Annotated in this window: 54 protein-coding genes and 4 tRNA genes (2 of these 58 running past the window's edge); 30 read left to right on the top strand and 28 right to left on the bottom strand. The window is 59.4% G+C overall.

All coding sequences use genetic code 11. The annotated features are described in order from the left end of the window. Positions 1-840: the 3' portion of an aldehyde dehydrogenase family protein gene (locus VUG52_RS23185; RefSeq protein WP_050703702.1), read on the top strand. 591 nt of this gene lie to the left of the window's left edge; only the last 840 of its 1431 coding nucleotides appear in the window; its start codon lies off the left edge, out of view; its stop codon occupies positions 838-840. 736 nt (positions 841-1576) lie between these two features. After that, entirely contained in the window at positions 1577-1834 is a 258-nt protein-coding gene (locus VUG52_RS23190) for a hypothetical protein (RefSeq protein WP_050703701.1), read from the top strand. Between the two features lie 174 nt (positions 1835-2008). Here VUG52_RS23190 and VUG52_RS23195 read toward each other — a convergent pair whose 3' ends face one another. From VUG52_RS23195 to VUG52_RS23205, 3 genes are all read right to left on the bottom strand, one after another. Next, positions 2009-4411, bottom strand: coding sequence for a DUF3772 domain-containing protein (locus tag VUG52_RS23195; protein WP_331832123.1), 2403 nt, complete (start codon positions 4409-4411; stop codon positions 2009-2011). A gap of 54 nt (positions 4412-4465) precedes the next feature. After that, on the bottom strand, positions 4466-5524 hold the full coding sequence (gene ada / locus VUG52_RS23200; protein ID WP_050703699.1) for a bifunctional DNA-binding transcriptional regulator/O6-methylguanine-DNA methyltransferase Ada: 1059 nt from the start codon (positions 5522-5524) through the stop codon (positions 4466-4468). A gap of 177 nt (positions 5525-5701) precedes the next feature. Further along, positions 5702-6328 carry a DNA-3-methyladenine glycosylase family protein gene (locus VUG52_RS23205; RefSeq protein ID WP_331832124.1) on the bottom strand — a complete coding sequence of 209 codons (627 nt, stop codon included), beginning with the start codon at positions 6326-6328 and terminating at the stop codon, positions 5702-5704. 168 nt (positions 6329-6496) lie between these two features. Between VUG52_RS23205 and VUG52_RS23210 the strand changes: the two genes are divergently transcribed. The 3 genes from VUG52_RS23210 (at position 6497) to VUG52_RS23220 (ending at position 10526) form a co-directional block, all read left to right on the top strand. Continuing rightward, positions 6497-7012, top strand: a complete 516-nt coding sequence (locus tag VUG52_RS23210) for a sigma-70 family RNA polymerase sigma factor (protein ID WP_050703696.1) — start codon at positions 6497-6499, stop codon at positions 7010-7012. Beyond that, positions 7005-7955 carry a FecR domain-containing protein gene (locus tag VUG52_RS23215; protein ID WP_050703695.1) on the top strand — a complete coding sequence of 317 codons (951 nt, stop codon included), beginning with the start codon at positions 7005-7007 and terminating at the stop codon, positions 7953-7955. Before VUG52_RS23210 ends, VUG52_RS23215 begins: the two co-directional genes overlap by 8 nt. Positions 7956-8051: 96 nt before the next feature. Then, entirely contained in the window at positions 8052-10526 is a 2475-nt protein-coding gene (locus tag VUG52_RS23220; RefSeq protein ID WP_050703694.1) for a TonB-dependent siderophore receptor, read from the top strand. Positions 10527-10563: 37 nt separating this feature from the next. Here VUG52_RS23220 and metE read toward each other — a convergent pair whose 3' ends face one another. Next, positions 10564-12852, bottom strand: a complete 2289-nt coding sequence (gene metE / locus VUG52_RS23225; protein ID WP_331832125.1) for a 5-methyltetrahydropteroyltriglutamate--homocysteine S-methyltransferase — start codon at positions 12850-12852, stop codon at positions 10564-10566. A gap of 360 nt (positions 12853-13212) precedes the next feature. Between metE and VUG52_RS23230 the strand changes: the two genes are divergently transcribed. The 3 genes from VUG52_RS23230 (at position 13213) to VUG52_RS23240 (ending at position 15555) form a co-directional block, all read left to right on the top strand. Continuing rightward, positions 13213-14700 (top strand): methylenetetrahydrofolate reductase C-terminal domain-containing protein, encoded by a 1488-nt coding sequence (locus VUG52_RS23230; protein WP_331832126.1) that lies wholly within the window; start codon positions 13213-13215, stop codon positions 14698-14700. Between the two features lie 82 nt (positions 14701-14782). Further along, the gene (locus VUG52_RS23235; RefSeq protein WP_052896192.1) at positions 14783-15214 is read left to right on the top strand and encodes a DUF2846 domain-containing protein; all 432 of its coding nucleotides are present in this window, start codon (positions 14783-14785) and stop codon (positions 15212-15214) included. A gap of 101 nt (positions 15215-15315) precedes the next feature. Further along, entirely contained in the window at positions 15316-15555 is a 240-nt protein-coding gene (locus VUG52_RS23240; RefSeq protein ID WP_050703691.1) for a type II toxin-antitoxin system RelB/DinJ family antitoxin, read from the top strand. Here VUG52_RS23240 and VUG52_RS23245 read toward each other — a convergent pair. Next, on the bottom strand, positions 15550-16326 hold the full coding sequence (locus VUG52_RS23245) for a carbon-nitrogen hydrolase family protein (RefSeq protein ID WP_050703690.1): 777 nt from the start codon (positions 16324-16326) through the stop codon (positions 15550-15552). The two genes, VUG52_RS23240 and VUG52_RS23245, sit on opposite strands and share 6 nt — an antisense overlap. A 211-nt stretch (positions 16327-16537) precedes the next feature. Between VUG52_RS23245 and VUG52_RS23250 the strand changes: the two genes are divergently transcribed. The 4 genes from VUG52_RS23250 to VUG52_RS23265 all read left to right on the top strand — a co-directional run bounded on the left by VUG52_RS23250 (position 16538) and on the right by VUG52_RS23265 (position 19148). Next, positions 16538-17566, top strand: coding sequence for a hypothetical protein (locus VUG52_RS23250; RefSeq protein ID WP_331832127.1), 1029 nt, complete (start codon positions 16538-16540; stop codon positions 17564-17566). A 215-nt stretch (positions 17567-17781) separates the two neighbouring features. After that, on the top strand, positions 17782-18015 hold the full coding sequence (locus VUG52_RS23255; protein WP_331833188.1) for a type II toxin-antitoxin system Phd/YefM family antitoxin: 234 nt from the start codon (positions 17782-17784) through the stop codon (positions 18013-18015). 6 nt (positions 18016-18021) lie between these two features. Further along, positions 18022-18306, top strand: coding sequence for a type II toxin-antitoxin system RelE family toxin (locus VUG52_RS23260; protein ID WP_262951692.1), 285 nt, complete (start codon positions 18022-18024; stop codon positions 18304-18306). Positions 18307-18551: 245 nt separating this feature from the next. Then, a complete protein-coding gene (locus VUG52_RS23265) occupies positions 18552-19148 on the top strand; it encodes a transglycosylase SLT domain-containing protein (RefSeq protein WP_186735384.1) in 597 nt (198 codons plus the stop codon). A 438-nt stretch (positions 19149-19586) separates the two neighbouring features. On the opposite strand, the gene VUG52_RS23270 is transcribed toward VUG52_RS23265, so the two are convergent. The 3 genes from VUG52_RS23270 to VUG52_RS23280 form a co-directional block, all read right to left on the bottom strand. Next, positions 19587-20600 carry an alpha/beta hydrolase gene (locus tag VUG52_RS23270; protein WP_331832128.1) on the bottom strand — a complete coding sequence of 338 codons (1014 nt, stop codon included), beginning with the start codon at positions 20598-20600 and terminating at the stop codon, positions 19587-19589. A 39-nt stretch (positions 20601-20639) separates the two neighbouring features. Further along, positions 20640-21026, bottom strand: a complete 387-nt coding sequence (locus VUG52_RS23275) for a helix-turn-helix domain-containing protein (RefSeq protein ID WP_050703685.1) — start codon at positions 21024-21026, stop codon at positions 20640-20642. A 163-nt stretch (positions 21027-21189) separates the two neighbouring features. Continuing rightward, positions 21190-21873, bottom strand: coding sequence for a hydrolase (locus VUG52_RS23280; protein WP_186714192.1), 684 nt, complete (start codon positions 21871-21873; stop codon positions 21190-21192). Positions 21874-22135: 262 nt separating this feature from the next. Here VUG52_RS23280 and VUG52_RS23285 point away from each other — a divergent pair, with 262 nt between their 5' ends. Then, positions 22136-22597: a RidA family protein gene (locus VUG52_RS23285; protein ID WP_331832129.1), complete on the top strand. Its 462-nt coding sequence runs from the start codon at positions 22136-22138 to the stop codon at positions 22595-22597. A gap of 19 nt (positions 22598-22616) precedes the next feature. Here the strand turns inward: VUG52_RS23285 and VUG52_RS23290 are convergent, their stop codons facing one another. The 3 genes from VUG52_RS23290 to VUG52_RS23300 form a co-directional block, all read right to left on the bottom strand. After that, the gene (locus VUG52_RS23290) at positions 22617-23585 is read right to left on the bottom strand and encodes a LysR family transcriptional regulator (protein ID WP_331832130.1); all 969 of its coding nucleotides are present in this window, start codon (positions 23583-23585) and stop codon (positions 22617-22619) included. 159 nt (positions 23586-23744) lie between these two features. Then, positions 23745-23975 carry a hypothetical protein gene (locus VUG52_RS23295; RefSeq protein ID WP_331832131.1) on the bottom strand — a complete coding sequence of 77 codons (231 nt, stop codon included), beginning with the start codon at positions 23973-23975 and terminating at the stop codon, positions 23745-23747. Positions 23976-24585: 610 nt separating this feature from the next. Continuing rightward, on the bottom strand, positions 24586-25290 hold the full coding sequence (locus VUG52_RS23300) for a hypothetical protein (RefSeq protein WP_331832132.1): 705 nt from the start codon (positions 25288-25290) through the stop codon (positions 24586-24588). An 86-nt stretch (positions 25291-25376) separates the two neighbouring features. On the opposite strand from VUG52_RS23300, the gene VUG52_RS23305 reads away from it, so the two are divergent. From VUG52_RS23305 to VUG52_RS23315, 3 genes are read left to right on the top strand one after another with little or no spacing between them, the layout of a single operon-like run. Continuing rightward, positions 25377-26576: a CBASS cGAMP synthase gene (locus VUG52_RS23305; protein ID WP_331832133.1), complete on the top strand. Its 1200-nt coding sequence runs from the start codon at positions 25377-25379 to the stop codon at positions 26574-26576. Further along, positions 26576-28294: a ThiF family adenylyltransferase gene (locus VUG52_RS23310; protein ID WP_331832135.1), complete on the top strand. Its 1719-nt coding sequence runs from the start codon at positions 26576-26578 to the stop codon at positions 28292-28294. The genes VUG52_RS23305 and VUG52_RS23310 overlap by 1 nt, the downstream gene beginning before the upstream one ends. Then, positions 28276-28746, top strand: coding sequence for a Mov34/MPN/PAD-1 family protein (locus tag VUG52_RS23315; RefSeq protein WP_331832136.1), 471 nt, complete (start codon positions 28276-28278; stop codon positions 28744-28746). The genes VUG52_RS23310 and VUG52_RS23315 overlap by 19 nt, the downstream gene beginning before the upstream one ends. Before the next feature lie 359 nt (positions 28747-29105). Here VUG52_RS23315 and VUG52_RS23320 read toward each other — a convergent pair whose 3' ends face one another. The 4 genes from VUG52_RS23320 to VUG52_RS23335 all read right to left on the bottom strand — a co-directional run bounded on the left by VUG52_RS23320 (position 29106) and on the right by VUG52_RS23335 (position 31850). Further along, positions 29106-29720 (bottom strand): hypothetical protein, encoded by a 615-nt coding sequence (locus VUG52_RS23320; RefSeq protein WP_331832137.1) that lies wholly within the window; start codon positions 29718-29720, stop codon positions 29106-29108. Then, positions 29713-30102, bottom strand: a complete 390-nt coding sequence (locus VUG52_RS23325) for a mCpol domain-containing protein (protein ID WP_331833189.1) — start codon at positions 30100-30102, stop codon at positions 29713-29715. Before VUG52_RS23325 ends, VUG52_RS23320 begins: the two co-directional genes overlap by 8 nt. Positions 30103-30340: 238 nt before the next feature. Beyond that, complete coding sequence (locus VUG52_RS23330; RefSeq protein WP_331832138.1) at positions 30341-30940, bottom strand: hypothetical protein; 600 nt, start codon at positions 30938-30940, stop codon at positions 30341-30343. A 94-nt stretch (positions 30941-31034) separates the two neighbouring features. Then, complete coding sequence (locus tag VUG52_RS23335) at positions 31035-31850, bottom strand: DUF7946 domain-containing protein (protein ID WP_331832139.1); 816 nt, start codon at positions 31848-31850, stop codon at positions 31035-31037. A 337-nt stretch (positions 31851-32187) separates the two neighbouring features. Between VUG52_RS23335 and VUG52_RS23340 the strand changes: the two genes are divergently transcribed. From VUG52_RS23340 to VUG52_RS23360, 5 genes are all read left to right on the top strand, one after another. Then, on the top strand, positions 32188-32643 hold the full coding sequence (locus VUG52_RS23340) for a hypothetical protein (RefSeq protein WP_331832140.1): 456 nt from the start codon (positions 32188-32190) through the stop codon (positions 32641-32643). Positions 32644-33602: 959 nt separating this feature from the next. Continuing rightward, positions 33603-34652 (top strand): adenosine deaminase, encoded by a 1050-nt coding sequence (locus tag VUG52_RS23345; RefSeq protein WP_331832141.1) that lies wholly within the window; start codon positions 33603-33605, stop codon positions 34650-34652. Then, entirely contained in the window at positions 34649-35209 is a 561-nt protein-coding gene (locus VUG52_RS23350; RefSeq protein ID WP_331832142.1) for a non-canonical purine NTP pyrophosphatase, read from the top strand. The genes VUG52_RS23345 and VUG52_RS23350 overlap by 4 nt, the downstream gene beginning before the upstream one ends. Continuing rightward, positions 35206-36000 (top strand): SIR2 family protein, encoded by a 795-nt coding sequence (locus VUG52_RS23355; RefSeq protein ID WP_331832143.1) that lies wholly within the window; start codon positions 35206-35208, stop codon positions 35998-36000. Before VUG52_RS23350 ends, VUG52_RS23355 begins: the two co-directional genes overlap by 4 nt. Before the next feature lie 358 nt (positions 36001-36358). Further along, a complete protein-coding gene (locus VUG52_RS23360) occupies positions 36359-37684 on the top strand; it encodes a hypothetical protein (protein ID WP_331832144.1) in 1326 nt (441 codons plus the stop codon). Between the two features lie 461 nt (positions 37685-38145). Here the strand turns inward: VUG52_RS23360 and VUG52_RS23365 are convergent, their stop codons facing one another. From VUG52_RS23365 to VUG52_RS23395, 7 genes are all read right to left on the bottom strand, one after another. Then, positions 38146-38739 carry a hypothetical protein gene (locus VUG52_RS23365; RefSeq protein WP_331832145.1) on the bottom strand — a complete coding sequence of 198 codons (594 nt, stop codon included), beginning with the start codon at positions 38737-38739 and terminating at the stop codon, positions 38146-38148. Beyond that, on the bottom strand, positions 38729-39877 hold the full coding sequence (locus VUG52_RS23370; RefSeq protein WP_331832147.1) for a helix-turn-helix domain-containing protein: 1149 nt from the start codon (positions 39875-39877) through the stop codon (positions 38729-38731). Before VUG52_RS23370 ends, VUG52_RS23365 begins: the two co-directional genes overlap by 11 nt. Before the next feature lie 191 nt (positions 39878-40068). Beyond that, positions 40069-40374: a hypothetical protein gene (locus VUG52_RS23375; protein ID WP_331832148.1), complete on the bottom strand. Its 306-nt coding sequence runs from the start codon at positions 40372-40374 to the stop codon at positions 40069-40071. Next, positions 40371-41351, bottom strand: a complete 981-nt coding sequence (locus tag VUG52_RS23380) for an integrase domain-containing protein (protein WP_331832149.1) — start codon at positions 41349-41351, stop codon at positions 40371-40373. Before VUG52_RS23380 ends, VUG52_RS23375 begins: the two co-directional genes overlap by 4 nt. A gap of 892 nt (positions 41352-42243) precedes the next feature. Then, positions 42244-43572, bottom strand: a complete 1329-nt coding sequence (locus VUG52_RS23385; protein WP_331832150.1) for a tyrosine-type recombinase/integrase — start codon at positions 43570-43572, stop codon at positions 42244-42246. A 164-nt stretch (positions 43573-43736) separates the two neighbouring features. After that, positions 43737-43812 (bottom strand) — tRNA-Thr (locus tag VUG52_RS23390). 58 nt (positions 43813-43870) lie between these two features. Further along, positions 43871-44281, bottom strand: a complete 411-nt coding sequence (locus tag VUG52_RS23395; protein ID WP_062575174.1) for a pilin — start codon at positions 44279-44281, stop codon at positions 43871-43873. Between the two features lie 227 nt (positions 44282-44508). Here VUG52_RS23395 and VUG52_RS23400 point away from each other — a divergent pair, with 227 nt between their 5' ends. From VUG52_RS23400 to VUG52_RS23420, 5 genes are all read left to right on the top strand, one after another. Beyond that, positions 44509-45717, top strand: coding sequence for a type II secretion system F family protein (locus tag VUG52_RS23400; protein ID WP_262974611.1), 1209 nt, complete (start codon positions 44509-44511; stop codon positions 45715-45717). 2 nt (positions 45718-45719) lie between these two features. Next, positions 45720-46586, top strand: a complete 867-nt coding sequence (locus tag VUG52_RS23405) for a prepilin peptidase (protein ID WP_262974610.1) — start codon at positions 45720-45722, stop codon at positions 46584-46586. Then, positions 46586-47209 carry a dephospho-CoA kinase gene (coaE, locus tag VUG52_RS23410; RefSeq protein WP_011535704.1) on the top strand — a complete coding sequence of 208 codons (624 nt, stop codon included), beginning with the start codon at positions 46586-46588 and terminating at the stop codon, positions 47207-47209. Before VUG52_RS23405 ends, coaE begins: the two co-directional genes overlap by 1 nt. Beyond that, entirely contained in the window at positions 47206-47406 is a 201-nt protein-coding gene (gene yacG / locus VUG52_RS23415) for a DNA gyrase inhibitor YacG (protein WP_011535705.1), read from the top strand. The genes coaE and yacG overlap by 4 nt, the downstream gene beginning before the upstream one ends. Positions 47407-47616: 210 nt before the next feature. Beyond that, complete coding sequence (locus VUG52_RS23420; protein ID WP_050703676.1) at positions 47617-47865, top strand: hypothetical protein; 249 nt, start codon at positions 47617-47619, stop codon at positions 47863-47865. Between the two features lie 255 nt (positions 47866-48120). On the opposite strand, the gene VUG52_RS23425 is transcribed toward VUG52_RS23420, so the two are convergent. Then, a complete protein-coding gene (locus VUG52_RS23425) occupies positions 48121-48828 on the bottom strand; it encodes an energy-coupling factor ABC transporter permease (protein ID WP_331832151.1) in 708 nt (235 codons plus the stop codon). A gap of 86 nt (positions 48829-48914) precedes the next feature. Here VUG52_RS23425 and VUG52_RS23430 point away from each other — a divergent pair, with 86 nt between their 5' ends. The 4 genes from VUG52_RS23430 (at position 48915) to VUG52_RS23445 (ending at position 51717) form a co-directional block, all read left to right on the top strand. Further along, a complete protein-coding gene (locus tag VUG52_RS23430) occupies positions 48915-49346 on the top strand; it encodes a hypothetical protein (RefSeq protein WP_220689944.1) in 432 nt (143 codons plus the stop codon). A 55-nt stretch (positions 49347-49401) separates the two neighbouring features. Then, complete coding sequence (locus VUG52_RS23435; protein ID WP_050703673.1) at positions 49402-50031, top strand: DUF1780 domain-containing protein; 630 nt, start codon at positions 49402-49404, stop codon at positions 50029-50031. A 132-nt stretch (positions 50032-50163) separates the two neighbouring features. Then, on the top strand, positions 50164-50337 hold the full coding sequence (locus tag VUG52_RS23440; RefSeq protein WP_050703672.1) for a DUF3094 family protein: 174 nt from the start codon (positions 50164-50166) through the stop codon (positions 50335-50337). A gap of 84 nt (positions 50338-50421) precedes the next feature. Then, complete coding sequence (locus tag VUG52_RS23445; RefSeq protein ID WP_050703671.1) at positions 50422-51717, top strand: NAD(P)/FAD-dependent oxidoreductase; 1296 nt, start codon at positions 50422-50424, stop codon at positions 51715-51717. A gap of 118 nt (positions 51718-51835) precedes the next feature. Here VUG52_RS23445 and VUG52_RS23450 read toward each other — a convergent pair whose 3' ends face one another. The 5 genes from VUG52_RS23450 to clpB form a co-directional block, all read right to left on the bottom strand. Beyond that, positions 51836-52372: a dihydrofolate reductase family protein gene (locus VUG52_RS23450; protein WP_050703670.1), complete on the bottom strand. Its 537-nt coding sequence runs from the start codon at positions 52370-52372 to the stop codon at positions 51836-51838. A gap of 112 nt (positions 52373-52484) precedes the next feature. Then, positions 52485-52560 (bottom strand) — tRNA-Lys (locus tag VUG52_RS23455). 6 nt (positions 52561-52566) lie between these two features. Continuing rightward, a tRNA-Pro gene (locus VUG52_RS23460) sits at positions 52567-52643 on the bottom strand. Between the two features lie 4 nt (positions 52644-52647). Beyond that, positions 52648-52723: transfer RNA gene (locus tag VUG52_RS23465), tRNA-Asn, on the bottom strand. 474 nt (positions 52724-53197) lie between these two features. Next, positions 53198-55396 carry the 3' portion of an ATP-dependent chaperone ClpB gene (gene clpB, locus VUG52_RS23470; RefSeq protein ID WP_050703669.1) on the bottom strand. It continues 366 nt past the right edge of the window, so 2199 of the gene's 2565 nt are visible here — the last part of the coding sequence; the start codon falls outside the window, past its right edge; the stop codon is at positions 53198-53200.

A 55396-nucleotide genomic window follows, 5' to 3' on the forward strand; every position in this document is an offset into this window, starting at 1 on the left:
GGCGTACTCAATATCGTCAACGGCAAGGCCGAGACCGGCGCCGCCCTGAGTGGCCACAATGGCCTGGACAAACTGTCGTTCACCGGCAGCAACGGCGTCGGCAGCCAGGTGATGCGCGCCGCCGCGGCCCAATGCCGACCGGTGACGCTGGAGCTGGGCGGCAAGTCGGCCATCGTGGTGTTCGACGATTGCGATGTCGACCAGGCGGTGGAGTGGATCGTCGCCGGCATCACCTGGAACGCCGGACAGATGTGCTCGGCCACCTCGCGCCTGCTGGTGCAGGACGGCATCGCCGATGCCCTGCTGCCGCGCTTGCAGGCGGCGCTGGAAGCCTTGCGGGTGGGCAACCCGCTGGCGGAAGAAGTGGACATGGGGCCGCTGACCAGCCAGGCGCAGTGGCTCAAGGTCGCCGGCTATTTCGCCACCGCCCGCGAAGAAGGCCTGAAGTGCCTGGCCGGCGGCAAGGCGCTGGACCGCGACGGCTGGTTCGTCAGCCCGACGCTGTACGTGGATGTGCCGGTGAGCAGCCGCCTGTGGAGCGAGGAGATCTTCGGCCCGGTGCTGTGCGCGCGGCGCTTCGGCAGTGAATCCGAAGCCATCGCCCAGGCCAACGACAGCCGCTTCGGCCTGGTGGCCACCGTATGCTCCGCCGACCTGGAACGCGCCGAGCGCGTGGCCGATGCGCTGGAGGTCGGGCATGTGTGGATCAACTCGGTGCAGGCGGTGTTCGTCGAGACCTCGTGGGGCGGGACCAAGGGCAGCGGCATTGGCCGAGAGCTTGGGCCTTGGGGGCTTTCGGGGTATCAGTCGGTGAAGCATGTAACGCGGTGTTTGGGGTGAGTAGCTGAGCCCTTTCACAGGACGCGTGAGGTTGGCAGGTGTTCGACGGCAGCCTTGCAGCGCCTGCGAGATCGAGCGCCGCCCGCGCGGCGCATCGCGACGCAAGGCCGCTCCTACATTTGTTGCAACGTGCCGAACCTGTCAGGCCATGGTTGCCCGCCTTGGTGCATGTCTTGAGACAGGTGAGGCGCCAGTGGTGCCCACGCTGCGACCGCGTCGTACCAACAAGGCGGACCCGGTAATGGCACAGGATTGACTGGCCCGAAACAGATGTAGGAGCGGCCTTGCGTCGCGATGCGCCGCGCGGGCGGCGCTCGATCTCATAAGCGCTGCAAGGCTATCGGCGAAGACAAGGTCGCCTTCTCGCGATATCACTTGGAACCCATCGCGGGTCAAGCCCGCTCCCACGACAATCAACACCTCTTCAGCCGTAAGACATTTCCGAACCTGAAACAAGGTGCTTCAAAGCAGAACAGCTTGGGAATTACCCTACGCACGCTGCCGACGCGTCTGAATTGTCGAGGGCCATCAGCAGGACTAACTTCCCCAGGTCGTCGTTCTGACGATCAGGTGTGAGAGCCTGAGATCTGGTTTGCAGCCTTTGCGGCAGCTGTGCGCGGGCAGGATTCGTCCTGGCCGGGTTCCCAGGTTTCCGGTCTCTCACCCTGCGTACAGCTGCCACCCAATCCTGTGAGAGGGATCAGCGTGCAGCTCCTGACTAACCTGGAGATTCGCAATGAAAAAGATCGTTCCTGATCCCCCCCCTGCCAAATCGCTCAACCGCCCCTTCTTCACCATCAACGACGATATGCCCACCACCGAAGCGCTGCTTCACGCCATCCAGCTGATGCGCGGTATCGAAGACACCATCGACGAGTACTGCTGCGCCCTGTCCGGCGAACTCGGGCTGGGGATGCTGGTGAACGCCGCACACAACGTGCAGATGGGGCGGGCGCTGGCGGAGCATGCATTGAACCGCTGCTCTTGCGGCTGACGCCTGGAGACCTGCCCTGCACGATCCCTGTAGGAGCGGCCTTGTGCCGCGAAAGGGCCGCGTAGCGGCCCCAGATTTCAGTGTTGAGCAAAGATCGTCGGGGCCGCTACGCAGCCCTTTCGCGGCACAAGGCCGCTCCTACAGGGGCGTGGGCGGGCAGGCCCCGCGATGGCCTCACGCCGGCTCGTCGGCCGGTCGCCCGTTCTCCTGCACCAGCACCATGCTCTGCGGCGACGACAGGGCGATGCCCTCGTCACGCAAGCGCCCGAGGATGGTGAACAGCAGGTCGCTGCGCGTGCTCGACACCTGCCGCGGCGAGGCCACGTAACCGCTCACACCGATCACCATGCCACTGCTGGTCAAATCCTTGAAGGTCACCGACGTGGCCGGCGCATCGAGGATCGACTCATGCTCCTTGTACGCCGCCAGCAACACCTCGCGCACCTTCGCCGGGTCAGTCTCCAGCGGCAGCGTCAGGGTGATGCCAACTACCCCCAGGGCATTGGCCATGGTCACGTTGCGCACGTTCTGCGAGATGAACTGCGAGTTGGGCACGATCACCGTCGAGCGGTCGGACATCTGGATCTCGGTGGCGCGCACGTTGATCCGGCGAATGTCGCCCTCGACACCGGCCAGGCTCACCCAATCGCCCACCTTCACCGGGCGCTCGGTGAGCAGGATCAGGCCGGAGATGAAGTTCTGCACGATCTGCTGCAGGCCGAAACCGATACCCACCGACAGCGCACTGACCACCCAGGTCAGGCTGGTCAGGTTGATGTGCAGGGTGGACATCACCAGCATGGCCAGGAACAGGAAGCCCAGGTAGCCGACCAGGGTCACCAGCGAGGCGCGCATGCCGGCGTCCATGTCGGTCTCCGGTAGCAGTCGCTCGCTCAGCCAGCGCTTGACCACGCGGATGGCGAACCAGCCACCGAGGAAGATCGCCACGGCCAGGAAGATGTCCTGGGGCACGATGTTCAGGTTGCCCAACACCTTGCCGCCGGTGCCGTCCCAGTCCGCCAGGCTCAGCAGCAACTCGCCCGGGCTGGTGCCCGAAGGCATGAACACCAGCAACGCGGCGGCGAACAGCAGCAGCGTGCGACCGATACCCGCCAGCACCGTGCTGGCCTGGGCCTGGTGGCGTTGCTGCAGGCCAAGCGCCGAGGCCAGTGCCAGGCCACCGGGCTGGCGGGGCGACAGCAGGGTTTCGCACAAATCGCCGAACACCGTGACCAGCAAGTAGGCACAGACCACCACCACGCTGATCCACAGCAGCTTGGCGGTGAGGAAGTAGGCCAGTGTCAGGTAGCCGGCAAGCAGGGTCAGCAGGATCGCCAGCACCCACACCACGATCACGAACGGGATCAGCCCGGCCAGGCCCTTGGGCCGCTCCAGGTCATGCTGGCGACGGGCACGGCGGTAGCGCAGCAGGGCCACGACGAACAGCAGCGACACCACCAGGGCGGTCAGGCCGTTGGTGGCCAGGGTCAGCGCCAGGCTGGTGCCGATCACGCTGTTGATGCGCTCTTGGGTCAGCAGCACCATCAGCGCCAGGGCCAGGACCTTGGGGAACCAGCCCAGGGCGCTGGCCACTTCGTCGGGGATCGGCGGCAGGCGCCAGGACGGGCGCTGCAGCATCAGCATGGCGCGGCCCAGGCCCGAAATGAAGGCACTGAAGATCACCAGGGCGAGGATATGGTTGGTCAGGCTGGCGAGGTCCGTGCCAAGGTCGGCGCTGCTCTCCAGGCCCCAGCGCAGCAGCGACACGGAGCCGGAGATGGTGCCCAGGGTCGCCAGGCTGACGCTCAGCGCCAGGGCGCTGCGGCGCAGGCGGCCTTCGGGCAGCCAGCGGATCATGGCGTCGGCCAGCAGGCGCTCCAGCACCCGGCGCACCAAGGTCCAGACCAGCACCGCCGCCACCAGCGCGGTGATGAACAACCAGCGGTGCTCGGCGCTGAAGGCGCTGGCCATGGCGTCCGACACCTCGCCACGCAGGTCGCGCAGGCGCGCCACGTCGTCGTCGGTGGGGCGGATCAGGCTCGACCAGAACGCCGGGCTCAACGGGCTGGCGGCGCGGCTGGTGATCTGCGAGTTGAACAGGCTGCGGCGCAGGTTGACGATCTGTGTCGACAAGTCACGGGCCGACTGGGTCAGCGTGGTGGCGTCCTTCTGCTCGGCGACCAGCTTGTTCTTTTCATCAGTAAGCTGCTTGCGCTGGCGGGTCAGGCTCTCGGCCTCCTCCTCCAGCGGCGGGCCGAGCACGTTGAGCTGGTCGTCCAGGCGCTGCACGTCGGCGGTGCGCTGGGTGACCAGCACATCGGCCTGGCGCTGCACCTGCAGGGCCGACTGGCGCAACTGCGCAAGCAGGTCGTCGTTGGCGTTGCTGGTGACGCCCTGGCGGATCTGGTCGAGCCGTTCGCTCAACTCCTCCAGGCTGGCGTTCTCGTCCAGCACCTGCTGCTCGGCCACGGCCAGGCGCGATACCGGCGTGGCTGGCGCGGCCCAGGCAGGCACGGCCAGGCACAACAGCAGGGCGAAAATCCCCGCATAGAATCGGTCAAGGCTGACACGCCTCATCGAATGCTCCTCTACACAACTCGACAGGGCGTGAATTCTACGCGGTCTGGAGGCTCAGGAGAGTGCCGTCTCTCGGTCCAGCAGCTGGCGCTTGCGTTCGATGCCCCAACGGTAGCCGCTGAGGTCGCCGTCGCGGCGCACCACCCGGTGGCAGGGAATGGCCACGGCGATCGCGTTGGCCGCGCAGGCCTGGGCGACGGCCCGCACAGCCTTGGGCGCGCCGATGCGCTCGGCGATGTCGGTGTAGCTGACCGTGGTCCCGGCCGGCACCTCGCGCAGCGCCTGCCAGACCCGCTCCTGGAACGCCGTGCCCTGCACATCCAGGGGCAGCGCCAGGCCCAGGGCCGGGGCCTCTACAAAGCCGATCACCTCCGCCACCAGCCGCTCGAAGGCGTCATCGCCGCCGATCAGCTGGGCCTTGGGGAATTTGTCCTGCAGGTCCTTGAGCAAGGGCTCGGGCTCGTCACCGAGCAGGATCGCGCAGATGCCGCGTTCGCTCTGGGCCACCAGGATCGCCCCAAGTGAGCACTGGGCCAGGGCAAAGCGAATGGTCGCGCCCTGGCCGCCGGCACGGTATTCCCTGGGGCGCATACCGAGGCGCTCGCCGGCGCTTTCGTAAAAGCGGCTGTTGGAGTTGTAGCCGGCGTCGAAGATGGCTTCGGTGACGCTGCCGGCGGCGTCCAGGCGCTCGCGCAGACGCTGGGCGCGGAAGGCCGAGGCATAGGCCTTGGGGGTCAGGCCGGTCTCGGCCTTGAACAGGCGGTGCAGGTGAAACGGGCTGACGTTCAGCTCGCTGCCGAGCTGGTCGAGGTTGGGCGCGGTCTCGCTGGCCTCGATCAGGCGACAGGCGCGGGCCACCAGCTCGGTGCGGCGGCTGCCCTGCCCGCCCTTGCAGCGCTTGCACGGGCGGTAGCCGGCGGCCTCGGCCTGGGTGGCGGCGCTGAAGAACTCGACGTTCTCGCGCTTGGCCAGGCGCGACTTGCAGGCGGGCTGGCAATACACGCCGGTGGTGCGCACGGCGTAGACGAAATGGCCGGTGGCGGCGGTGTCGCGGGCCTGCACGGCGTGCCAGCGTTCGGCGTCGGTGGTGTAGGTGGTCGGGGCGGGCTTCATCAGGGGCCTCTCCTGGGATTCGATACCGTCAGCCTGGCAGGGTGGATGATGCGTGGAACTCCGATTCTTGCGGTGTTTTCACGGGCCCTATCGCGGGGCAAGCCCGCTCCCACGCTGAACACTGATGGCGTGGGAGCGGGCTTGCCCCGCGATAGGGCCATGCAGGCGTACGACACTTCAAGCCCGCCACAGGTACCAGGCCGCCACGGTGCGATACGGGCTCCACGCCCCGCCCAATACCCGCATCTGCGCAGGCGTCGGCGCCTTGTCCAACCCCTTCATGCGCCGATACCCCTCGCGCACGCCAAAATCATCCACCGGCAGGATATCCGATCGCTCCAGGCTGTAGATCAGCAGCATTTCCACGGTCCAGCGCCCCACCCCGCGCAATGCCACCAGGCGCTCGATCAGTGCGGCATCCGACATGCGCAGCGCCTCGTCCCGGCTGGGCACCACGCCCTCCAATCGCGCCTGGGCGATCCCGTGAACCGTGGCGATCTTGCTCGCGGAAAACCCACAGGCGCGCATCGCCTCCGGCGTCACCGCCAGCAACTGTTCGGGCGAGGGAAACGCCACATCCGCGAACAGCGCCAGCAACCGCCCGAGGATCGCCTCGGCCGCCCGCGCATGCAACTGCTGATAGGCGATCGCCCGCACCAGCGCCTCATACGGCTCGCGCCCGGGCGTGGCACGGTGCAGGCAAGGCCCCACGGCGGCAATATGCCGCGCCCAGTCCGGGTCCTGCCCGGCCAGCCAGGCGGCGGCATCGTCAAAGGCTTGCGGGGAAAGGTCTGCAAGGATCATCAAGGGCATTCGCACAAGTCACGATCCCCTAGCCTAGCCCAACCGTTCATCGGTGAAACGCTCAATCTTGCGCATCGAATTACTGGCCTACCATTGCTCCGCCCGCCACGCCACGCATAGAATTGAGAACTATTAACAATCACATTATCCGGGCAGGCTCTCCAGACGATGCAGATCGAAGACACGCTGAAACCGGCCGAGGTCGATCTGCTCTATCAGGCGCACCACCGCTGGCTACGCGGCTGGCTCGGTGCCCGGGTCGGCTGCCGGGAGCACGCCGCGGACCTGGCCCAGGACACTTTCGTACGCCTGCTCAAGGCACGCCAGGTTTCACCGCTCAAGGAGCCGCGGGCCTACCTGTGCAGCATCGCCCGCGGCCTTATGATCGACCAGTTCCGCCGCCGCGCCCTGGAAAAAGCCTACCTCGAGAGCCTGGCCAGCTTGCCCGAGCTAGAAGCCCCCAGCGAGGAACAGCGCCTGCTGATCCTCGACACCCTCGAACGCCTCGACCGCGCCCTGCAACGCCTCAAGCCACGGGTGCGCCAGGCGTTCCTGCTGGCCCAGCTCGACGGCCTCACCCTCACCCAGGTCGCGCAACGCCTGGGCGTCTCCCGGGCCACGGTCGAGCGCGACCTGGCCAAGGCCCTGGGTGTCTGCTACCGGATCCGCTACGCCGATGCCTGACCAGAACCCGACCCAGGCCCAGGTCGACCAGGCCATCGAATGGCTGGTGAAACTGCGCTACGACAGCCCCGGCCCACGCAGCGAACAGCAGTTCCAGCGCTGGCTGGCCAGCCACCCGCAGCATGCCCAGGCCTGGCAGCGGGTCAGCAGCCTCGGCGACGAACTGGCCAGCCTGCCCGCCGAGCTGAGCCGCCAGACCCTGGCCGGCAGCGAGCGCCGCCGCATGAGCCGGCGCGACCACCTCAAGCTGCTGTCGCTGCTCGCGCTCGGCGCCAGCGTCGGCTGGGCCGCGCGCGAGCCCCTGGGCCTGCCGGCGCTGATGGCCGACAGCCGCACCGCCACCGGTGAGCGCCGTGAGCTGCTGGGCAGCGACGGCAGCCTTATCCGCCTGAACACCGCCAGCGCCATCGACCTGCGCTACAGCGCCGAGCAGCGCCGGCTGACCTTGCTGCGCGGCGAGGTCAGCCTGGACGGCAACGCCAACGACAACCGCCCGTTCAGCATCGACACCCGCATCGGCGCCTTGAGCACCCAGGGCGGCCAGCTGCTGCTGCGGGAAAACGCCCAGGGCCTGCTGCTGGCCGTGCGCCGGGGCGAGGTGACGCTGTTCCCCGCCTCTGCCGCCGCGCATCAGGTCAAGCCCGGCGAGGTGCTGCAGGTATTCGCCCAAGGTGACTACCAGCCCGCCACCCTGCACAACGACCCCTGGGGCTGGACCGATGGCGTGCTCAGCGTGCAGCAGATGCCCCTGGCCGAGTTCATCGACGAACTGTCGCGCTACCGCCCCGGCCTGCTGCGCTGCGCGCCGGAAGTGGCCGGGCTCAAGGTCTCCGGCACCTTCCAGCTGGCCGACACCGACCAGATCCTGCTGCTGGTAGCCCGCAGCTTGCCGGTGCGCGTCGACTACCGCACGCGCTTCTGGGTGAGCATCGACGCCGCCTGAAAACATCGCAAAAAATAAATGAGGTGGAATCTCATTCTCGTCCGGCCTGAAGGAAACAAGCCCGAACAGTGGTCTGCCAACCTTCAGGAGCGCTTCATGATCCGCCCGTGTTCCCCCCGCAACGCCCCCTTGCGCCATGCCATCCGCGCCGCCGTCCTGGGCCTGGGCGTGGCCTGCGCCGGCCTGCCGCCGACCCTCGCCCTTGCCGTGCCCGCCAGCCAGAGCCAGCAGCGCGACTGGAACATCCCGGCCGGCCCGCTGGCCGCCGCGCTGGACCAGCTGGCGCGCCAGGGCGGGCTGAACCTGTCGTTCGACGCCACCAGCCTGCGGGGCAAGACCACCCAGGGCGTGCAAGGCCGGCATGACAGTGCCCAGGCCCTGCAGATCCTGCTGCGGGGCAGCGACGTGCAAGTCCAGCAGGAAAGCGACAAGAGCTTCCTGCTGCTCCCGGCCCTGGACGTCGGCGACGCCCTGCAGCTGGGCGCCACCAGCATCTCCAGCAACCGCCTGGGCGAGACCACTGAACACAGCGGCTCCTACACCACCGGGGCGGTGACCATCGGCAAGACCCCGCAAAGCATCCGCCACACCCCGCAGTCGGTGACCGTGGTCACCCGCCAGCGGATCGACGACCAGAACATCACCAACCTCACCAACCTGCTCGAACAGACCCCCGGCGTGGTGGTCAACCTCACCGACAGCGAGCGGGTGCAGTACTACTCGCGCGGCTACCAGATCGACGCCATCCAGTACGACGGCGCCACCGTGGTGCAGAGCAGCGGCGGCGGCTCGTTCATCCAGAGCGACTCGGCGATCCTCGACCGCGCCGAGGTCCTGCGCGGCGCCACCGGCATGCTGCGCGGCGCCGGCAACCCCTCGGGCACCGTCAACCTGGTGCGCAAGCGCCCCACCTACGAATTCCAGGGCGAAGGCAGCGTCACCCTCGGCACCTGGGACGCCCAGCGCTACGTCGCCGACCTCTCCGGGCCGTTGACCGAAACCGGCAACGTGCGTGGCCGGGTGATCGCGGTGCACGACGAAAAGGACCACTTCCAGCAGTCGCGCCAGGAGCGCAAGGACGTGCTGTACGGGGTTATGGCCTTCGACCTCGACGACAGCACCACCCTGACCACCGGCCTGGAATGGACCCAGCTCGACGCCACCGGCGCCTGGGGCAACCTGCCGGCCGACTACGACGGCTCGCCGCTGCCATTCGGCCGCAGCACCTACCTGGGCGCCGACTGGAACCGCTGGAACCGCAGCAACCTGCAGACCTTCGCCGAGCTCGAACACCGTTTCGACAACGACTGGACGCTCAAGCTGATGGCCCAGCGCACCCACTTCGAGCTGGACGACAACGGCTTCAAGCAGACCTACTTCAGCCGCGCCACCGGCACCGCCAACCCGACCCGCAACCCTTACCTGATGAGCTACCAGGTGACCGAAGGCGATGGCGGCGAGAGCCTGCAGAACAACCTCAGCGCCACCCTCAACGGCCCGTTCGATTTGCTTGGCCGCACCCACGAGCTGATGCTGGGCGTCGAGCGCATCCGCAACGACTCCTACGCCTCGGCCACCAACAATGTGCAGTCGGGCGTGTTCGACATCCGCACCTGGGACCCGAAGACCAGCCTGGCCAACCCGAACATCAATATCACCGCCCACCCGGTGCGCACCCGCACCACCCAGGAAGGCGCCTACGCCACCTGGCGCATCTCCCTGGCCGACCCGCTCACCGCGATCATCGGCGCCCGCGCCAACTGGTACGACTACGAGCAGGAGAACAACACCAAGGCCAGCGGCAAGTTCAGCGTCGACAACGAGCTCGTGCCGTACGCCGCGCTGATCTACGACCTCAACGAGAACTTCAGCACCTACGCCAGCTACACCGAGATCTTCAACCCGCAGACCAACACCGATGCCGCCGGCTCCGTGCTCGAACCGGTCACCGGCGAAGCGTACGAGACGGGGATCAAGGGCGAGTTCTACGAGGGCCGGCTGAACACCTCGCTGGCGTTCTTCCGCATCTACCAGGTCGGCAATGCGCTGGACGACCTCAGCGGACCAAACCCCTGCCTGCCCAACTACACCAGCGGCTACTGCAAGGTCGCCGCGGGCAAGAACCGCAGCCAGGGCTTCGAACTGGAGATTTCCGGCGAAGTGCTGCCGGGCTGGAACGTGACCGGTGGCTACACCTACAACACCACCGAATACCTCAAGGACACCACCGGCAACAACGGCAACCCGATCCGCACCACCGACCCCAAGCGCATGCTGCGCCTGTTCACCAGCTATCGCCTGCCGGGCGAGCTGCAGGCCTGGACCGTGGGTGGCGGCGTGCAGGCGCAGAGCGACATCTACAACCGCAGCGGCAGCGCCGAAGCCTCGCAGTCGGGGTATGCGGTGTACAACGCGATGGTCAACTACCGCTTCAACGACAACTATTCGCTGCAGTTGAACGCCAACAACCTGTTCGACAAGAAGTACTACCGCCAGGTGGCGCCGACGCCGACCGGCTACTACTGGGGCGATCCGCGCAATGTCTCGGTGACCCTGCGCGGCACCTTCTGAAGCGCATTGGCTGCCGCATCGGGAGCCAGCGCGGTTTTCAGACTGCGGCGCGCAACGCCCGCGCCGCCGCCACCATGTTCACCAGCGCCGCCTCGGTCTCCGGCCAGGCGCGGGTCTTCAGGCCGCAGTCCGGGTTGACCCACAGGCGCTCGGCCGGAATCCGCCGGGCCGCCTTGCGCAGCAGGTTGACCATCTCCTCCTTGCTCGGCACCCGCGGCGAGTGGATGTCGTACACCCCCGGGCCGATCTCGTTCGGGTAGTCGAAGCGCTCGAAGGCCTCCAGCAGCTCCATGTCCGAACGTGAGGTCTCGATGGTGATCACATCGGCATCCATCGCCGCGATCGACTCGATCACGTCGTTGAACTCGCTGTAGCACATGTGGGTGTGGATCTGCGTTTCGTCACGCACGCCCGAGGCGCACAGGCGGAAGGCCTCGGTGGCCCACTCCAGGTAGCGCGGCCAGGCACTGCGGCGCAGCGGCAGGCCTTCGCGGAAGGCGGCCTCGTCGATCTGCACGATCCTGATGCCGGCGGCTTCCAGGTCGACCACCTCGTCGCGGAGCGCCAGCGCCAGCTGACGGGCCTGCACTTCGCGGCTCACGTCCTCGCGGGGGAAGGACCACATCAGCATGGTCACAGGGCCCGTCAGCATGCCCTTCATCACCTTGCGGGTCAGGCCCTGGGCATACTTGATCCAGTCCACGGTCATGGCCTTCGGGCGGCTCAGGTCGCCGAAGATCACCGCCGGCTTCACGCAGCGCGAACCATAGCTCTGCACCCAGCCGAAGCGGGTGAACACATAACCGTCCAGTTGCTCGGCGAAGTACTCGACCATGTCGTTGCGCTCGGCCTCGCCGTGCACCAGCACATCCAGGCCGAGGTTTTCCTGGATCTGCACCGCATGACGGATCTCGCTATGCATGGCCTCGACGTAGTCCGCTTCCGTCAGCTTGCCCTGCTTGAACGACTGGCGCGCCAGGCGGATCGCCGAGGTCTGCGGGAACGAACCGATGGTGGTGGTCGGGTAGGCTGGCAGGTTCAGCCCGGCGCGCTGCTTGGCAATGCGCTGCTCGAAGGCGGTTGCACGCTGGCTGTCGGCGGGCTTGATCGCGGCGACGCGGGCCTGCACCGCCGGCTTGTGAATGCGCGGCGAGGTGGCGCGGGCGTGCTGCACGGCGCGGCTCTGCGCCAGCGCCTCGACGACATCGGCCGCCTCGGGCTGGTTGAGCGCCTTGGCCAGCAGCGCCACTTCCTGGCACTTCTGCACGGCGAAGGCCAGCCAGCTCTTCAGCTCGTCATCGAGCTGGTCTTCACGCGCCAGGTCCACCGGGCTGTGCAGCAGCGAGCACGACGGCGCCACCCACAGGCGATCCCCCAGGCGCTCGTGGGCGTGGCGCAGCACGTCCAGTGCCTTGGCCAGGTCGCAGCGCCAGACGTTGCGGCCGTTGACCACGCCCAGCGACAGCACCTTGTAGGCCGGCAGGCGGTCGAGGATGGTCGGGTACTGGTCCGGGGCGCGCACCAGGTCGATATGCAGACCATCGACCGGCAGGTTGGCGGCAAGGCCCAGGTTGTCTTCCAGGCCGCCGAAGTAGGTGGCGATCAGTTTTTTCAAAGGGGCGCGCTGGAGGATGTTGTAGACGCGCTCGTAAGCGTTCTTCCAGTCCTGCGGGAGGTCGAGGGCGAGGATCGGCTCGTCGATCTGCACCCACTCCACGCCCTGCACGGCCAGGCGGTTGAGGATATGGTCGTACAGTGGCAGCAGGCGGTCGAGCAGCTCGAGCTTGTCGAAGTCGGCGCCCTTGGTCTTGCCCAGCCACAGGTAGGTCAGCGGGCCGATCAGCACCGGCTTGACCGCGTGACCCAGGGCCTTGGCTTCCTCGACTTCTTCGAACAGCTGTTCCCAGCTCAAGGCGAACTGCTGGTCGGCGGTGAATTCGGGGACCAGGTAGTGGTAGTTGGTGTCGAACCACTTGGTCATTTCCTGGGCGTGTGCGCCGCCGCAGCAGTTGTCGCTCACCCCTCGGGCCATGGCGAACAGGGTCTGCAGGGTCGGCTTGGCACCGTCCTTGGCACGGAAGCGCTCGGGGATCACGCCGAAGGTCAGCGAGTGGGTGAGTACCTGGTCGTACCAGGCGAAGTCGCCCACCGGCAGCAGCTCGATGCCGGCGGCCTTCTGCACCTGCCAATGCGCGGCGCGCAGGCCACGCCCCACGGCACGCAGGCCAGCTTCGTCCAGCTCGCCCTTCCAGAAGGCCTCCTGGGCTTTCTTCAGCTCACGGTCGCGGCCGATGCGCGGAAACCCCAGGTTGTGTGCCAGTGCCATGTTGTCGTCCCTCGAGCCTTGAAATGAATGGAGGGCATTTTGGGTGCGAGGCTAAGGTGAGACAAACTCATTAAATTTGAGATGAACTAAAAATTTCCTCATGATGGCTGGCAGGAATATCGAACCCTGTAGGAGCGGCCTTGTGCCGCGAAAGGGCCGCAAAGCGGCCCCTGCGATCTTTGCATCAACACTGAAATCCTGGGGCTGCTGCGCAGCCCTTTCGCGGCACAAGGCCGCTCCTACAGGGATCTGAGTCGCCGTGAATGTCTCAACCAGCACAGTACTCCGCGCAATCAGACATGCCCCACCCGCCAGTCTGCCGCACACTGCCACCCTGCCCAACCCGGTAGCCCGCACCCCATGAGCCTGCTGAAAACGACCCTGGACGCCAACGCCTTCGCCTGCATCCTGGAATTCGTTCCCAAGCCCGGCGCCGAGCGTTTCGCCACCCTCGAAACCCTCATGGCGCGCACCCGGCTGTGCGGCTGGCCGCTGACCGTGGCCATCGGCGACCGCGTCGGCAGCGCCCTGGACATGTCGCCGCTGGAAGCCTTCAGCAGCCTCGCGAAGCCCGTCCCCGCCCTGCTGCACTTCTCCGGTAAGGACCGCGAACGCCGCGACCTGCTGGCCCAGTTGCAACGCATGGACGCCGCCGGCCTCGACCAACTGCTGCTGCTCACCGGCGACCGCCTGCCCGGCCACAACCCGGGCGAACGGCCGGTGCGCTACCTGGAATCCGTCGCCGCCCTGCAGATCGTCCGCCAAGCCCGCCCCCACTGGCTGCTGGCCGCCGCGCTCAACCCGTTCAAGTACCAGGAAGCCGAGGGCGGCGCGCAGTACTGCAAGGCCGAAAAGAAACTCGCCGCCGGCGCCGACCTGCTCATCCTGCAGCTCGGTTTCGATATCGACAAACACCAGGAAGCCTTCGACTGGATGCAGCGCCAGCCCCGGCCCAAGCCGCTGATGGCCTGCATCATGGCGCTGACCGAAGGCCGCGCCGGGATGCTCGATCATGTCGCCGGGGTAACCGTCACACCGTCGATGCGCGCGCTGCTGGCCGCCGAAACGGCGGTGTCCAAGGCCTACGCCAGGGAACGCGCCAACCATCGCCTGGCCTTGCAGGTGATCGGCCTGAAATTGATGGGCTATGCCGGCGTGCACCTGTCCGGTATCCACGAGGTGGCTCAGTTCGAGGCCCTGGAGCAGGCCATCGACGCGCTGCAAGCGCAGTTCACCTCACTGCAGGACTGGGCCCCGGCCTGGGAAGCGGCCTGGCAGGCACCTGGGCTGACGCCGGTCACCTTCCACCCACCCGGACATGCCTGGCGCTTCGGGCAACGGCAGATCACCGCCTCCAACAAGGAAAAGGTTCGCTACCACCTGCTGTCGGCGATGCACCATCAGCTGTTCAGCCGCACCACGGCCTTGAGCAAGGCCTTCGGCTGGACCGTGACCCGGCCGCTTTGGGCCAACCCCACCGCAGCACAGTGGCTGCATCACCTGGAGCGGCGTATCAAACGCCCGATGGTAGGGTGCGATACCTGCGGCAGCTGTCGGTTGGAGGACACGCTCTACATCTGCCCCGAGACCTGCCCCAAAGGCCTGGCGAACGGCCCCTGCGGAGGCACGAACCTGGACCGTTGCGAGTTTGGTGACCGGGAGTGCGTGCACAGTGCCAAGTATCGGCTGGCGGTGAGCGTGGGCCAGACCGAGGTGTTGCGCGAGCGGTTGATTCCTTGCGTGCAGGTGGAGAACCGGCATCGCAGTTCGTGGCCGGTGTGGTTCGACACCACCACGACCAGCCCTCCAACCACACAGGTCGGCGCGACGGCAGAACTCAACGACTGATACTTTCCCTCTTGTTGGAATGCAGCCGCGCACAGCGTATAACCTTTGGCAACCTGGCACTTTGGGAAGATAAGGAAGTCCGATGAGGAAGATGCTCGCTGCTTCGGCACTGTTGCTGCTCTCTGCTTGTGTCACCGTCCCGCAAGGCGATCCGGCAGTGGATGCACGAATGAAGCGCTTTGAAAGCGCTCCAGGCATGACACGCATCTACATCTATCGAAATGAAACGATGGGCGCGGCCATAAAGTACAACGTGCTGGTCGACGGCCGCATGATCGGTGCAACGGCGGCCCACACCTACCTAGTGGCGGAAGTACCGCCTGGGCCGCACACCATTGCTTCCGATGGCGGCACCTTGAGGATGATCAAAGTCGAAGCCCAGCCAGGCAAGAACCTGTTCATCTGGCAGGAGATGAAAATGGGCTTTGGCGCCGCCGATGCCAAGTTGCACGTGGTTTCCGAAGCCGTGGGCCGCAAAGGCGTGCTGGAGACGAAGTTGGTGGGCGGGCTGTGAGCATTGGTTGACACGCTCGTCGGCAATCGCGTCGCCCTCTTGCTCAACTGCCGGCCCTGCCTCGCCGTACAGACAATTGTCATTACAAAGAGGCTGCAAGCATGGCATCCATCAAGGTGCGTATCGACGACGAACTCAAGGTGCGCGCCTACCGTGAGCTGGAAAAACTGGGTGTAACCCCTTCCGAACTGATGCGCCAGGCACTGCAATACGTCGCTGAGCACGGGCAACTGCCGCTCAAACCCGTGCTGCTGACCGAAGAGGACGAAGCATTGCTCGCCACGGTACGCGAACGCCTGGCCGCGCCGCAGAGGGTCAGGGTAACGCTGGATGACCTATAGACTCGAATTCCATGCATCCAGAGACACGAACACTTCACGCCCCTGCCATTCACCCGTTTGCCCGGAAACGACCAACAGCCGATTGCCGGCCCCTGAAGCAGCCACGACACACCGCCCCTGCTCGTCCCAGAACGCGCTGCGCCCAGCCGCCGCCCAGCCGCCCGTGGTCCCGCCATGATTGGCCATGAGCACCGCCATGGCATGCCGCTGCGCATACCCCTGCAGCAACGCGCTGTCAGCCGGATAACCCGTCTCCCCGATCAGCACGCCGGTCGCATACACCTGCGCACCACGCTGCGCCGCCTGGGCGGCATGCTCCGGATGGTTGAAATCGGCACACACCGACAAGGCCACGGACAGCCCGCCGACGGACAACAACTCACCGCCGCTCCCCGCACTGAAGAACACGTCCTCGCCGGTATGCAGGTGCTGCTTGGTATAGACCGCAATCGAGCCATCCGGGTGGAGGATGCAGGCCGCGATCCGCGGCTTGTCCTGGCCCGGTACCTTGAGCGGCATCCCGACCACCGTGGTCATGCCTGCTGCCTGGGCCAACTGGCGCAGTGGCGCCAGCAGCGGCGTGTCCAGGTCCTGCGCCAAGGCACTGGCCATGGCGGGGGCGTAGCCGGTGAGGGACAGTTCGGGGAAGAGCAGCAGGTCCACACCCTGCTCATGGGCTTGACGCATGAACGCCAAGTGCAAGGCCAGATTGGCGGGGATGTCGCCATCACGGATGGCGCATTGGGCGGCGGCGAAAACGGCTGGTGGCATGGGCGTCTCCTGACAAGGTAGGCAGACTCTGCTCGACCGCTATCAAGAAGACAATATCTACATCAACGACGCGAGAACCACAGGGCGTTGGCGTGGGAGCGGGCTTGCCCCGCGATAGGCGACAAATAGTACCGCGCGTAAACCATTTTTTTGCCTTGTTAACTACTTAAGCTTACAGTTAAAAAATCACTTAACACGACACACTCTCGACATGGCCAACCCACACAAGGAAACCCAGCGCTACCTTGAGTCCGTCCTCGGTGTAACCACTCACCTGAAACCGACATCCCCCAGGCTCCCCTACCATCTTCTGGACGCCTACACCTGCTTCGAACTCACCCTCCAGTTCAAGCCGGCGCCGCTGGTGGTGTTGCTGCTCTTCCCCTGCAATCCAACCTACCCAGGCGCAGTTACCCTTACCAAACACATCGCCCAGATAAGCCAAGCTACCCACGCCACACCCGTTTACGTATGCCCTGCTTTGTCCGCTGCCGACCGGCGCAGCCTGATCAGCCACCAGCTCAATTTCATCCAGCCTGGCTATCAACTATTCATCCCTGAACTGGCCATGGACCTGCGCGAACGTGTTCGCCAACGCCGCGAGCAGGCCGCCATCACCACGCTGCTCCCCGCCGCCCAGGCCATGTTGCTGGCCCGCCTCTATCGAGGAGGGATCAACGACACGCCATTCCCGGCCAGTGCACTCCTGGGTGACCTGAGCTACAGCCGAGTGACCCTCTCGAAGGTCGTGGAACAACTGCTTCAAACGGGCCTGCTGATCGCCAGCCAACCCAAAGGCGGGGTGCAGGCGTATGCCTTCAGCGCCAGCGCGCCCGAGCTGTTCAAACAGGCTCGGCCTTACCTGCGCTCCCCGGTGAAACGCAAAGTCGCAATTTCCGCCGAACCAGCTCTCGGCCAGGGTGTTTTCCTGGCCGGTGAAACAGCCCTGGCCAGCCAAACGCTCCTGGCCGCACCCGCGCAGCCCGTCTACGGCATGACCAAGAGGCGTTTTGATGCGCTGCTTGCCGATGGCTCGTTGCGCCTCAGCCAATCGGTGGACGACACACGGGCGTGGGTGGAAATCTGGGCCTACGACACCCTCGATACATCCGGCAACCGTGCCGATGCAGCTTCCCTGTTCCTGAGCCTGGACAATGGCCAGGACGAGCGCGTGCAGATGGCGCTCGATGAACTGAGGGAGCGGGTGGAATGGTTGGGAGCCAAGCAGGTACAGCAGTGACATTTACCTGTGGGAGCGGGCTTGCCCGCGAAGGTTCGCAATTCAGCCCAACCGCACCAGAGAGAATGGTCAGCCGTTTGTCTTACGCCAAATTATGCGCATTGATATGCGCATGATTGAGCGTACTATTCACTCACCACACCCCATGTGGAATAGAGGAACTCCAAATGACTGGCCTATTAACCAGAGCTGAACAGGCAGTGTCCGCTACCACCATGGCCCGGACGTTCGGCGCACGATTGAAAGAAGTGACCAGCGGTGATGCAACGCATTTGGTCATTTTCAAGGACAACGAACCCGCTGCCGTCTTGATGGGCGTACAAACCTATCAAGCCATGCTGGACGAACTCGCTGACCTGCGTGCCGAACGCCTCGCCGTCGAGCGCCTGCGCAGCCTCAATGAAGAAACCACCGTGAGCCTCGAGGACATGGAGGCTCGCTTCAGGTAGAAGCGCATGGTCTGGACTGTCAGGTTTCACCCGGATGTAGAAGATGACCTCCTGATGCTCGGCCGTGCCGAAGCTCAAAGGGTTCTGAAGGTCGTACGCGAGCGCATCGTCCACGGTGAACCCGACAAGCTCGGCAAGCCGCTCAGGGGCACGCTCGCAGGCTATCGGCGCATGCGTACTGGCGATGTACGTATTGTCTATCGCATCAACGGCACAGAAATCGTTCTGGTGGTCTGCATTGGTGCCAGACGCGATGACGAAGTCTACGAAACAGCCAATCGCCGCGTATGAGTATGTGGGGTTTCTGCATCGAGTAACCCAAGTTTGCGCGCCTGGTGGAACTGATCAATCGTCATGCCCAGCAGTGTGTCACCTTCGCCTTACCGACAAGCACCTCCCGCAGCGCAGTAGACCAGCGGCTGGAACAGCCACGAGGTTTCCAGCGCGCAACCGGCTGCTGATTCATATGCATCTCCAAAGAATGTATAAAGCGCCAGCAACCCGCGCCCCCGACGTCTGCCAAAGGAAACCCCGTCATGCTTCGGCTCTTGATGCCAGCCCTGCTCCTGCTGCTTGCCGGCTGCGCCACCAAGCCCCCGGCCAACCCCGACAACCTCTGCGAGATCTTCCGCGAGAAGCCGAAATGGCACGAGGCGGCGCTGAAGATGCAGGCGCGCTGGGGTGCGCCGGTGCAGGTGCCGATGGCGATGATGTACCAGGAGTCCTCGTTCAAGCACGACGCCCTGCCGCCGCGTTACTACTTCCTCGGTTTCATCCCCTGGGGCCGAGTCAGCAGCGCCTACGGCTACGCCCAGGCCAAGGACGAGACCTGGGCCGACTACAAGCGCGATGCCGGCGGCTGGGGTGCCGCCCGCGACGACTTCGCCGACGCGATCGACTTCATGGGCTGGTATATGCAGAAGAGCCAGCAGGTCAACGGCGTGTCCAAGTGGGACGCCTATGGCCAGTACCTGAATTACCACGAAGGCTGGGGCGGCTACCGCAACCGCAGCTACGACGCCAAGCCGTGGTTAAAGAATGTCTCGCAGAAGGTCCAGGCGCGGGCTTCGGTGTTCGGGGCGCAGTATCGGAGTTGCGAGCAGGAGCTCGCGCGGGGTGGGTGGTTCTGGTAGGGACGCCTGACGATACGTTGCCGCCCCAAAAACCCACTGCCAGTCAGTTAAGCCCATTGGGGTCGCTCCGCGTACCTTCGCGGGTAAACCCGCTCTCATGGAACAAAACACAACTCTTTGATTTGACTGGGGCAGCGTGGGAGCGGGCTTGCCCCGCGATGCGGCGTTTGGCACCGGCTACGCCGGTGATCGCGGGGCAAGCCCGCTCCCACGCTGGAACTCTGTTCCCTGCGCGACAGCGTAGCCCGAAAGGCTGGGCGATCTCCTACAGGATTGCGCAAACGCTGAATCGAGCGCTGTACGTGTAGGAGCGGGTTTACCCGCGAAGGGCTGCAAAGCAGCCCCAATAAGTGCGACGAAGCGCTAACTGACTGGCGGCTTTTTCGTTTCCCGCATTGATCGCCCACTCATGGCATCCACCTGCGGGCTTGGGTGGGATCACTTCAAATGCACTTTCAGCGCCTCGCCAGCCTGCAGCATTGCCGAGCGCACCGCCGGCACCTGGCTGACCACGTTCAGCAAGCCATAGTCATGGATCATGCCGTTGTAGCGCACCGCCGTGACCGGCACGCCGGCTTGGTCCAGCTTGCGAGCATAGGCTTCCCCTTCATCACGCAGCACATCGGCACTCGCGGTCTGCACCAGCGCTGGCGGCAGGCCTTTCAACTGCTCGGTGGTCGCGCGCAGCGGCGAGGCGTAGATCTCGGCACGTTGCTTGGGGTCGGTGGTGTAGTTGTCCCAGAACCACTTCATCATGCTGCGGGTGAGGAAGTGCCCCTCGGCGTACTGGTTGTACGACGCGGTCTCGAAGTTGGCGTCGGTCACCGGCCACAACAGCACCTGGTACTTGATGGCCGGGGTGCCTTTGTCCTTGGCCATCAGGCTGACCACCGCCGCCATGTTGCCGCCGACGCTGTTGCCCGCGACCGCCAGGCGCTTGCCGTCGACATTGATGTCCTTGCCGTGCTCGGCCACCCATCGGGTTGCCGTGTAGGCCTGGTTGATCGCCGTCGGGTAGTGCGCCTCAGGGGACGGGGTGTAATTGACGAACACCGCCACCGCCCCGGAGCCGACGACCAGGTCGCGCACCAGGCGCTCATGGGTCGGGAAGTCGCCGAGCACCCAACCGCCGCCGTGGAAGTACATGAACACCGGCAAGGTCCCCTTCACACCCGCCGGGCGCACGATGGTCAAGCGGATGGCCTGGCCATCGACGGTGATGGTCTTCTCGCTGACATCCGCCTTGGGCAGTGTCAGTTTCATCCCAGCCTGGGCGCCGCTCAGCACCGCGCGGGCATCCTTCGGCGAAAGCTGCTCGATGGGTTTGCCACCGCCCGCGTTCAAGGCATCGAGGAATGCCTGGGTATTGTGCTCGACGCCAGCGTCGGCGAATGCGTTACCGATCGACAAGGCAAGGAGCGAGCCCGCGAGTGTTTTGGTCAAAACGTTCAATTCATTTCCCCTGTTTCTGTTGAGGCAGTAGTCAGATGGTCACGTGCAGACGGCTTGTTGCTGCCAAGCCTTTGGTGTCATGCCTTCAGCCTTCACGAAGGTGCGGCAGAAGTGAGATTGATCGCAGAAGCCGCATTCCAGCGCGATCTCTGCGAGCAACATCGTGGAAGTCTTCAATAGCTCCCTGCTCTTCATCACCCGCTGCTCACGCAACCACTGTTGCGGGGACATCCGGGTACTTTCCTTGAACATGCGTGAGAAGTGACTGCGCGACAAAGCGCACGCTTGGGCGATTTCAGTCACTGATAGGCAGGTATCCAGCCTGTCCAGCATCAGCTGTTTGGCCGTTCTCAACTGCCAGGATTTGAGCTGCCCTGTCGAAGCCAGAGTGAGCGTCGCCAGCACGGTAGAGTTGTCCTTGTTCATACACACCCATCAATCCAGGTAGCAGGATGCGAGCGCCTGACGCGAACAGCACGGGGCGCTGGAAACCCCAGAGGTTCCAGGCCAGGCTCGTTGATTCGGATCAGCCCACCGCGCACCCTTCGCACGTCAGTGAACAGCCCCCAGGGCAGGGGCTGGCGATGGCTCAGACAGCAGCGACAGGCGCCAAGGTGGGGCCATGCTGAACGCGCTCAGGCGCCTTGTGCACCATGGTGTAGGCGTAGTCGACGCCCATGCCATAGGCACCGGAATGTTCCTTGACCAGCGCCATCACGGCGTCGTAGGTGTCGCGGTTCTTCCAGTCCCGCTGCCATTCCAGCAGCACCTGCTGCCAGGTCACCGGCACCACGCCGGCCTGGATCATGCGCTGCATGGCGTAATCGTGGGCTTCCTTGGTGGTGCCGCCGGAGGCGTCGGCGACCATGTAGATCTCATAGCCGGCATCGTTCATTGCCGACAGGGCGAAGGTGGCGTTGCAGACCTCGGTCCACAAGCCGGAGACGATGATCTTGTTGCGGCCATTGCGCTTGAGGGCGTCGCGCACCTTCTGGTCATCCCAGGAGTTCATCGAGGTGCGCTCCAGCAGCGGGGCGTCCGGGAACACCGCGAGCAGCTCGGGGTAGGTGTGGCCCGAGAAGCTTTGCGTCTCGACCGTGGTGAAGGTAGTGGGGATATTGAAAATCTTCGCGGCCTTGGCCAGGCCAACAGTGTTGTTCTTCAGCGTTTGCCGGTCAATGCTCTGGACGCCGAAGGCCATCTGCGGCTGCTGATCGATGAAGATCAGTTGGCTGTTGAACGGGGTCAGGACTTCAGTCTTAGGATTGCTCATTGTTGTTTCCTTTCAATTTGATGAAGTTCGATCGCACCCGTTTCGGGGCCCGCACGTTGCGGGCATTACCGTAGTAGCCACGAGTACGCTCCTCAGCGTCGTTGCTTGAGGACGAGCAAAAGATAACTAAACAATGCGTCTCTCGGTGGCGCACTTTTGCGCCTCTGCCGGCTCATTTTTGCGCCATTGAATACGCAGCCGCGCTGCTAGCATTCGCCGTTCCATTCGGATCAAGCCGGTCCGTCATGTGCAGGAGAATGCAATGGCAGCTTCACAACCGTTCAACAAGCAGACCGCCTACTGGGGCGTTTCCTGGGAGGAGGCGTATGGCTATCCGCAGGCACGGCGGGTAGGCAACGAGATCTACGTCTCAGGCCAATTCAACCATGACGAGGCCGGCAATCTACTGGCCCCGGCACCACTGAACGCCGACGGCAAGCCCAGTGATTTCTCGTCGATGGGCGAGCAGATGCAGGTCGCCTACGACAACATCTCAAAGCTGCTCGCCTTGTATGGCGCGACGCTGCAAGACGTTGTCGAAGAAACGCTTTATGTACTGGACATGGACGCCGCGTTCGCGGTGGTCGGCAAAGTGCGCAAGGCGGCCTATGGCACTGAGCGGCCTCAGTGCGCGAGCAATATCATCGGGGTGTCGAGGCTTGCCCAGCGGCCGCAATTGATCGAGATCGTCTGCAAGGCCGTGATTGGCGCCCGGGAAATCTAAGCTGCACTCCCGGTTGCGATCAGGCGACCGGGAGTACCGACTGCCCCTCGACCAAGGGCTTTTGACTGGCCACGGCAGCGGCGCAGAAAGTCATGAATGCTTTGACGCGCCACGACTTGCGAATGTCCTGGTGCGTCAGCAGCCACAACTCGTCCTGAAGCTCTGGCACCACCGGGCCTGCGCGTACCAACCCCGGGGTGATGTCGCCCAGCATGCAGGGCAGGAACCCATACCCCAGGCCCGCCGCGATGGCGACGCTTGCGGCTGCAACAGAGTCGGTGCGGTAGGCAATGCGCTCCGCGGCGACCCTGCTTTCGACATAGCTGGTCGCCCGCAAACCGCAGAGCGCCGCCGAGTAGGACACCCATGCCTGCCCCTCCTCGAAAAGGGCCTCGGCAGTCACCTGCTTGGCACTGCAGTAAGGTGCCCAGGCAATATTCGCCAGTTTACGGCCCACCAGGCTTTCCGCAGGTTTCCTCGTCGCCCGAATGGCGATATCCGATTCGTCCCGGGCGAGGCTGAGGGTTTCATTGCCCACCAGCACCTCGAGGCTGATCCCCTCGTTCAGGGCCTTGAAGTCCGCGATGATGGGGGTGAAGAAGTACAGCAGCAGCGAGTCGCTGGTGGTAATGCGAAGTTTCCCCAGCGGGCCTTGGCCAGAACGTGAAACACGCCGCGTGACGCTGACGATATCCAGCTCCACGCGCTCGGCGAGTGCGCGCAATTCAGCGCCCTCGGCGGTGAGCAGATAGCCTGATTTGCGGTGGTCGAACAGCGCGATGCCAAGTGTTCGCTCGACCTGGGCAACCCGGCGCGAAACGGTGGAGACATTGATGCCAAGCTTCTTGGCCGTCGCCGCACGATTGCCGCAATCACTGAGCGTCTTGATGATGCGCAAGTCGTCCCACGAGAGCTGATTGACAGCCTCGGCGACGTCCCACTTCGGCCCATCAGCGGCAGTTGGCGCTTTTCCAGTTGGCGATTTCACACAGTTCGTTCCGGATGCGAAGGCGCTGATGATACGAGATGGGGGTGGGTGAAGCAGCCATATTGTTCTGGTGATGGTTGAAACCGGACGGTGCAAGTGGCGGCCGATCAGGGCACGCCACGCAGTAGGGCCGCAACGCGGCCCCGATGATGCGCAGCATCAATCTCCAGAAACACTCTCGTCTTTCATCGCCTCCAGCTTGCCGAACTGCTCGCTCGCCAACCGGCTGATGATCCGGATCGCCTGGTGGATTCCTGCTGTGTTGCGGAAGCTCAGTTGCGGGTTGTGCTCGCATTCCAGCACCTCGTCATGCTGGACCAGCGCCTCGCCGAGCAGTTCGAGGGTCCAGACGTAGCTCTGGAGGGTGGACAGGCGTTCATGGTCAGGCATGGGGCACCTCCCGGTTGGCGCGGGTGGCTAGGGAGTGGCTGTCGATCGGGTAGAAGGTTGGGGATGGGGTGGCCGCGGGGGTTGGGCGGCGGAGAGCGGATGCGAGGATCCTGTACAGACGTGTGATGGTCATGCATGAGACTCCAAGTTAGGTTGGAACCACCACGCACTGTCGCCAAACAATGGGTGGCAGCTGTACGCAGGTTGGCGAACCGGGAACTTGGAACCCGGCAGACCCGAAGGTCTCCCGCGCACAGCCGCCATGGCACGAGGCTGCGGACGCAAAAAAAGCGCCTGCAATCGTGTGGGGCGCTGCTGCGCCAAGTTTATCCGGGTCGCCAAACCCGGTCGCGGAATTTGCCGCGACTGGAGGGGAATTTATTCCTTGGGGGCTTCTAGTGCAAGGGTCTTGGGGCTAGGAAATGGCGATGGAAAACGTAGGAAATGGCTTGCATGAAGGGGCTGGGTGGCAACAGTACGTGGGTTGGCCGATCGGGACGAAAGGGACCGGCACACCTGAGGTGCCCCACGTACTGCTGCCATGGTGAAAACGCACTCGAATAGGTGCCCCGCCCCGAACACTATATTAACGAAAGTTTCTCTCTCCGACTCAGTCCACCCGAACAAAGTTCAAAATCCCAGCAGTGTTACCTGCCCGGCGCCAATTTCTTGCTGTCCAGTAGTAACCAATCATCTGTATAGATCCATCGGCGTGGCGCCTCAGTTGAACTTCTGCGGCCCCTGTATGATTCGACTCGTCGTCAGCAGCCTTCTTGAAATGCTTGGATTTGTAAATATAAACAAGCCGGTGCGGCTCATCATTTTTCGCCACCACTGGGGTGGCGGCAACGCTGTAAGAGTCAGACCTATCGGTTAAACCTTGGACCTCCATTAAAATGTTGATTTTCAAGAGGCTTGCTCTAATTGTCAATTTAGCCTCGAAAGGCTCAAGTGATATGGCGTCAATTTTTACAGGGTCCAGCGGATTCAAACTCTCACTAGGCGATGACGCTGCTGATTGGATGGCACGGTGCACCGAATAATTTGAATCAATAGTTCCCTTCCATTCACCCGACAGGTCAGGGTACGCATCTTTAAAGACGAACTCGTAAAATCTCCAGACCCTCCGATATATAAATGGAATACTTCCACCAATAATTAAAGCGGTTACAACACCAGAAGCAACCTTCCAAGCCGTCTTTCCAAATTCAATAAAATTGGTAGGGGACTCCTTCACCATGAGCCCTATGATCACCAAGACAACGAGGCCGGTGATGAAAGTGAGAACCTTTTTCAATCCGAAAACAGCGTACATTTTAGTCCTCGCTAGCTATTGAACTCTTTAAATTTGAACCTATATCATGATGGCACATTGCACCTTTTCTAAGGAGAGCGCCACTAATGCCGAGCCTCAATCTGCACAGCCTGCTTGATACGCGGGTCGAAGGCCGGGTGGCCTTCCTCGACAATCTGACTCTTGCCCCTCAAGAACGGAAGCTCATGCTCAGTGCACGCACTGACATCCGGCAGCGCCTAAAAGCGCGTCTGCCAAAGCGGATCCAGAAGAAAGCGGAAGACGCAGGTCAGGACCATATTGACGTGCCTGAACCCAGGTTCTTCACCCAAGGGTCGTGGGCTTACAAAACGCTCAATGCCCCTTGCCGCGCTCCTCAACAGGCTGACCTGGATGACGGCGCCTACCTCCCATTTAGTTACATTGAAAGCCAGCCACCGGCTCAGATGAGCGCGCTACTCTTCGAGGCAGTTGAGGAGGTCCTCTCGGAGCTTGCGGATGATAAAGGGTGGAAAATTGACACGAGTAATGACAATTGCACCCGCTTGATCATCGATAGCGACAAGCATATCGATGTTCCCGTCTACAGCATTTCCGATAGCGAATTCAAGACGCTAGTAAAAGCAAGCATGGAAATGTATCGCTTCGGAATGGAGGGTTTGGCCCTAGATAGCGCTGACTCGGAAGAGCGTGCTGACGAGCAAGATTGGGACCTAATGCCAACTGAAGGTGTGCTGATGGCCACCAAAAATCGCGGATGGCAAAATTCAGATCCTCGCCCCATACGTGACTGGGTGGTTGAGCAGGTTGAGCTAAAGGGCGAACAGCTTCGTCGCGTTATGCGCTACCTGAAGGCTTGGCGTGACTTTCAGAAATGGGACAAGGATGACCCGAAGTCGATCCTGCTGATGGTTGCCGCGGACGCTGCTTTCGATATCGCAATCGACAAGAGGGATGACCTTGCATTGCTGAAGGTTCTCCAGAGGTTACCGGACATCCTTAGAGGGAAAGTAATCAACCCAGCCACCACAGACAAACCTCTGGACGAGCAGGAAGATTTGGCGAAACGGCTGGACAATAAAGGTATTAGAGAAGACGTCATCTCCAGAATCGAGCATTTTGCCGACCAGCTTGAATATGCAATCGACAGCTGTGGCGTTCCATCCAAAGCATGTGAGATTTTGATCGAGCTACTGGGAAATCGAGTCCCGAATGATCCGGAGCGGGTAACGCAATCGACAGTTCAGAGCCAGCCTGCCCAGAAAACAGCTGCAGTTCCCCCGCTTGGGAAAGCTACGGCGGGCTGATGACAGACTTAAGCTCCGTTCACTCGGCTCTGACGGAAAGGGGCTTCACACAAGTTAGAAGCCCCCTTGGTCCTCGGTATGCCGGGACCATCTCCTTTAAAGGACGGCGGATCCCAATTAACCTTGTTATCTTTGACAAGAGCTTCAAGCAATTGCCTGCTATTCAGCTGCTTGAACGCCCTATTGAAATACCGCAGGTCTGTGCTCATATTAATCACAAAGGCTATCTGTGCTACCTGCGCGACGACCAGGCCTACCTTCCTCGACACAACCTCGGGGGCGCCGTTTTAGGCTGCCTAGAAGTTGCTGAGCAGCTATTGGAAAGACTCGCAAATGGCGGCGCTTTAACAGACTTTCAGGACGAGTTTCCGGTTTACTGGTCCGGAATCCCGCTCCTTATCGATATCTCAGAGGAGACAAAACCCGGCCTCCTCACGGACGTTGCTCTGCTAGAGCGCCCCAAAACCCCTGAAAGTGACAGTTTATTCTTGCTCGGCCGAGACGCTTCCGAACTTCTTAGCTTGTACTCTCGCTGGGGATTCCAGATTGCAAGGCCTTCCTTGAAGATGAGAGTGGTAGATTCAGATAAACCGCTCGGCGCCATGGCCTCGATGTGGCCTCCCAAGACACTAACCGATCTCAAAACATGGCTGCTTAGTGACAGAAATTCTGCGGTCAAGGGCCTTTATGATTCCGTCAAAGATGCCTTCGAGCACAAATTAGACAAGCTGCTGCTTCTCATTCGAGCTCCAAATACGAGCTGTTGCGTTCTAATCGACATTGAATATGTCAGAAGAATTCTACCGTGCCGAAATGCAGCTGACTTCATGCGTTCAGTTTTTAGATCTTCAGAAAAAACTGATCAGGCTGGGAAGAAAGCGATTAAGTCCAAGGCTGACAACGCCACAGTTATCAGATTTGAGCCAATTCCTGCTGACCCAGGATCATGGCTAACGCGCAACATGCCTGATTCAAAATCCGGTCTTGCGGGTAAGAATGTCCTTTTGATCGGATGTGGTGCAATCGGTGGTCACCTGGCCGATCTCCTCGCAAAGAGTGGCGCTGGTTTCCTAGGCGGAACACTAATGTTTTCTGACCCAGATACACTGTCAGTGGGAAACATCGGCCGCCACGTATTAGGCTTCGGCGACCTTGAGCGTAAAAAAACTAGTGCCCTGAAGCAGCAACTAATCAGCTGCTACCCAAGAATAAAACTTGCAGAGGTTACAGACCAAGATGTGATCCGAGCAGGGATGGCGGGGGTAGATCTGGTGGTTGACGCCACAGGAAACCAAGCACTTTCGTTATATTTGAACGAGCTCAAGCTAAAAGAAAAATTTGATGCCCCAATTGTATTTGCCTGGGTGGCAGGCGCAGGCTGCGGTGCGCAAGCCTACCTTTTTTCAAACAGCAAGTATGCATGCCTAAATTGCTTGGATTATAGCGTCCCAGGCGGCGCCTCTTCTGTAATGCGGAAAGAGTATGAGATGACCCTTAAGAACTCCGCCGGAAGCTGTGGAGACTGGCTTGTGCCATTTTCTGCAACAGCCGCTATGCATGCTGCAGCCTTGGCAACCGATTTAGCGGTTGGGTGGGCCAAGGGTAAGCCTAACCCGCGCTTTAGGAGCATCACACTGGACTACGAGGGTGGAAAAACCGTCAAACCCATCTCACCGAAGCCTAACCTTAAGTGCCCCGTATGCGCCACAAATCACTAATTGAACCGAACTCTAAGCGCCTGGTATTGGTGACCGAAGAGGTCTTAGCCCTAATATCCAGCTATCGGCAATCGGGTCGAGATGATTGTGAATCAGGAGGTATTCTCATGGGGAAACGCAGAGGGGAGCATTTTGAAATTACCTTTGCGACTGCCCCTCAAATGAAGGACATCCGGAGCCGTTGTAGATTCACTCGGCATCCCAATGGGCATCAGGAAATTGCAGAAAATCGACTCAAATCTTCCAACGGTGAGGAGAACTACCTTGGTGAGTGGCATACCCACCCTGAAAACCACCCAACACCGTCAAGTATCGACATGGGCGACTGGAAGAGACTTTCAAAATTTCACAACGTGCCTTTACTTGTGATTATTGGTGGTATCCAAACGTTTTATTTCGGAATAGTGATTGAATCTAGAGTACATATTCTCAAAGAGTGCACCTTGCTCTGACTGCATTGCTAAAAATTAACTCACAGGTGTTTACTTAGGCTCTTGTCACCATTCCCATGGTGGAGTTCGATTTCAGAAGCCGAATTCTAAAAAATCGCTGTGACGGCTACAGTAATCGCCTCTGGCGAAACCACTAGGGCAACGTCAATCTGAGGATCTCCCAGCTGCGCCGGACCAGCTATTTATCAGGTTTCCTAGATCTTTAGCGCACCGTTTTGAAAGCCTTGGCGACGGTCATTCAGGAATGCCTAAATCCAAGTCATCTAACGCGCTCTGCAGATGAACTGCTCAATGCATAGCTGGGGTGCTCAAGAACCCTATCGAAAAACCTTACTGATGGGCGCACTTTCACTACACTACTAATAGAAAGAACCATCATCTTTAGCACTATCTGATTCCTGCCTTAATCGAATCCTTCCAATGGTTTTCCTATCAGTAAAATAATGTCCGGACAGCTCGAGATATTTTTCACTCCACGTATCTTTAACACGAACATAAAATACTGTCGACCCAGTATATGGGTGACGAGTCAAATCTTGAGGAATGGCTCTATATAGGTAGTAAAGCATGTATTGCCCACCTTCAAACGCCGGCGTAGTTTCAAGAGTAATTGACCTAGATGTGTCTGTATGCAGATCTATGCGTGTATAAAGCAAAGTCTGAGTGATTCTTGCCCTAGCGGGTACTTTATACCCCGACTCGGTTACTATCTCCCCCTTCCACATTCCATTGATATCGGGAAAGAGAGACTTGTTGAACCATCGAGAAATTTTCCATATCCTTCGCGAAACAAATTCAGTGGTTATAGACAGTATTATCAGCAGAACAACCCATGGTGCGATACTGAGAATTTTTACTATCGCAAGATCATCTTTCCAATACTCCCGAGCACACTCATAGACACCTAGACTAATAAAGGTGGTAAGAATAGCAACGTATTTGATTAGACGAGAAAAGCTTATGACCTTAAACATACAGATCTAGCTGCTCAAAATTATGCAAGCGACCTTTCCCGCTACTCTTGGCTGAAAGCAGAGCCACGTAAGACTCCCGCAGGTCTTTGCCGACCCCGGCTGAAAACTTGAGTTCGGAACCAACCAAGGATTTTATAGAATCAAAAATAAACTCATCTGTTGGTGCTTTTTCATTACAGAATCCTGCAACACCATCTGCAGCGCAAAACAATATTATAAAACCGTGAACGGTCAAAAAATCAGAAATTTTACTTGTCGCCTCACAAACTAATTTGTTAATCCTGACCAATTCAGATGAGTCATTTTTAATGTAGGCGCTAGCTATTTTCTGGCCTATATCATCACCGTCAACAGTGATATATTTTGCCCTTAAATTTTCCATATGCAAGACACCTCTTTAGCTATCCCTTCCATACTACTTTGATTCTTAGATATTGGCAACCGCAGGCTCACTCAAGCAACGCTTATAAAATACCAATATTTCAAAATCACAACCAATTAAAACCTCAAGCGCACGAATTAATAGCAAATAGCTTTTGACCAAAAAGGGGACGTATTTATTTTTCAGCAGAAGCCTCAAAAATAAATCCGCCCCCTTTTTGCTCTCGGTTTTTTAGAGGCTAGCTGTAACCCTCTAAGAGGTCGGTAATACCTTTCTTATCAAAAAAACCGCACTTGCTGAATGGTTTCGTTACTCCCCATTCTGTGTGCAACTTAGCGATGCAGATTAAATAAATAATACATGTGGGTAGCATGCGCGTGGCAATTGATATATACTTGCTTTTCTCGCTAGCTGGCGCGCTCTCATCAATGAAGGCGAAGAGGTTTCCGAAGCTCTTTATGGCGTTGAAACAAATATCCCCATATGTATCATCAAGCTCTTGGAATGCTTCACTGGGATCCTGTCCGTCTTCTCTCAGTTTGGAGAATTCTTCTTCAATGAATTCGAATGCCTTGAGGCCCGTCATGGTTTTTGATCCGTGCGTGACTTCGGCGCTTTTGCATGTGTCTAGGCAAAGATTGATCAGGTTGAAAAAAGAACTTTCGAAGATCTGAATTGCAGCTACTAATTTCTGCTCTTCAAAGCTTTCTTTAGCGTCGTCCGCCTGCTTTACGGCAACCGCAGTGGCCTTCCTTTGTAGTGCTAGAGTTTCAATTAGCAGTACGGTCGAAATGAAAGTAAGTATGGGGTTTATATTACCCCCGATGAAGTCACCCATCGTCCCTAGGCTGCCGCCATTAAGTGGTTCATCTAAAAGGTAGAAATAGATGAAGTACAGGCAACCTAGTAGGGCGCTTACTATGACCGTTATATTAACCTTCATTGGCAGGCTGGATTTTTTGAATCTGATGGATGCGGAAATATTTCGTCGACTCATCGTTCAAAGTTACACGTGTCACTTCAGCCCGTAAAGGAATTAACTCGTTGTCGGCTACGCCCCTCAAACTAGCAATTATATCCCGCTTGACTGCCCGCGTGAGCGGCATCGATGGGACGAAGCTGTAAGAGTCCTCATCTAGATCAAAAATTAGCCTGCCTGTTCCTGTTCGCGCGTTGAATCGACTAATTCCGACAACCAGAACCTCTCTCTCCGCGCTTGGGATTTCTTCTTCCAAGTAACTGAGTGATCTTTGGTTGAACACTGCAAGCGGTGTCTGGCCCGCATAAAGTGTAGCCTTGTATCCCTGATGTTTTATCGGTGTATGAACTTCTTTAAGCGAAGTGGTGAGGCGATGTGTGATATCTTCGCTGAAGTACATTTTCCGCGCTTTTGCTTTCGCGGTGCGCCTGGTGATTTCTACATCACTTCCGGTCACTTGGTTGATCGTGTGCTTGAGCAATTCAAGATAGCTTTTTGCACCTAGGGTTGTAATTTTTGAAATCGTTTCAGGGGAAGTAAAGGTAATTCTGAATCTTTGTTTGAAAGAGCCTTCGAAACTGGTTTTGAAACGATTCTTGAATCCCTTCGCTGCGGTGGATTTGCTGATGAAGCGCTCATTGACGATGCCGTGTGTCGCAATGGCGATGGCCTCGGATATTCCCTGCATAGAGCGGGCGCCGTAATACATGTCGAGACCGTCAAACTCATTTTCGTCTGAGTCATAGACGACCGAAAAATCAAAGTCCATTTAGCTTTATCTCTGTGCTGACGGTGTTGCACGGAAAATACCTAAACCGCCAAACCCTGTCCAGCGATGGTGAAAGTTGACGGATTTATTTTCTCATTCTGCAACTCATAGGCGAGCGAATCGCATGGATCAATCAGATTAGGCGAGGAGCCTCACAGAGAAACACTTGGAAAATGTTCTCTGAGGAGCCCTCTCCCCAATTTTCCTTACCAAAGCGGCAAACAAAGGAGCCGCCGTTGTTACCACCCCCTCCCCCATTTTCAAGATGAAACCAGCCGCCCTCGTGGAGCACCCTACGGGCGGCATCGTCTTTGGCGTGATCCCTCCGATCTCAGCCATGAGCCTCAACCTCGCCGAGGGCAGGGTCTACGTCAAAGTCGGCCAGCACCACCAGGGCAAGGGCGGTCGAGCAAGTGGCCATGGGCTCCTGCACATCTGGCATGGCAAGAAAGCGTTTCTACGCAAAAGAGGGATCAAAAGCCCGGACCAGCTGGCGGCTTTCATCGCCTCACTCATTGCAAGGGGCACCGAGATCTACCACGACGCCAATCATCCTCTAGCGGCTAAAAAGCGCATCACACTGCTGCGAACCGTAGACGGGACGCTGACGCTGGAACCACGCGAGGGAGACCGCATACTCGGATTCCATTACTCGGTAGTGACCTGGACGCCCCAGCCCACGCCACGAGGAACCAAAGTCGGTGAAATCATGATCGATTGGGCAAAAGAAAAGGCGACCCTTGTGGGGTCGCCTTCGGATGTGAATGAGGCTGTAGTCGCAGCGATTCTTTAGTTTCCGGATCTACGATCCTTAAGGTCAGAACCCAGTCAAATCAACGGCCATATGGTGGGGCCTATCGACTGTCCCTACGTCAGTGAGTGCCAGCTTCACTGCTGCCGGATTCGGGGGGCCAATTACTGGCAAGCCATGCCCAAACATGCGCGGTTGCAGTCCTCGGAGCTCATTCTCGAAGATTTGCCTGGATAGGTCAAACCACCGGTACTCGGTAATTTGTTTCAGCGGGCGACTCGATTGCCCTGGGTCCATCACCTTTTTCGAGGTACAAAAAAGGCCTGCATCGCTGCAAGCCTTCTTGATTTCTGGTGCCGGAGACAGACGGACGGTTGTTGGCCGTGAGGGCACGGTACTCGCGGGGCTGGAATTTGGTGGAATTTTTGATGTACCTCATAGGGTATCTATAAAAAAATCAGCTAGTTATGGCTCTCAATGGAATCGAATCTGGCATTTTTTGGCCCAGTGAGAACTACAATCACCCGCGACAAATGCTATGTGGGGAACGATAGAAAACGACCAATAGCAGCCATTTATGGACGGCAGCGATCGACCTAAAGCGGCCATTTGCTTAAGTCGATTTCCACCTCGGGGCCGCGCCTAGCGGTTATCCGCTGCCCACGTCACATAACATGAATCCCACGCCCTAACGACCGTGCCGTGCTTTCTGGCGCTGGCTGAAGATATCTGATAGATAGAAGCTGAGGCCGGGGTTGAGCTATTGAGTTTTCGAGGTTGGCCCCAGTTGTCCGGGGCTTATCTGCTCACGATGTTTTTGGAGTAGAGAAAATAAGTTCTCCCTTTTTTGGATCGTGTGCAGGGACGTTTGCGCTCGCGTCGGAGTAGCAGCGATGGGCGAGCGGCCATTGACCTCTATAGCTGCTTCTGGTCAAAGCACATCTAGTACGTAACCGTCCCGTACCCGAGTATTACGCTCAATGAACGACTAAGGAACGTGATTGAACCAGTGCCAATCTTATTTACCTAGGATGCAGGGCGATGTCGCCAAGGGTAACGTGGTAGAACAAGACAAGGTAAAGCAGGCCGGAGGGCGAGATCGAGGAGAGCTCCATGTTCACCTGAACGGGGCGATTCCAACACCGATAATTCAAGAGATACTGGCCGATGAAGCAACAGACTTGCCGCCCGGGTTTATTATCGAGCGCGACCTCCTTCGAACCACACCCTGCCAGTCCTTGGCGTCATATTTAACTCCGTGGCAGGTACTGAGACTCTTTCCCAAGAAGCGCGAGAATCTGGACCTCATTTCCAATGCAGTCTTCGCTAGCCTAGTGGAGAACGGAGTGCGCTTCGTCGAACTACGAAGCAGCGTCTTGTACCTCGCCCATCTGCAAAATTGCTCGCCTACCCAAGCCCTAGAAAATCTTATCGAATCAACCAGGACCGCCGCGCATCACCAAGGCATTCGTCGCGGTTTGATTCTTACAGTCACACGCGGCGACTACGGTGCGGTTTGTCTTTCCACACTACTACAGGCCTATCAAGACCTCGGTGAGCCGAACGACATTGTGGGACTCGATCTTGCGGGTGATGAGGAAGTCGCATATCCATCGGAGTTACCGTCACTTTTCCGGAAAGCAAAAGATCGATTCGGACTCGGGGTCACCATACACGCCGGCGAAACCGGTCGCGTGGAGAACGTTCAAGCTGCTCTGGAGTTATTCTGCGCCGACCGCATTGGCCATGGGACAGCTGCTGGTAAGGATCCTCATCTGCTAGAACAATTATCAACGCAGGATATCTGCATCGAGGTATGCCCAATTAGCAACAGACTTACCGGCGCGGTACCTTTCGATGAGGCTCATCCTCTCCAAGACTTTCGGCGCTTTGGAGTTCCATTTGTTATTTGCTCAGACAACCCTGCAATCCATCAGCGCGGTCTAGCAGACGACCAAGCGATCGCGATGGCTGAAGGGCTTACCACCAGCGAGTTGGACCAGCAGTATGAAGTAGCCAAGCGCTACTCCTTCATAAGGGGCCTAGATTGAAAATTCGATTCATGTCTGGAAATACGCACAAGGTCGCCGAGGTGCAACGAATCTTGGCACCGACTGGCGTCGAAATAGTACCGGTGTCGAGGAAGATTGAGGAGTTGCAGACCGAGGATGTCGATCGCTTAGTGCGGGACAAACTGATTAAAGCGTTCGAGGTTATCGGTCGTCCTCTTTTCGTAGAGCACACAGGCCTTTATTTAAGAGGTCTCAACGACTTACCTGCGGGATTGACTCAAATCTTTTGGGACAAACTGGAGGCGGATCGCTTCGTCAGCCTTGTTGCAGGGCTCGGAGATGCGACTGTGATGGCGAAGACCGTACTCGGCTATTGTGATGGGCGTGAGATTCGCCTGTTCGAAGGCTCTATTGAGGGAACAGTTCCACTCTCACCGGCAGGCCCAAGGGGTTTCCAGTGGGACTGCGTCTTCGTTCCGAACGGACACACCCAAACCTTCGCTGAAATGGGTGAGGCAAAGGACGATATTTCGATGCGTCGCAAAGCCCTTGACCAGTTCGCAGCATACCTCAACTCCGTGAGAAGCGTGAAATGAACACTGAATTACTTGATGCGCACCGCACCAACAAACTGATGCTTTTTGTAGGCGCCGGAGTGTCTGCCAATCTCAATTTACCTACCTGGAGCCAGCTGACAGCCCACATCGCCACGGAACTGGGTTATGATCCTAAAATTTTCTCTACATATGGCACCGCGCTAGCACTTGCAGAGTTCTATAAAAAGAAAAAAGGAAGTCTGGGACCGCTGCGTAGCTGGATGGATCGTGAATGGCACAAGCCAGGGACAGATATTACTCAGTCCGAGATCCATCGGCTAATCACCCTTGGAAAATTCTCGCGTATCTACACAACTAACTACGATCGGTGGTTAGAAATCGCCCATGATAAATTCGGCGTCCCTTACGATAAAGTCGCAAGCGTAGCTGACTTAGTGTCAGTCACAGACGGACAACGCCAGATTGTAAAGTTTCATGGAGATTTCGATGACGATGCGTCGATTGTCCTTGATGAGACCAGCTACTTCCAGAGGCTAAATTATGAGTCGCCACTGGACATAAAGCTCAGCAACGATGTTTTGGGAAACTCAGTCCTCTTCATCGGATACAGCCTATCCGACATCAATATCCGACTCCTTTTCTATCGACTAACGGAGATGTGGGGCCGCTCCGCCATCTCGTCTGCAAGACCCAAGTCTTACGTGTTCACGAACCGACCAAACCCAGTTGCACAGGAGGTTTTGGGGCAATGGGGAATCGAGATGATTGTTTCAGAGGAGGACGACCCGAAGAAGGCACTCACCGATTTCCTTAGACAACTAGTGGGCTAAGCTGATCGCAATTAAATGACTATTAATTTTAAATATTGAACGCCCCACAACTCGCGGGTGGTGTGGGTGGACGCTCTTGGCCGTTTACTGCCCTCCACGAATGATAGCTGTGGCTCGGCAGCAGTCGGTCGCGACCGACTGCTGCCGAGCCATATTGGACGATCCAATTGCTAAAAAATAACTCAGATCCAATCTGTGCTTTTGTATCGAATCAGACTAAATTTGAGAGTAACTCACCTGGATTGCCAAGGTGATTTTTGGCGATTCGCGATGTATGATTCAGGATCGCAAAACATTACCTCGCAACTTGAAGCAGCGCTATTCTTTTACCCTAAACACCAAAGCTACCAGAGGCCTCATGACAAAGAAATTAGTTGGAGTACATATAAAATCACCATTAGAATTCATAAGCACTTCAATCTCAAGGGCAAATGCGAATAACTTCCTATCGAAGTTGTGGGATAAATTTAACGAAGACATTGGCAATGTAGGATGCGCTCATTACTACAGACCAACAGTAAACCCTGAGATATACGACTACCGGATACACTGGGCGGATAATAGCTTATCGTTCGAGGCTGAACTTCATTTTTATAATCATACATCCAAAGGGATTTTTGAGATCGGATTTGGAGCAATTGATAACAAATCGCAGCATAGGGACATGCTCGTTGAGAAAAAAATCCGAAATGCCATCAACTATGTATTAAAAGCCAATCTTACGGCAAGCAGCGCTATCCAAGCTTATATGTGCATAGCGGTCCAGACCAAACGAAAACTATCGGGACATTATCGCCTTCTTCAATCGGACTTATTATTAACCAAGGTAAATGATGAAGAGGGCTGCACAGGCCATTTATTTTTTCCAGTCAAATCCACCAATGAAGCAGATTTGGCAAAAGAGACCGAGGACAATGTCGTTAAAATTTGCTCTCGGCTTACCACTTTAACTCAAAACCTATTTACTCCAAGGCTTGATTTATCGTGGGGAAAATTTACGACTGAAGAGTTTGGCAGCATAGTAGATAGATATACTTCTTGCGATATATTTGTTGATGACTCCGGCTTTAGAAAATATGAAAATCTAGAGCCGAACACTCCTCTAACGGGTGAAATCATTGAGACAGGGGACTGTGTAATAAACTCGCTATTGGCGCTGCCTGAACGAGCTGACACTATTATGCGAAAAATCGCACTAAAAGATGACTTCCAGCAAGCTTGTGCAAGATTTGCAGAGGGGCTTCACCTAAGAGAATTGATTAACTCTCAGCAGTTGCCTCCGCAGTCTATCTCCTATGAGATAATTGCTTATACCGCCACTATCGAGGCCCTGCTTGACTCCGAAAAGGTTACTCTTGAAGTGAACTGCCCCAATTGCGACACGATTATAGCTAAAGAAGAATGGAAAATCAGTGAAAAATACAAAGCATTTGTAAATAAATTAAGCATTAATGATTTTTTATTCAAGAAATACTTCCGCCCACTGTACGAGGATCGATCAAAATTCGTGCACACCGCAAAGGATTTATTTGACTTTACTGCCAGAAGAGCAGGTCGCCCCGCGAAATTACTAGGACGCAGAATAGCCACTAGCCGCCCCGAATATTATGAGAATATTCATGAATTGACCGGTTGGCTTGTGAGAAAACACATGTATGAAAGTGGTATCGATGAGGGGGTGTGATTATGCTTTATACTCTATTCTATATGTGAATCACTTGACGGCATACAGAGAAGCTGATTAGCAATGTTTTTTTGGAGGGGGACGGACGGACAAATGGCCTTCTAGTTAATATAAATAATTCCGTTAAATCCCTTAACACAGCAATGTTAATCCAGGCACAAGCCCTTAACTTCCACCCTTGACCGAGAACAGACGGTGAAAAAACGACGGTTTTATACCGAAAGCGGTCAGTCAAGAAGGCTGCTAACGACCCAAGGCGGCCCTTCGCGGAGGCTAGCTAACGTCTCATTGCAGCATCCTTGAAAACTCCGCATAAGTCGCTCAGGAATCTGTATTAGACAACGTATTGACTACTTGGGGAAAATTTTCAGGTACTGCTTAAGAGATCAGCCCTATTTTTTGTCACTCGAAGTTCATATACCTGCAAACTGTCACCACCCTCAGTCACATGAAGGAAACTTTCAAATATTGCCAGACGTCGGAGCAATGGTAACTCTATACTGAAGTGCTACCTCGTACGCTTCGTTAAAAAAAACTGTCAGGGGACGCCGCTCGTAACTTTCATGCTCGCTGATGATCTCAGCATGATCCGAGTCAACAAGCCTTAAATGATAGTGGAGCCACCCGTATAGCTTCGGCGTTGTTTCAACACGGAGACTCAGGCTAGTTTCGGCGAACTTTCGCGCCAGCTTTTCATCCGTCATAACCGCAATGGTTGAGATACTATAAGACATGGCGATGCAAGATAGCTCACCGCTACTCAATTTTTTGGGAGCCAATTTGGCTACGGCGATCAAACTTTCAAGATCACAATGCTGGATAGAAATTGCTTTCCTCCTGAGCGCTGATTTTAGCCGATTCTTGAGCTCCTCCTGTGACACCGAATTTTGCTTTCGTATTTTATATAGACACTCGTAATTAACCATCGGAGTTATAACAAAGTGCACGCCGGATGAGAATGCAGCCAAGCTAAGCTTTTTAGCCGAAAGTATATTCCAAACAGCGCAAGTATCGACGGCTACCAAATTGCAAAAAACCCTTGGATCAAATGCCATGTTTAATTGTCCTACCAAATAATTTCCCTATCTCAATTAGTTCCTGCAAGCTGGCGTCAAGCAATTCCGCTAATCGATGGGTACTGATAAGCTGCCTTTCATATGCGTTGCAACATAGAGAAACATAGTAATCAGAGAGCCCCGTTTCCAAAAGTTCTAGCCGTCGATGTCTTTGAAGGTCGGTCAGATTGTCAGGTGCTTCTGGATCTATCTTTTCCGATTTAGGGATTCGAACTTTTTTCAACAGATCGGCTTGCGCACTAGTCACAATTCCTTCATCTTTTAAAGCCTTAGCAAGAGCAGCTGTACTGACGCGAAATTTTTGCGCCCAATATTGAACAGAGTCGGTGTTCCACGGCGATATGGAACGTAGCATCTGAGGTGGCATGAGATAGTTAGACGCGAAGCTGTTCGCTCTTATTTCGACCAGATCCTTCCTCGAGTATCTCGAACTAGCCATTTCATAAGTTACCATCACATCCTCTGCTGAGTCGAAGATTGAATGGGCAACCTCGTGTGAAACTGAAAATCGTTGCCGGTAGACATCCTCGTTATAGTTGACAAGGACACAATGACCTGCAACGGGGTCATTTATATAAACCCCTGAAACTTCGTCATTGCTCAGTTTTCTGCGAAAAATATGTACGCCTATAGCTCGAAAGTCAGAATATATATCTCGCCCAACTGAGTTGTCAGAATAGTTAAGGTGCTTACGAACTATCTGTGCAGCATCTGCACCATGCTTCTTGTAGAACCCACCACTCCACTTAACCATTGGCTTAGATTTTCTAACGCCTAGAGCCTGTTCAAGTTCACTCTCGCGCTGACAAAGAAGTATAAACTGTTGTATTGCGCGACGATCATTCTGGCTGAATGACTCCCCATGACGGCGGAAAAGAATATCCGTCAAATCGGATGGACCAGGAAGGTTACGATCAATTAGCTGAAGAAACTCGCAATTGTACAATGATGCGAGGATTAAAATTTCATCCCCGGTAGGTTTGGAAATTCCATTTTCAAGCTCCAGTAGCCTCTCGACGGTTATGCCGCAAGCGCTGCTTGCTTCGCTAAAGCTATAACCAAGAGTTCCCCGGCTTTTCTTCAGCCGCTCACTAATCACCCTCAAATCAATAGACATTGATACTCAATCCTTGATAGCAAGTAGAGTATATTAGATGTCCGCGGACAAGATTGCCATTACTAATAGTAAAAATTAGGAGTTGCCTGCAAATCAAGGGTCATTGAGCGTCGAGCCCATTGAAAAAGTAGTTTTCGCAACAGTCAGTCCGCCTCCGGCAGTTTCCACCGTCCGATTGGAATCGACTGTTGTCAGTCGTACATATCAACGTCAGTCCTCGCACGTAGGGTGAACTCCCATGTTTTCTGTAACCGACGAGCGAGTAGCCGCACGGTCAGAAAATAGTAATACCGCGTCATCTCGCTGTGCCGATCCAGGCGATGTTCAAGGAACCAAGCCAAATGCTTTCTTTGCCAAGTCCAAGGTGTCTCTCGCTGCCAGCGTTTTGCGATTTCAGCCTGGATGATTTTCGCTTGGCACAAATGGCGCTGCCGCGTCGCGTACGACCCAGTCATCTCACCGACCAAGAACAACTCCATATCAAATGGCTTGCTCATGTCCGTCCTCCAATGTAGGCAGCGACCACGTCCATCCGACCGTGCCCAAGCTCGTAGCTGATTTGCCTTCGGGCCTCACGATCAAGGTTCCTATCTACCTGGCAACACTGACCGCCGTTGATAGGCCCGCGGTGATGGGTGATTTGTTCATAACGCTCACACGCGTACGCCGCCCGTAGCTCATGGAAGCTTTTGAGGCTGTGTACATGCAGGATGTCCCGTGCCGGGCGGATGATTTTTTGCAGAAGATCCACGTAGCTTTCGTGTGCGGCAATCAGGTTGCGGCTACCCGTAGGGGAAACCTGTCGTGCAAACGCAAGTGCACCTCGGACATGGTCGTTCATTGCAATCCAACGAGGTGCCGAGGCGCCGGCGCGGCCCCCTTTGGTACCGTCCTGGATGTTGATCTTGCCGCAGGCTTCAGCCTCACGGCTAAGCCTTGGTAGGTCAGCCAAGATGGCTTCACGCAAGCGCATACCTGTGGCTCGTGCCAACAGAACGATCGCGGCGGCCCGTTGCTGATGATCGCGGCAAAGTGCATCGACGATCTGCTTAACCTGTTCGTGGTCTTGGCCCTGCGGCACCGACTGTCGAACCCCGATGCGCTGCATACCCAACGCCTTGCTCGGACTTGGCAACTTCACGCACTGATCACCGCGAAGCGCTGCCATGGTCCTGTTAACGCTGGATAGTCGATTTTGTGCGGTGCTGACAGCAAGGTCACCGCGCCCAACCACGTCACGCAGATACGCCGCATAGTCGGCCAACACCTTCCGATCAATCTGTCGCGCATCATTGATACCCGGCCCCTGTTCTGAGCGGCACCACCTCACGAATGCCTGCCATCGATCACAATGCGCCTTGACCGTGCCATAGTGACCGCCACCGAACATGTCTTTCAGCGCTTGTGGCCCCGCGTAGCTCAGTTGCCTGCCGTAGCCAAAATTGCGGCCATCCCGCCTACCTACCAATGCCATGTCAGTCACCTCATCTTCCAATCTCCGATCCTCGCCCCACGTCATCCCGCCAAGAATGTTGAGTGTTATCAGGGATCAAGGCCCCTGCGACCTGTGGGGAATGTCCACTACGCGGGACTGGCGGCTCCTTACGTCCGGGAGCAAGGGCATCTCATGATCTGGCCTCCTGAGCACCGTTACCGGTGGGCGGGTGGAGGCTGCATTGGCTGACGAGACCAGCGCCGCGAGATCCTGAGCCGGGTGAACGCAGCAATGCGATGACCGGGGCATGCCTGACTGTCAGTCAGGTGCAGTCATTCCTTGGTCTGCGGCACCATCATCTACAGCGCTGTTGCTGGTGACATCGGCGTTTGTCACGCCGATTGTCACGAGGGGGAATGCCGCAAAGCCAGGTGCGATCAGGGCTGCAGCAGTGTTAGAAGTGCCCGTCTCTTTCCAGAGAAAGAGACGGGCACAGGTTGGCGCAATTTTCGGCCAAGCGGATAGGTTGCTGCAGGGCAGCGAGGTACGGTGTGTCTGGCGCACGAGGGCCACATGTGTAAGAGCATCCATCACCGGGGAGGTGACCGGGCGAGCTACCGAATGCTAATCGCCCTTGGGGAGAACCACCGTAGGAGCGGCGTGACCTTTAAGGCTCGGGTCACCTGGGGTGCTGTCATCGACAGCCTTTGCACGGCCAGTTCTACGCCTGTGGATAAACCCGGTCAAGGGCCGAAATTAAGCGCCCTTGAGGACGTGAAAAGCGGTTATCCATCGTTGGAATTACTTGGTAAACCCCGGACAACGTTGTGGCTTTTAGCTCTTCAAAGTGAGGTCCATCCAAACAGGGCGGCTTTGCAGCCCTGTTTGGATGGACCCGCGTGAAAGAGCAGCCAGCGCCGATCTTGCAGGCTCACCCACGATTGAATGCGCCATGACCATTTGGCAAGGCGGTGACGTTATCGCCTACCGGATGGGCAAACTCATGCGGAGTGACATGGCCCGATCTGTTGGCATCGATGTAGTTACTCCACCACGCCATGATCAACCGACGCTGCTCCAGAAATTGGGCCTTGTGGATGTAAGCAGCGCGCACGCGGTTACGCTCCTGATGGCTCATCTGCCGCTCAATCGCCGCGTCCGTCCACAGCCCTGATTCGAGCAAGGCACTACAAGCCATGGTCCTGAAACCATGCCCGCACACGTCCTTGGTGGTGTCGTAGCCCATATTGCGAAGCACCTGGTTAACCGTATTCTCCGACAAGGGTTTCCAGTACCTGTGATCACCGGGCAACACGAGTTCAGAGAAGCGATTCAAGCTGCGCAGCCGTTCAAGGATCTCGATGACTTGAGGCGACAACGGCACTATCTGAATGTCCCCACTCATCTTGGTCCCGCGCGTGGAATAGCGAACGCCTTCAATCGACTTACGGGTATCGGGGATCTCCCACATCGCCCGTTGCAGGTCGAATTCATCCCACCGGGCGAAGCGCAGTTCGCTGGAGCGCACGAACACATGCAGCGTCAGCAGCACTGCGAGCCGAGTCAGCTCGCGACCGGTGTAGTTGTCGATTCGGTCCAACAGTTCAGGAAGGCGGTTCAGCGAGAGTGCAGGACGGTGCACGGTGCGCGGCGCTTGAATCGAGCCGGCCAGATCGAGCGCTGGGTTTTGAGTGATCTGCCGCGCCCGCTTCGCACCCCGCATGATCGTGGATAGATAGTTCTGCACACGCAGGGCTACATCCATGGTGCCGCGATCCTTGATTCGCTGAGTGACCTCAAGGAGATCGTGGGTGTCGAGCTCAGCAATTGGCCGCTGGCCAATCAGTGGAAACACATGGGTACGCAACCTACTCAGCACCGTCTTGGCATGGCCCTCAGTCCACCGTCGGGACATTTCGACGTGCCACTCCAGAGCGACGGTTTCAAACAGAAGACTCGCCCGCTGAGCTGCGATCTTGGCCTTCTGCTTTTCTTCCATCGGATCAAGGTTGTCGAGCAACAGAGCCTTGGCCTCATCGCGCTTGGTCCTCGCGACGGCCAACGAAACGATGGGGTACTTGCCGATAATCAGCGTGCCTTCCTTGCCGCTGGGTTTGAAATACCGCAGCCGCCAAGTCTTCGAGCCACTGGGCGCAACGTACAGGTACATACCCCCGCCGTCGAACAGTTTATAGGCTCGATCACGCGGTTTGGCCGTGCGGCATTTGAGGTCGCTGAGCGGAATGGCTAGACGTGGCATAGAGGTACGTTCTCCATTCAGGAAAGACGCTGTACCCCAAAAATACCCCCGGTTATTGGGGATTTAGTTGGTTCCCGACGGAGGGTCGTGGAAACGAAAAACCGGCCAAAAGGCCGGTTTAGAGGGTTTCCAAAGCATTCAGCGGAATGCAGTGGAGCTGGATGTGGTGCCGGAGACAGGAATCGAACCTGCGACCTTCGCGTTACGAGTGCGCTGCTCTACCGACTGAGCTACACCGGCGTGTTGCGCAACGTACCATTGCCGTGTCCGTTACGCAAACCCCTGTTTCACCTCACTTTCACGGCGCCTTGCAGCCATTCGGCGCGAGGTCTTCCTCCACCGTGGTCACGCAGCTCCACCCTGCCTGGGTGCGGGCCAGGGTCACGGTCTTGCCCAGCACATTGGCCGGTGCGTCGGCCAGGGTGCAGGCGATGCTGGCGGTGCCGTCGGCCGCCGTGCCGCTGGCGGTGATCGCGCAATGGGCAGTGGCGGGCTGGCCGCCGAGGCTGGCGACGTCGGGCACGTCCTTGCCTTCGTTCAGGCGGATGTCCATCGGCGTTTTCAGCGCGGAGATTTCCAGCAGCGCCGCCGCGGCTTTGGCGCGGGCCTGGTGGTTGGTGTACATGGGGATGGCGATGGTCGCCAGGATGCCGATGATCGCGACGACGATCATCAGTTCGATCAGGGTGATACCTCGTTGCCCTTTCATGAACGGTCTTCCTTCGTAATACATGGAGGCGCGGTCGGCGCATGTTCATCTTTTCGGCGCCCCGGCCGGCAGGCGCGCAGTAGGCCTGAACCGACACCTTTTGTCACCCCTGCACGGCAGGGCGTCATCTTCGCTGAACTACTCTAGTGAGCGTCATGGAAACGCGCCCGCCCTCGGGCCCGGCAAGCTGTTACGGGGCTTGTCGCCGCACTGCAAAGGACCTTCGCATGCCACCGTCTACCCGCCTCTACGCCTGGGAGGGCATCGATGCCTCCGGCACTCGTCAACACGGCCAGCAACCGGGGCGCAGCCCGGCGTTTGTGCAGGCCTGGCTGCAACGCCAGGGCATCCGGGCCACGCGGGTGAGGTTGGCGGGTGGGTTGCAGTGGCGCTGGCCGCAGCGGGCGGGCAAGGCGGATGCGGCGGGGTTCAGCCGGCAGCTGGCGACCTTGCTGACGGCGGGGGTGCCGTTGTTGCAGGCGTTCGAGGTGATGGCGCGCAGCACAGTGGACAGCGGCATGGCGGCGTTGCTGGCGCGGTTGAAACAGGACGTGGCGGCGGGGCTTGGGCTGGCGGAGGCGTTGCAGCGGCATCCGGCGTGGTTCGATGCGCTGTACTGCAACCTGGTGCGGGTGGGCGAGCAGTCGGGCACGCTGGACCGGCAACTGGAGCAGATGGCGGGGATGCTGGAGAAGCGCCAGGCGCTGCGGCAGAAGGTGCGCAAGGCGATGCTGTATCCGGCGCTGTTGCTGCTGACCGGGCTCGGGGTGGCGGCGTTGTTGCTGTTGGAGGTGGTGCCGCGCTTTCAGGGGCTGTTCGCCAGTTTCGACAAGGCGCTGCCGGCGTTCACCCAGTGGGTGATCGATTTATCCACAGGGCTGGGCAATCACGTGGGGTGGCTGGTGCTGTTGATAACTGTGTTGGGGGTTGGCGGGCGGGAGGTTTATCGGCGGCATCTGCCGGCGCGGCTGTGGATGGCGCGCTGGGGGCTGCGGGTGCCGGTGGTCGGCACCTTGCTCGGGCAGGCGGCGTTGGCGCGGTTTGCGCGCAGCCTGGCGACTTCTTATACAGCCGGCGTGGCGTTGCTGGATGCGCTGGCAACGGTGGCGCCGGTCAGTGGCAACTGCCTGCATGAGCGGGCGATCCTGGCGTTGCGCCAGGGCGTGGCCAATGGGGCGAGCCTGCAACAGGCGATGGAGGCGGACGGGCTTTTCCCGCCGCTGCTGCGCCAGCTGGTGGCGGTCGGCGAGGCCAGCGGCACCCTCGACACCATGCTGGACAAGGCCGCGCTACATTACGAAGAGCAGGTGAGCCAGGCGCTGGAGCAGTTGACCACGCTGCTGGAGCCGGCCATCGTGCTGATCCTCGGGCTGCTGGTGGGGGGCCTTGTCGTGGCGATGTACTTGCCGATCTTCCAGTTGGGTAGCCTGATCTGAACATGAATGCCTGGGCCGTAATCGTCGATCATCCACCGTTCTTTTATGCCCTGGCCGCGGTGCTGGGGTTGCTGGTGGGCAGTTTTCTCAATGTGCTGGCGTACCGGCTGCCGGTGATGCTCGAGCGCCAGTGGCAGCGCGAGGCACAGGAGGTGCTGGGGCTGCCGCAGGCCGAGCACGAGCGCTTCGACCTGTGCCTGCCGGCGTCGCGCTGCCCCCACTGCCAGCGCCCGATCCGGGCGTGGGAAAACATTCCGGTGTTGAGTTATGTGGCCTTGCGCGGGCGTTGCTCGGGGTGCAAGGCGCGGATCAGTGCGCGTTATCCACTGGTGGAACTGGCCACCGCCCTGCTGTCGCTGCTGGTGGCGTGGCATTTCGGGCCGGGCGTGGAGGCGCTGGCGGTGATGCTGCTGACCTGGGGGCTGATCGTCTTGAGCCTGATCGATGCCGAGCACCAGTTGCTGCCAGATGTGCTGGTGCTGCCGCTGTTGTGGCTGGGGCTGGTGGTTAACGCCTTCGGGCTGCTGGTGCCGCTGGCCGACGCGGTGTGGGGTGCGGTGGCGGGTTACCTGAGCCTGTGGACAGTTTATTGGGTGTTCAAGCTGGTCACCGGCAAGGAGGGCATGGGCTTTGGCGACTTCAAGCTGTTGGCCATGCTCGGGGCCTGGGGCGGCTGGCAGATTTTGCCGCTGACCTTGATGCTGGCCTCGCTGGTGGGGGCGTTGATCGGGCTGACGCTGGTGCGTCTGAAGCGCACGCAAATGGGCGCTGCGCTGCCTTTCGGGCCTTATCTGGCCATTGCGGGGTGGATCGCCGTGCTCTGGGGTGATGAAATAGTCGCTTCTTACCTGCAACTGCTTGGAACCTGATGAGCACAGCGCCTTTCACCCCCTGGATTCTCGGCCTGACCGGCGGCATCGGCAGCGGCAAGAGCGCCGCCGCCGAGCGTTTCGTCGAGCTGGGCGTGCACCTGGTCGATGCCGACCAGGCGGCGCGCTGGGTTGTCGAGCCGGGGCGCCCTGCCCTGGCCCGCATCGTCGAGCGCTTCGGCCCCGGTGTACTGCTGGAGGACGGCCAGCTCGACCGTGGCGCCCTGCGCCAGCAGATCTTTGCTGACCCTGCGCAACGGCAATGGCTGGAGCAGCTGCTGCACCCGCTGATCGGCCAGGAGATCTTCAGCTACCTGGCCAAGGCCGAGACGCCCTATGCGGTGTATGTGTCGCCGCTGTTGATCGAGTCGGGGCAGTTCAGCAAGACCCAGCGCATCCTGGTGATCGATGCGCCGACCGAGTTGCAGGTGCAGCGCACCCTGCAACGGGACAACACCAGCCCCGAGCAGGTGCAGGCGATTCTCAAGGCCCAGCTGGCCCGGGAAGAGCGCCTGCGCCATGCCGATGACGTGGTGGTCAATGATCGTGACCTGCAATCGCTGCACGACGAGATCGACCGCCTGCACCACTTTTACCTGACTTTGCGAGGAGGCCAGCCATGAGCCAGCCGATGACCGTTGATTGCCCGACCTGTGGGGCGCCTGTGGAATGGGGGGAGAAGAGCCCGTTCCGGCCGTTCTGCTCGGACCGCTGCAAGCTGATCGACCTGGGGGCCTGGGCGGCCGAGGAGCACAAGATCGCGGGGGCGGAAGAGTCCGAGGATGAGTTGTATTCGGGGGATCTGGAGCCACGGCACTAAGCTGGGCTTGGTGGTGAGAGCACCGCCGCAATCGCGGGGCAAGCCCGCTCCCACGCCGGTCGTCCATTAACTGGGAGGCCGGCGTTCAAGCCTCAGACATTTCTTACCGGTTAATCAGACCGCGCTGAATAGGCGCTCGCCCTATCCATTGGCATCGTTCGATGCACCAGCCATTCTCCTTGCTGCTGGTCATCCGAGCAGGACGCCAACATGCCAGAACTGTATTTCATCGCTTACGGATTGGCGGCGGGCGTACTGCTCGACTGGCTGTGCCGCCCTAAAGGGTTGCGAAGGGCTGTGTACATCATCTTCATGGTGGTCGGCATCACCACTTGCTCCCAATTGGGTGAACGGCAAGTGCTGCAGCTCGATGGCGGCCTGTGGGGGATGTTGTTCATGCTGGTCGGCCAGCGCTTGCTGTTCAAACGCTCACGCTATTTTCGCGATGATTCGGATTGAGAAACGACAGGCCGAGGTCACTCAATCGCGGGGCAAGCCCGCTCCCACTGAGATCGCACACGATCGTTATGGGCCAGCCATACAGCAACCCCAACGCCCCAACAGCAATTGCTGCAGGAAACGCCGGGGCCGCGTTGCGGCCCATCGCTGGCAAGCCAGCTCCCACAGGGACGGCGTTTGGTTTGAGCGGGCTACGCGGTCAGTGTGGGAGCCGGCTTGCCGGCGAGAGGCCGGGGCAGGCAACACAATAAAGTCTTAGCGTTCCTCGTCCTTCCACGGCGCCTGCAGATAGCGGCTGCGGTTAAACGTTTCCAGCCACTCGGGGCAGAACACCACCAAGGCACTGATCACCGTGCCATTGATAAACGCCTCGGGGAACATCATCAGCCACAGATAGCCAACAAAGTCGCTCAGCCACTCCGGCATGGCGAAACGCTCGTCCATCCACAATATCCCCAGCCCAGCCGCCAGGCACACCAACACGGTCAACGCGGCAGGGAAGAACCCACAACAGAAGATATACACGAACAGGTTACGCGGCTGGGCACGCTCGACCAGGATCGCGCACACCTCGGTGACCAGCACCGGCAACCCTACGATCAGCAGGCCGTTGACGCCGATAGCAGCGAGGTCCTGGCGGCCGAGCAGCAACAGGCCAAGCTGGGCGAGAAAGCCGCCGAGCACCGCCAGCGGCCAGTCCAGCAGCAGGGTAACGGCAGTCATGCCGATGAAGTGGTACGACACGCCAGTATCGAAATCACGCCGCACCAGCCACAGCACGAACAGGCAGAACACCGTGCCGAACAGCAGGTGCTGGCGGCGGGTGTCAGCGAACAACTCCACCCAGCGCGTGCGGCTGGCGGCCCAGACCAGCAGGGGCACGTAACCGAGCCAGCCAAGGGTAAGGCTGGTGCTGGACAAGACCTGTGCGCTAATCACCTGAACAATATCCCTGTCGGCCATGTGGACAAGCCTGAGTCTACACCCATTCTCCCTTTCGTCCGGTTGCTATAGGCTGACACCTCCTTTCGCTGCAGGACGCATCCCCAATGACCGAAGGCATCAACCTGCCCTTGCTGCTGGGCGCGCTGTTCAGCGCCACCGCGGGGGTACTGCACCTGATGGTCATCGCCGTGGGCCCGCGCTGGTACCGTCTGTTCGGCGCGGGCGAACGCATGGCCCGGGCCGCGGAACAAGGGCGCGCCTACCCTGCCCTGGTCACAGCGGCGATCGCGTCGGTACTGCTGGCCTGGGCCGCCTACGCGCTGTCGGCGGCCGGTGTGATCGCGCCCTTGCCATTGCTGATGCCGATCATCTGCTTGATCACCCTGGTGTACCTGGCCCGTGGCCTGCTGGGGCCGCTTTTGCTGGCCGGCACCGGGCGCAGCCGGCGTTTCATCGCGGTCAGTTCGGCCATTTGTGTGGGCGGCGGGCTGCTGCACCTGTTCGGGGTCGTGCAGCAATGGCTGGTGCTGGGCTGATTCCCACGCACAAACAGCATCTTACCGTCATCAATTAGCGACTAAGCTTGTCCCCATGGATGACTCAGACTACCTGCGCCTGCTTACCATCCAGGCCGAACAAGCCAATGCGTTCCTGTCCAATGCCCGCAAATGGGAACGCGAGCGTTGGGTCTGCCAGCGCCTGCTGCAGGGGCTGAACATTCCCTACCGCAGCGAGGACTTCACCCCGGCCGGGCAGGAACCGCCAGACGTGCTGTTCCGCGACGCGGCGTTCGAGGTGTTCTTCGTGCTCGACGAGGGCCGGCGGCTCAATGACGAGTGGCGCGAAGAGCTGCAACGCCGGCGCAGCGCGTTCTCCCTGAGCCAACTGGTGCGCCGCGAACAACGCCCCCGGCGGATCAGCGCCCAGGAACTGCTGGCACGCCTGGCGCCCACGCTGCGCAAGAAATCGCACAACTACCGCGAACGCGGGCTGGACCTGGGTGAGCTGGACATCATCGCCTTCTCCAGCCTCAAGCGCGAAGTGCTCGACCTCAACAGCCATTTCCCGCCGCCCACCGAGTACCTGCGCCAGGGCTGGCGCTCGTTGTCGCTGGTGGGGCCGACCTTCGCCCGGGTGCTGTTCGCCCATCCGGACGCGCCGGATTTCCTGCGCGGCAACCTGGGGCGCAGCATTGTGTTCGACGTAGGTATCAGTCTTTGATCCAGTGCCGGGTGTGTTTGCGATCACGTACACTCGGCGCCAGGGATAGAAAGCATTATCATTCGACCCATGCGTTTGCGTGAACGCTGTGGCGTACACGCAGTCACAAACGTCTATCTGACGAGGCCCACCATGACCAGCCGCCTGAATCCCGAAGATCAGCGTCGCGTCGATGAGTATCTGAGCGCCCCCCAGCATCAAGTAGAGCGCAGGCCCTTCCGGCCGTTGCTGCTCCTGTTGCTGGTGGTGGCCGTGACCATCGGTCTGGGCCTGTTGAGCCGCCTGCTGAGTGGACTGGTGCTATGAGCTGCCTTGCGCTCGCCCGCCCCTCGTGCTGGATGCGGCCGGACCTTGTGTCCACGAATTCCGTAAAACTTGTGAGATATCCCCATGACTCATCGCATCGTGATTGTCGGCGGCGGCGCCGGCGGCCTGGAACTGGCGACCCGCCTGGGTAAAACCCTGGGCAAGCGCAAACAGGCCGAGATCACCCTGGTTGATGCCAACCTGACGCACATCTGGAAGCCACTGCTGCACGAAGTGGCGGCCGGCTCGCTGAACTCCTCGGAAGACGAACTGAACTACGTGGCCCAGGCCAAGTGGAACCACTTCAACTTCCAGATGGGCCGCATGAGCGGCCTGGACCGCGAAAGCAAGCTGATCCAGCTGGCCGCGACCCTCGACGACGAGGGCCGCGAGCTGCTGCCTGCGCGCACCATTGGCTACGACAGCCTGGTGATCGCCGTGGGCAGTAACACCAACGACTTCGGCACCCTGGGCGCAGCGCAACACTGCCTGTTCCTCGACAGCCGCAAGCAGGCCGAGCGCTTCCACCAGCAGCTGCTCAACCACTACCTGCGTGCCCACGCGGGCGATGTGGCCAGCGAGAAGATCAGCGTGGCCATCGTCGGTGCCGGCGCCACGGGTGTGGAGCTGGCGGCCGAGCTGCACAACGCCGCCCACGAGCTGGCGGCCTATGGCCTGGACAAGATCCAGCCGAAAGACATGCACATCACCCTCATCGAAGCCGGCCCACGGGTACTGCCGGCGCTGCCGGAGCGCATCAGCGTGCCGGTGCACAAGACCCTGGAAAAACTCGGCGTGACGGTGATGACCAATGCCGCAGTCAGCGAAGTGACCGAGGATGGCCTGAAGACGGCGGCCGGCGAAGTGATCCAGGCCAGCCTGAAGGTCTGGGCGGCGGGCATTCGCGCGCCGGGCTTCCTCAAGGACATCGACGGGCTGGAAACCAACCGCATCAACCAGCTGGTGGTGCGCCCGACCCTGCAGACCACCCGCGACGACAATATCTTTGCCTTCGGCGACTGCGCCGCCTGCCCGCAGCCGGGCAGCGACCGCAACGTGCCGCCACGGGCGCAGGCTGCGCACCAGCAGGCTTCGCTACTGGCCAAGAGCCTCAAGGCGCGCCTGGAGAACAAGGCGCTGCCGACCTACGAGTACAAGGACTACGGCTCGCTGGTATCGCTGTCGCGGTTCTCGGCGGTGGGCAACCTGATGGGTAACCTGATGGGCAGCGTGAAGCTGGAGGGCTGGCTGGCGCGGATGTTCTATGTGTCGCTGTACCGGATGCACCAGATGGCGCTGTATGGGTTCTTCCGCACGGCGATGATGATGCTGGGTAGCAAGATTGGGCGGGGGACTGAGCCGCGTTTGAAGTTGCACTGATAACAGGCCCTGCTCTCCCCGGTGGGAGCGGGCTTGCCCCGCGATAGCGACAGCCGCCATAACCGGGTGGCCTGAACCGACGCCATCGCGGGTCAAGCCCGCTCCCACGCTGGCGACTTCACCTGACCACGCGATACGTACTCTGCACGAACCCACTCTCGTAACTGGTCGTCTTCATGTGCTGCAACAGCACATCCTTCGCCAACCCGCCGAATAACGGAATCCCCTGCCCCAGCAGCACGGGAATGCGGGTGATGGTCAGTTCATCCACCAACCCCTCACGCAAGAACCCCTGAATCAGCTTGCCGCCATCCAGGTACAGGCTTTTCGCCCCCGTGCCCTGCAGATGCTCGAGCAACGCCGGAATCGGCCCGGGGTGTAGCTCGACCTGCTCCGGTGCGCCCTTGGGCAAGGCCTCGAGGCTGGCGCTGACCACCACGACCCGCGTATCGGGATACGGCCACTCGCCAAAGGTCATGACCTTGTCGAAAGTCCCCCGCCCCATCACCAGCGTATCAACGCCCGCCATGAACCCGGCATAGCCATGGTCGTCGGTGGATTGGGTGGCGCCCATCAGCCAATCGAGGCCGCCGTCTTCACGGGCGATGTAGCCATCCAGGCTGGTGGCGATGAAAACACGGGCTTTGAGGGACATGCGTGGCGCTCCTGCGGGCAAAGGCCACAGGGTAGCAAGGGCGGGGATATGCCACACCCAAAAAACGCGGACAAAAGAAAAAGGGCATCTCAGTCGAGATGCCCTTTTTACATGGTGGGTCGTGTAGGATTCGAACCTACGACCAATTGGTTAAAAGCCAACTGCTCTACCAACTGAGCTAACGACCCGGAAAATGGTCGGGGTGAGGGGATTCGAACTCCTGACATCCTGCTCCCAAAGCAGGCGCGCTACCGGACTGCGCTACACCCCGAGATTGGCTCCGCGACCTGGACTCGAACCAGGGACCCAATGATTAACAGTCATTTGCTCTACCGACTGAGCTATCGCGGAACTGAACTTCGGTACATCTTTACTGCTTCGAAGCCTGTGTTAGCTTCGAACTCTTTAGCTGCTTCGCTTTCGCGTTGTCGCTGCTGAGGCCGGCTATTCTACATTCTTCGTTTTGCTTGTCAACCACTTTTTTTCATTCAACTTACTGATTTGTAAGTTGTTTTGCGATCTCCGATGTTGCTGGTGATTCGCTCAGTGCCTGACAGCGGGGCGAATATTAGGGGCACTCTGAATTTTGTGCAAGCACTTTTTTCAAAATTTTCAGCAAGTTAGGTAGGAAGCCGGAAAATCAGGGGTTTGCGGCGCCTGCACTGGCCTTATCGCGGGGCAAGCCCGCTCCCACGCTGATCGCTCCCACGCGCATAGGGTACCTGTGGCACCGATCTGCGTGGGAGCGGGCTTGCCCCGCGATGGCGTCGGGATGACCCACATAAAAAAGCCCCGCTTTCGCGGGGCTCTTCATGACGGCAGTGATCAGTCGAAGACAATCTCCTCGCCCTGCACCTTCGCGGTGATCGCCGCACCCGGCAAGAACTCGCCGGCCAGGATCAACTGCGCCAGCGGGTTCTCGATCCAGCGCTGGATCGCACGCTTGAGTGGCCGTGCGCCATACACCGGGTCGTACCCCACGGCGATCAGCTTGTCCAACGCCTCCGGGCTCAGGCTCAGCGACAGCTCGCGCTCGGCCAGGCGGCCACGCAGTCGGCCGAGCTGGATCTCGGTGATGCCGGCGATCTGCTCGCGGCCCAGGGGCTCGAACACCACCACTTCGTCGATGCGGTTGATGAACTCCGGACGGAAGTGCGAACCCACCGCGTCCATCACCGCCGCACGCTGCGCCTCGCGGTCACCGGCCAGTTCCTGGATCTGCGCCGAGCCCAGGTTGGAGGTCATCACGATCACCGTGTTGCGGAAGTCCACGGTGCGGCCGTGGCTGTCGGTCAGGCGGCCATCTTCCAGCACCTGCAGCAGCACGTTGAACACATCCGGGTGGGCCTTCTCCACCTCGTCGAGCAGTACCACCGAGTACGGCTTGCGACGCACGGCCTCGGTCAGGTAGCCGCCCTCTTCATAACCCACGTAGCCTGGCGGGGCGCCGATCAGGCGAGCCACGGAGTGTTTCTCCATGAACTCGGACATGTCGATGCGCACCATGGCCTCTTCGGTGTCGAACAGGAACTCGGCCAGCGCCTTGCACAGCTCAGTCTTGCCCACGCCGGTAGGCCCAAGGAACAGGAACGAGCCGCTGGGGCGGTTCGGATCGGACAGCCCGGCACGGGAACGGCGCACGGCGTTGGCCACGGCGGTCACCGCCTCGTCCTGGCCGATCACCCGTTCATGCAGCAGGCTTTCCATCTTCAGCAGCTTCTCGCGCTCGCCTTCGAGCATCTTGGCCACGGGGATGCCGGTCCACTTGGAGACCACTTCGGCGATTTCTTCCTCGGTGACCTTGTTGCGCAGCAACTGGTTGTCGGTCTTGCCGTGCTGGTCGACCATCTGCAGGCTGCGCTCCAGGTCCGGGATTACCCCGTACTGCAGCTCGGCCATGCGGCTGAGGTCACCCTTGCGGCGGGCGGCTTCCAGTTCCTGGCGGGCTTGCTCGATCTTCTGCTGGATCTGCGCCGAGCCCTGCACCTCGGCTTTTTCCGAGGCCCAGATCTCTTCGAGGTCGGCGTACTCGCGCTCCAGGCGGTCGATTTCCTCGGTCAGTTTCTCCAGGCGTTTCTTCGCCGCTTCGTCCTCTTCCTTCTTGAGCGCCTGGGACTCCACCTTCAGTTGGATCAGGCGACGGTCGAGGCGGTCGAGCACTTCCGGCTTGGAGTCGATCTCCATGCGGATGCGGCTGGCCGCTTCGTCGATCAGGTCGATGGCCTTGTCCGGCAGCTGGCGGTCGGTGATGTAGCGGTGGCTGAGCTTGGCCGCGGCGATGATGGCGCCGTCGGTGATGGCCACCTTGTGGTGCACTTCATAGCGCTCTTTCAGGCCACGCAGGATGGCGATGGTGTCTTCCTCGCTCGGCTCCTCGACCAGCACCTTCTGGAAACGACGCTCGAGGGCGGCGTCCTTCTCGATGAACTGGCGGTATTCGTTGAGCGTGGTGGCGCCGACGCAGTGCAGCTCGCCACGGGCCAGGGCCGGCTTGAGCATGTTGCCGGCGTCCATGGCGCCCTCGCCCTTGCCGGCGCCGACCATGGTGTGCAGTTCGTCGATGAACAGGATGATCTGGCCTTCCTGCTTGCTCAGTTCGTTGAGCAGGCCTTTGAGGCGCTCTTCGAACTCGCCGCGGTACTTGGCGCCAGCGATCAGCGCCCCCATGTCCAGGGCCAGCAGGCGCTTGCCTTTCAGGCCGTCGGGCACCTCGCCGTTGATGATGCGCTGGGCCAGGCCCTCGGCGATGGCGGTCTTGCCCACGCCGGGCTCGCCGATCAGCACCGGGTTGTTCTTGGTCCGGCGTTGCAGCACCTGGATGGTGCGGCGGATCTCGTCGTCACGGCCGATCACCGGGTCGAGCTTGCCTTCCTCGGCGCGCTTGGTCAGGTCGACGGTGTACTTGTCCAGGGCCTGGCGCGATTCCTCGGCATTGGCGTCGTTCACCGCCGCGCCGCCGCGCAGGTTGTTGATGGCGTTCTCCAGGGCCTTCTTGCTCACGCCCTGGCCGAGCAGCAGCTTGCC

Origin of the sequence: Pseudomonas sp. LH21, assembly GCF_036549575.1 — a bacterium.
GTDB classification, from domain to species: Bacteria; Pseudomonadota; Gammaproteobacteria; order Pseudomonadales; family Pseudomonadaceae; genus Aquipseudomonas; species Aquipseudomonas peradeniyensis.

What these genes read in the sequence shown, in the direction of transcription:
- VUG52_RS23190 (WP_050703701.1), top strand. Translation starts at nt 1,577, where the DNA reads ATGAAAAAGATCGTTCCTGATCCCCCCCCTGCCAAATCGCTCAACCGC.
- VUG52_RS23195 (WP_331832123.1), bottom strand. Translation starts at nt 4,411, where the DNA reads ATGAGGCGTGTCAGCCTTGACCGATTCTATGCGGGGATTTTCGCCCTG.
- ada (WP_050703699.1), bottom strand. Translation starts at nt 5,524, where the DNA reads ATGAAGCCCGCCCCGACCACCTACACCACCGACGCCGAACGCTGGCAC.
- VUG52_RS23205 (WP_331832124.1), bottom strand. Translation starts at nt 6,328, where the DNA reads ATGATCCTTGCAGACCTTTCCCCGCAAGCCTTTGACGATGCCGCCGCC.
- VUG52_RS23210 (WP_050703696.1), top strand. Translation starts at nt 6,497, where the DNA reads ATGCAGATCGAAGACACGCTGAAACCGGCCGAGGTCGATCTGCTCTAT.
- VUG52_RS23215 (WP_050703695.1), top strand. Translation starts at nt 7,005, where the DNA reads ATGCCTGACCAGAACCCGACCCAGGCCCAGGTCGACCAGGCCATCGAA.
- VUG52_RS23220 (WP_050703694.1), top strand. Translation starts at nt 8,052, where the DNA reads ATGATCCGCCCGTGTTCCCCCCGCAACGCCCCCTTGCGCCATGCCATC.
- metE (WP_331832125.1), bottom strand. Translation starts at nt 12,852, where the DNA reads ATGGCACTGGCACACAACCTGGGGTTTCCGCGCATCGGCCGCGACCGT.
- VUG52_RS23230 (WP_331832126.1), top strand. Translation starts at nt 13,213, where the DNA reads ATGAGCCTGCTGAAAACGACCCTGGACGCCAACGCCTTCGCCTGCATC.
- VUG52_RS23235 (WP_052896192.1), top strand. Translation starts at nt 14,783, where the DNA reads ATGAGGAAGATGCTCGCTGCTTCGGCACTGTTGCTGCTCTCTGCTTGT.
- VUG52_RS23240 (WP_050703691.1), top strand. Translation starts at nt 15,316, where the DNA reads ATGGCATCCATCAAGGTGCGTATCGACGACGAACTCAAGGTGCGCGCC.
- VUG52_RS23245 (WP_050703690.1), bottom strand. Translation starts at nt 16,326, where the DNA reads ATGCCACCAGCCGTTTTCGCCGCCGCCCAATGCGCCATCCGTGATGGC.
- VUG52_RS23250 (WP_331832127.1), top strand. Translation starts at nt 16,538, where the DNA reads ATGGCCAACCCACACAAGGAAACCCAGCGCTACCTTGAGTCCGTCCTC.
- VUG52_RS23255 (WP_331833188.1), top strand. Translation starts at nt 17,782, where the DNA reads ATGGCCCGGACGTTCGGCGCACGATTGAAAGAAGTGACCAGCGGTGAT.
- VUG52_RS23260 (WP_262951692.1), top strand. Translation starts at nt 18,022, where the DNA reads ATGGTCTGGACTGTCAGGTTTCACCCGGATGTAGAAGATGACCTCCTG.
- VUG52_RS23265 (WP_186735384.1), top strand. Translation starts at nt 18,552, where the DNA reads ATGCTTCGGCTCTTGATGCCAGCCCTGCTCCTGCTGCTTGCCGGCTGC.
- VUG52_RS23275 (WP_050703685.1), bottom strand. Translation starts at nt 21,026, where the DNA reads ATGAACAAGGACAACTCTACCGTGCTGGCGACGCTCACTCTGGCTTCG.
- VUG52_RS23280 (WP_186714192.1), bottom strand. Translation starts at nt 21,873, where the DNA reads ATGAGCAATCCTAAGACTGAAGTCCTGACCCCGTTCAACAGCCAACTG.
- VUG52_RS23285 (WP_331832129.1), top strand. Translation starts at nt 22,136, where the DNA reads ATGGCAGCTTCACAACCGTTCAACAAGCAGACCGCCTACTGGGGCGTT.
- VUG52_RS23295 (WP_331832131.1), bottom strand. Translation starts at nt 23,975, where the DNA reads ATGCCTGACCATGAACGCCTGTCCACCCTCCAGAGCTACGTCTGGACC.
- VUG52_RS23300 (WP_331832132.1), bottom strand. Translation starts at nt 25,290, where the DNA reads ATGTACGCTGTTTTCGGATTGAAAAAGGTTCTCACTTTCATCACCGGC.
- VUG52_RS23305 (WP_331832133.1), top strand. Translation starts at nt 25,377, where the DNA reads ATGCCGAGCCTCAATCTGCACAGCCTGCTTGATACGCGGGTCGAAGGC.
- VUG52_RS23310 (WP_331832135.1), top strand. Translation starts at nt 26,576, where the DNA reads ATGACAGACTTAAGCTCCGTTCACTCGGCTCTGACGGAAAGGGGCTTC.
- VUG52_RS23315 (WP_331832136.1), top strand. Translation starts at nt 28,276, where the DNA reads ATGCGCCACAAATCACTAATTGAACCGAACTCTAAGCGCCTGGTATTG.
- VUG52_RS23320 (WP_331832137.1), bottom strand. Translation starts at nt 29,720, where the DNA reads ATGTTTAAGGTCATAAGCTTTTCTCGTCTAATCAAATACGTTGCTATT.
- VUG52_RS23325 (WP_331833189.1), bottom strand. Translation starts at nt 30,102, where the DNA reads ATGGAAAATTTAAGGGCAAAATATATCACTGTTGACGGTGATGATATA.
- VUG52_RS23330 (WP_331832138.1), bottom strand. Translation starts at nt 30,940, where the DNA reads ATGGGTGACTTCATCGGGGGTAATATAAACCCCATACTTACTTTCATT.
- VUG52_RS23335 (WP_331832139.1), bottom strand. Translation starts at nt 31,850, where the DNA reads ATGGACTTTGATTTTTCGGTCGTCTATGACTCAGACGAAAATGAGTTT.
- VUG52_RS23340 (WP_331832140.1), top strand. Translation starts at nt 32,188, where the DNA reads ATGAGCCTCAACCTCGCCGAGGGCAGGGTCTACGTCAAAGTCGGCCAG.
- VUG52_RS23355 (WP_331832143.1), top strand. Translation starts at nt 35,206, where the DNA reads ATGAACACTGAATTACTTGATGCGCACCGCACCAACAAACTGATGCTT.
- VUG52_RS23360 (WP_331832144.1), top strand. Translation starts at nt 36,359, where the DNA reads ATGACAAAGAAATTAGTTGGAGTACATATAAAATCACCATTAGAATTC.
- VUG52_RS23365 (WP_331832145.1), bottom strand. Translation starts at nt 38,739, where the DNA reads ATGGCATTTGATCCAAGGGTTTTTTGCAATTTGGTAGCCGTCGATACT.
- VUG52_RS23370 (WP_331832147.1), bottom strand. Translation starts at nt 39,877, where the DNA reads ATGTCTATTGATTTGAGGGTGATTAGTGAGCGGCTGAAGAAAAGCCGG.
- VUG52_RS23375 (WP_331832148.1), bottom strand. Translation starts at nt 40,374, where the DNA reads ATGAGCAAGCCATTTGATATGGAGTTGTTCTTGGTCGGTGAGATGACT.
- VUG52_RS23380 (WP_331832149.1), bottom strand. Translation starts at nt 41,351, where the DNA reads ATGGCATTGGTAGGTAGGCGGGATGGCCGCAATTTTGGCTACGGCAGG.
- VUG52_RS23385 (WP_331832150.1), bottom strand. Translation starts at nt 43,572, where the DNA reads ATGCCACGTCTAGCCATTCCGCTCAGCGACCTCAAATGCCGCACGGCC.
- VUG52_RS23395 (WP_062575174.1), bottom strand. Translation starts at nt 44,281, where the DNA reads ATGAAAGGGCAACGAGGTATCACCCTGATCGAACTGATGATCGTCGTC.
- VUG52_RS23400 (WP_262974611.1), top strand. Translation starts at nt 44,509, where the DNA reads ATGCCACCGTCTACCCGCCTCTACGCCTGGGAGGGCATCGATGCCTCC.
- VUG52_RS23405 (WP_262974610.1), top strand. Translation starts at nt 45,720, where the DNA reads ATGAATGCCTGGGCCGTAATCGTCGATCATCCACCGTTCTTTTATGCC.
- coaE (WP_011535704.1), top strand. Translation starts at nt 46,586, where the DNA reads ATGAGCACAGCGCCTTTCACCCCCTGGATTCTCGGCCTGACCGGCGGC.
- yacG (WP_011535705.1), top strand. Translation starts at nt 47,206, where the DNA reads ATGAGCCAGCCGATGACCGTTGATTGCCCGACCTGTGGGGCGCCTGTG.
- VUG52_RS23420 (WP_050703676.1), top strand. Translation starts at nt 47,617, where the DNA reads ATGCCAGAACTGTATTTCATCGCTTACGGATTGGCGGCGGGCGTACTG.
- VUG52_RS23425 (WP_331832151.1), bottom strand. Translation starts at nt 48,828, where the DNA reads ATGGCCGACAGGGATATTGTTCAGGTGATTAGCGCACAGGTCTTGTCC.
- VUG52_RS23430 (WP_220689944.1), top strand. Translation starts at nt 48,915, where the DNA reads ATGACCGAAGGCATCAACCTGCCCTTGCTGCTGGGCGCGCTGTTCAGC.
- VUG52_RS23435 (WP_050703673.1), top strand. Translation starts at nt 49,402, where the DNA reads ATGGATGACTCAGACTACCTGCGCCTGCTTACCATCCAGGCCGAACAA.
- VUG52_RS23440 (WP_050703672.1), top strand. Translation starts at nt 50,164, where the DNA reads ATGACCAGCCGCCTGAATCCCGAAGATCAGCGTCGCGTCGATGAGTAT.
- VUG52_RS23445 (WP_050703671.1), top strand. Translation starts at nt 50,422, where the DNA reads ATGACTCATCGCATCGTGATTGTCGGCGGCGGCGCCGGCGGCCTGGAA.
- VUG52_RS23450 (WP_050703670.1), bottom strand. Translation starts at nt 52,372, where the DNA reads ATGTCCCTCAAAGCCCGTGTTTTCATCGCCACCAGCCTGGATGGCTAC.